The 57,671-nt window shown below is 60.2% G+C and carries 51 protein-coding genes, 2 tRNA genes and 1 riboswitch (1 of these 54 running past the window's edge); of the genes, 14 read left to right on the forward strand and 39 right to left on the reverse strand.

The annotated features are described in order from the left end of the window. From OKC43_RS16400 to pncC, 8 genes are all read right to left on the reverse strand, one after another. Window positions 1–77: transfer RNA gene (locus tag OKC43_RS16400), tRNA-Arg, on the reverse strand. A 3-nt stretch (window positions 78–80) separates the two neighbouring features. After that, window positions 81–173: transfer RNA gene (locus OKC43_RS16405), tRNA-Ser, on the reverse strand. A gap of 213 nt (window positions 174–386) precedes the next feature. Beyond that, window positions 387–575, reverse strand: coding sequence for a carbon storage regulator CsrA (gene csrA, locus OKC43_RS16410; protein ID WP_005336053.1), 189 nt, complete (start codon window positions 573–575; stop codon window positions 387–389). 103 nt (window positions 576–678) lie between these two features. Continuing rightward, window positions 679–1,917, reverse strand: coding sequence for an aspartate kinase (locus tag OKC43_RS16415; RefSeq protein WP_005336054.1), 1,239 nt, complete (start codon window positions 1,915–1,917; stop codon window positions 679–681). A gap of 16 nt (window positions 1,918–1,933) precedes the next feature. Continuing rightward, window positions 1,934–4,558 (reverse strand): alanine--tRNA ligase, encoded by a 2,625-nt coding sequence (gene alaS / locus OKC43_RS16420; protein WP_005336056.1) that lies wholly within the window; start codon window positions 4,556–4,558, stop codon window positions 1,934–1,936. A gap of 295 nt (window positions 4,559–4,853) precedes the next feature. Beyond that, window positions 4,854–5,363, reverse strand: a complete 510-nt coding sequence (locus OKC43_RS16425) for a regulatory protein RecX (protein ID WP_236272320.1) — start codon at window positions 5,361–5,363, stop codon at window positions 4,854–4,856. 44 nt (window positions 5,364–5,407) lie between these two features. Beyond that, on the reverse strand, window positions 5,408–6,472 hold the full coding sequence (recA, locus tag OKC43_RS16430) for a recombinase RecA (protein ID WP_040068994.1): 1,065 nt from the start codon (window positions 6,470–6,472) through the stop codon (window positions 5,408–5,410). Between the two features lie 80 nt (window positions 6,473–6,552). After that, window positions 6,553–7,044, reverse strand: coding sequence for a nicotinamide-nucleotide amidase (gene pncC / locus OKC43_RS16435; RefSeq protein WP_236272314.1), 492 nt, complete (start codon window positions 7,042–7,044; stop codon window positions 6,553–6,555). Window positions 7,045–7,294: 250 nt separating this feature from the next. Here pncC and mutS point away from each other — a divergent pair, with 250 nt between their 5' ends. Beyond that, window positions 7,295–9,886 carry a DNA mismatch repair protein MutS gene (mutS, locus tag OKC43_RS16440; RefSeq protein ID WP_409010830.1) on the forward strand — a complete coding sequence of 864 codons (2,592 nt, stop codon included), beginning with the start codon at window positions 7,295–7,297 and terminating at the stop codon, window positions 9,884–9,886. A gap of 90 nt (window positions 9,887–9,976) precedes the next feature. On the opposite strand, the gene OKC43_RS16445 is transcribed toward mutS, so the two are convergent. The 4 genes from OKC43_RS16445 to OKC43_RS16460 form a co-directional block, all read right to left on the reverse strand. Further along, window positions 9,977–10,840 carry a patatin-like phospholipase family protein gene (locus tag OKC43_RS16445; RefSeq protein WP_236272313.1) on the reverse strand — a complete coding sequence of 288 codons (864 nt, stop codon included), beginning with the start codon at window positions 10,838–10,840 and terminating at the stop codon, window positions 9,977–9,979. A 277-nt stretch (window positions 10,841–11,117) separates the two neighbouring features. After that, window positions 11,118–12,017, reverse strand: coding sequence for a hypothetical protein (locus OKC43_RS16450; protein ID WP_236272312.1), 900 nt, complete (start codon window positions 12,015–12,017; stop codon window positions 11,118–11,120). 74 nt (window positions 12,018–12,091) lie between these two features. Beyond that, entirely contained in the window at window positions 12,092–12,781 is a 690-nt protein-coding gene (locus tag OKC43_RS16455; protein WP_041210813.1) for an LrgB family protein, read from the reverse strand. Then, complete coding sequence (locus OKC43_RS16460) at window positions 12,774–13,175, reverse strand: CidA/LrgA family protein (RefSeq protein WP_040069042.1); 402 nt, start codon at window positions 13,173–13,175, stop codon at window positions 12,774–12,776. Before OKC43_RS16460 ends, OKC43_RS16455 begins: the two co-directional genes overlap by 8 nt. A gap of 134 nt (window positions 13,176–13,309) precedes the next feature. On the opposite strand from OKC43_RS16460, the gene OKC43_RS16465 reads away from it, so the two are divergent. Beyond that, window positions 13,310–14,194 (forward strand): LysR family transcriptional regulator, encoded by an 885-nt coding sequence (locus OKC43_RS16465; RefSeq protein WP_005336083.1) that lies wholly within the window; start codon window positions 13,310–13,312, stop codon window positions 14,192–14,194. Here OKC43_RS16465 and OKC43_RS16470 read toward each other — a convergent pair. Both OKC43_RS16470 and ybaK read right to left on the reverse strand, forming a co-directional pair. Further along, complete coding sequence (locus OKC43_RS16470) at window positions 14,188–15,072, reverse strand: transporter substrate-binding domain-containing protein (RefSeq protein ID WP_236272311.1); 885 nt, start codon at window positions 15,070–15,072, stop codon at window positions 14,188–14,190. The two genes, OKC43_RS16465 and OKC43_RS16470, sit on opposite strands and share 7 nt — an antisense overlap. A 184-nt stretch (window positions 15,073–15,256) precedes the next feature. Continuing rightward, a complete protein-coding gene (gene ybaK, locus OKC43_RS16475; protein ID WP_005336092.1) occupies window positions 15,257–15,721 on the reverse strand; it encodes a Cys-tRNA(Pro) deacylase in 465 nt (154 codons plus the stop codon). Window positions 15,722–15,939: 218 nt separating this feature from the next. On the opposite strand from ybaK, the gene OKC43_RS16480 reads away from it, so the two are divergent. The 4 genes from OKC43_RS16480 (at window position 15,940) to OKC43_RS16495 (ending at window position 19,119) form a co-directional block, all read left to right on the forward strand. Next, a complete protein-coding gene (locus tag OKC43_RS16480; protein ID WP_010672671.1) occupies window positions 15,940–16,368 on the forward strand; it encodes a GNAT family N-acetyltransferase in 429 nt (142 codons plus the stop codon). Next, window positions 16,368–16,907, forward strand: coding sequence for a GNAT family N-acetyltransferase (locus OKC43_RS16485; protein ID WP_270659909.1), 540 nt, complete (start codon window positions 16,368–16,370; stop codon window positions 16,905–16,907). Before OKC43_RS16480 ends, OKC43_RS16485 begins: the two co-directional genes overlap by 1 nt. Window positions 16,908–17,116: 209 nt before the next feature. Beyond that, window positions 17,117–18,358, forward strand: coding sequence for an ATP-dependent nuclease (locus tag OKC43_RS16490; protein WP_265344137.1), 1,242 nt, complete (start codon window positions 17,117–17,119; stop codon window positions 18,356–18,358). Between the two features lie 41 nt (window positions 18,359–18,399). Beyond that, window positions 18,400–19,119: a hypothetical protein gene (locus OKC43_RS16495; protein ID WP_236272308.1), complete on the forward strand. Its 720-nt coding sequence runs from the start codon at window positions 18,400–18,402 to the stop codon at window positions 19,117–19,119. Window positions 19,120–19,655: 536 nt separating this feature from the next. Here OKC43_RS16495 and thiH read toward each other — a convergent pair. The 9 genes from thiH to OKC43_RS16540 all read right to left on the reverse strand — a co-directional run bounded on the left by thiH (window position 19,656) and on the right by OKC43_RS16540 (window position 29,622). After that, window positions 19,656–20,873: a 2-iminoacetate synthase ThiH gene (gene thiH, locus OKC43_RS16500; protein ID WP_236272318.1), complete on the reverse strand. Its 1,218-nt coding sequence runs from the start codon at window positions 20,871–20,873 to the stop codon at window positions 19,656–19,658. A gap of 35 nt (window positions 20,874–20,908) precedes the next feature. Beyond that, window positions 20,909–21,676, reverse strand: coding sequence for a thiazole synthase (locus tag OKC43_RS16505; protein ID WP_107682213.1), 768 nt, complete (start codon window positions 21,674–21,676; stop codon window positions 20,909–20,911). 1 nt (window position 21,677) lies between these two features. Next, on the reverse strand, window positions 21,678–21,884 hold the full coding sequence (gene thiS, locus OKC43_RS16510; protein WP_064337452.1) for a sulfur carrier protein ThiS: 207 nt from the start codon (window positions 21,882–21,884) through the stop codon (window positions 21,678–21,680). Then, on the reverse strand, window positions 21,881–22,675 hold the full coding sequence (locus OKC43_RS16515; RefSeq protein ID WP_236272307.1) for a HesA/MoeB/ThiF family protein: 795 nt from the start codon (window positions 22,673–22,675) through the stop codon (window positions 21,881–21,883). The genes thiS and OKC43_RS16515 overlap by 4 nt, the downstream gene beginning before the upstream one ends. Further along, window positions 22,665–24,272 (reverse strand): thiamine phosphate synthase, encoded by a 1,608-nt coding sequence (thiE, locus tag OKC43_RS16520; protein WP_236272306.1) that lies wholly within the window; start codon window positions 24,270–24,272, stop codon window positions 22,665–22,667. The genes OKC43_RS16515 and thiE overlap by 11 nt, the downstream gene beginning before the upstream one ends. Further along, window positions 24,269–26,260, reverse strand: a complete 1,992-nt coding sequence (gene thiC, locus OKC43_RS16525; protein ID WP_270659921.1) for a phosphomethylpyrimidine synthase ThiC — start codon at window positions 26,258–26,260, stop codon at window positions 24,269–24,271. Before thiC ends, thiE begins: the two co-directional genes overlap by 4 nt. Before the next feature lie 278 nt (window positions 26,261–26,538). Further along, a riboswitch (TPP riboswitch) is annotated at window positions 26,539–26,651 on the reverse strand. A gap of 252 nt (window positions 26,652–26,903) precedes the next feature. Further along, window positions 26,904–28,367, reverse strand: a complete 1,464-nt coding sequence (aerA, locus tag OKC43_RS16530; protein WP_236272316.1) for an aerolysin AerA — start codon at window positions 28,365–28,367, stop codon at window positions 26,904–26,906. A 260-nt stretch (window positions 28,368–28,627) separates the two neighbouring features. Then, a complete protein-coding gene (locus OKC43_RS16535) occupies window positions 28,628–29,113 on the reverse strand; it encodes a hypothetical protein (RefSeq protein ID WP_236272305.1) in 486 nt (161 codons plus the stop codon). Window positions 29,114–29,199: 86 nt separating this feature from the next. After that, window positions 29,200–29,622 (reverse strand): hypothetical protein, encoded by a 423-nt coding sequence (locus OKC43_RS16540; RefSeq protein WP_005340092.1) that lies wholly within the window; start codon window positions 29,620–29,622, stop codon window positions 29,200–29,202. Window positions 29,623–29,710: 88 nt separating this feature from the next. On the opposite strand from OKC43_RS16540, the gene OKC43_RS16545 reads away from it, so the two are divergent. Together OKC43_RS16545 and OKC43_RS16550 are read left to right on the forward strand one after the other, a co-directional pair. Further along, a complete protein-coding gene (locus OKC43_RS16545) occupies window positions 29,711–30,379 on the forward strand; it encodes a response regulator transcription factor (RefSeq protein WP_111900303.1) in 669 nt (222 codons plus the stop codon). After that, window positions 30,376–31,620, forward strand: coding sequence for a sensor histidine kinase (locus OKC43_RS16550; RefSeq protein ID WP_236272304.1), 1,245 nt, complete (start codon window positions 30,376–30,378; stop codon window positions 31,618–31,620). The genes OKC43_RS16545 and OKC43_RS16550 overlap by 4 nt, the downstream gene beginning before the upstream one ends. Before the next feature lie 95 nt (window positions 31,621–31,715). Here OKC43_RS16550 and rimK read toward each other — a convergent pair whose 3' ends face one another. Both rimK and metH read right to left on the reverse strand, forming a co-directional pair. Further along, window positions 31,716–32,612, reverse strand: a complete 897-nt coding sequence (rimK, locus tag OKC43_RS16555; RefSeq protein ID WP_005340088.1) for a 30S ribosomal protein S6--L-glutamate ligase — start codon at window positions 32,610–32,612, stop codon at window positions 31,716–31,718. Between the two features lie 231 nt (window positions 32,613–32,843). Next, window positions 32,844–36,539, reverse strand: coding sequence for a methionine synthase (metH, locus tag OKC43_RS16560; RefSeq protein ID WP_236272315.1), 3,696 nt, complete (start codon window positions 36,537–36,539; stop codon window positions 32,844–32,846). Between the two features lie 216 nt (window positions 36,540–36,755). Here metH and OKC43_RS16565 point away from each other — a divergent pair, with 216 nt between their 5' ends. Next, window positions 36,756–38,033 carry a cation:proton antiporter gene (locus tag OKC43_RS16565; RefSeq protein ID WP_021231596.1) on the forward strand — a complete coding sequence of 426 codons (1,278 nt, stop codon included), beginning with the start codon at window positions 36,756–36,758 and terminating at the stop codon, window positions 38,031–38,033. A 505-nt stretch (window positions 38,034–38,538) separates the two neighbouring features. Next, on the forward strand, window positions 38,539–38,715 hold the full coding sequence (locus tag OKC43_RS16570) for a hypothetical protein (RefSeq protein ID WP_005340085.1): 177 nt from the start codon (window positions 38,539–38,541) through the stop codon (window positions 38,713–38,715). Between the two features lie 153 nt (window positions 38,716–38,868). Here OKC43_RS16570 and OKC43_RS16575 read toward each other — a convergent pair whose 3' ends face one another. After that, window positions 38,869–39,366, reverse strand: a complete 498-nt coding sequence (locus tag OKC43_RS16575; protein ID WP_042081371.1) for a GNAT family N-acetyltransferase — start codon at window positions 39,364–39,366, stop codon at window positions 38,869–38,871. Window positions 39,367–39,494: 128 nt separating this feature from the next. Beyond that, window positions 39,495–40,316: an HDOD domain-containing protein gene (locus tag OKC43_RS16580; RefSeq protein WP_005357745.1), complete on the reverse strand. Its 822-nt coding sequence runs from the start codon at window positions 40,314–40,316 to the stop codon at window positions 39,495–39,497. 169 nt (window positions 40,317–40,485) lie between these two features. Here OKC43_RS16580 and OKC43_RS16585 point away from each other — a divergent pair, with 169 nt between their 5' ends. Then, complete coding sequence (locus OKC43_RS16585) at window positions 40,486–40,752, forward strand: hypothetical protein (protein WP_005348674.1); 267 nt, start codon at window positions 40,486–40,488, stop codon at window positions 40,750–40,752. 72 nt (window positions 40,753–40,824) lie between these two features. Here the strand turns inward: OKC43_RS16585 and aphA are convergent, their stop codons facing one another. Next, window positions 40,825–41,544, reverse strand: a complete 720-nt coding sequence (aphA, locus tag OKC43_RS16590) for an acid phosphatase AphA (protein WP_042081373.1) — start codon at window positions 41,542–41,544, stop codon at window positions 40,825–40,827. 106 nt (window positions 41,545–41,650) lie between these two features. Then, complete coding sequence (locus OKC43_RS16595; protein WP_042081375.1) at window positions 41,651–42,325, reverse strand: ATP-binding domain-containing protein; 675 nt, start codon at window positions 42,323–42,325, stop codon at window positions 41,651–41,653. 166 nt (window positions 42,326–42,491) lie between these two features. Here OKC43_RS16595 and OKC43_RS16600 point away from each other — a divergent pair, with 166 nt between their 5' ends. From OKC43_RS16600 to OKC43_RS16610, 3 genes are all read left to right on the forward strand, one after another. Next, on the forward strand, window positions 42,492–43,811 hold the full coding sequence (locus tag OKC43_RS16600; RefSeq protein WP_236272303.1) for an MFS transporter: 1,320 nt from the start codon (window positions 42,492–42,494) through the stop codon (window positions 43,809–43,811). 138 nt (window positions 43,812–43,949) lie between these two features. Beyond that, window positions 43,950–44,672 carry a MarC family NAAT transporter gene (locus tag OKC43_RS16605; protein WP_204420549.1) on the forward strand — a complete coding sequence of 241 codons (723 nt, stop codon included), beginning with the start codon at window positions 43,950–43,952 and terminating at the stop codon, window positions 44,670–44,672. Window positions 44,673–44,831: 159 nt separating this feature from the next. Further along, window positions 44,832–45,035, forward strand: a complete 204-nt coding sequence (locus tag OKC43_RS16610) for a hypothetical protein (RefSeq protein WP_005340062.1) — start codon at window positions 44,832–44,834, stop codon at window positions 45,033–45,035. Window positions 45,036–45,167: 132 nt separating this feature from the next. Here the strand turns inward: OKC43_RS16610 and tldD are convergent, their stop codons facing one another. The 10 genes from tldD to OKC43_RS16660 form a co-directional block, all read right to left on the reverse strand. Next, window positions 45,168–46,616, reverse strand: a complete 1,449-nt coding sequence (gene tldD / locus OKC43_RS16615; protein ID WP_026035085.1) for a metalloprotease TldD — start codon at window positions 46,614–46,616, stop codon at window positions 45,168–45,170. A 133-nt stretch (window positions 46,617–46,749) separates the two neighbouring features. Continuing rightward, window positions 46,750–47,568: a carbon-nitrogen hydrolase family protein gene (locus OKC43_RS16620; RefSeq protein WP_236272302.1), complete on the reverse strand. Its 819-nt coding sequence runs from the start codon at window positions 47,566–47,568 to the stop codon at window positions 46,750–46,752. 25 nt (window positions 47,569–47,593) lie between these two features. Then, window positions 47,594–47,914, reverse strand: a complete 321-nt coding sequence (locus tag OKC43_RS16625) for a Dabb family protein (protein WP_236272301.1) — start codon at window positions 47,912–47,914, stop codon at window positions 47,594–47,596. Between the two features lie 34 nt (window positions 47,915–47,948). After that, a complete protein-coding gene (locus OKC43_RS16630) occupies window positions 47,949–51,842 on the reverse strand; it encodes a YhdP family protein (protein ID WP_270659931.1) in 3,894 nt (1,297 codons plus the stop codon). Then, window positions 51,843–53,312 (reverse strand): ribonuclease G, encoded by a 1,470-nt coding sequence (gene rng, locus OKC43_RS16635; protein ID WP_005340056.1) that lies wholly within the window; start codon window positions 53,310–53,312, stop codon window positions 51,843–51,845. It abuts the gene before it with no gap. Window positions 53,313–53,407: 95 nt separating this feature from the next. Next, window positions 53,408–53,995, reverse strand: a complete 588-nt coding sequence (locus tag OKC43_RS16640) for a Maf family protein (RefSeq protein WP_005340055.1) — start codon at window positions 53,993–53,995, stop codon at window positions 53,408–53,410. A 2-nt stretch (window positions 53,996–53,997) separates the two neighbouring features. Continuing rightward, entirely contained in the window at window positions 53,998–54,483 is a 486-nt protein-coding gene (gene mreD, locus OKC43_RS16645; protein ID WP_005340054.1) for a rod shape-determining protein MreD, read from the reverse strand. Next, window positions 54,483–55,373 carry a rod shape-determining protein MreC gene (gene mreC / locus OKC43_RS16650; RefSeq protein ID WP_005340053.1) on the reverse strand — a complete coding sequence of 297 codons (891 nt, stop codon included), beginning with the start codon at window positions 55,371–55,373 and terminating at the stop codon, window positions 54,483–54,485. The genes mreD and mreC overlap by 1 nt, the downstream gene beginning before the upstream one ends. Before the next feature lie 42 nt (window positions 55,374–55,415). Continuing rightward, window positions 55,416–56,456: a rod shape-determining protein gene (locus tag OKC43_RS16655; RefSeq protein ID WP_005340051.1), complete on the reverse strand. Its 1,041-nt coding sequence runs from the start codon at window positions 56,454–56,456 to the stop codon at window positions 55,416–55,418. Window positions 56,457–56,660: 204 nt separating this feature from the next. Next, window positions 56,661–57,671: the 3' portion of a DUF6701 domain-containing protein gene (locus tag OKC43_RS16660; RefSeq protein WP_236272299.1), read on the reverse strand. Its footprint extends 2,652 nt past the window's final position; 1,011 of the gene's 3,663 nt are visible here — the last part of the coding sequence; the start codon falls outside the window, past its right edge — the gene reads right to left on this strand; its stop codon occupies window positions 56,661–56,663.

A 57,671-nucleotide genomic window follows, 5' to 3' on the forward strand; every position in this document is an offset into this window, starting at 1 on the left:
TGGTGCGCCCGAGAGGATTCGAACCTCTGACCACCTGGTTCGTAGCCAGGTACTCTATCCAGCTGAGCTACGGGCGCAAATGGCGGAGAAGGGGGGATTCGAACCCCCGATGCGGGTATAAGCCGCATACTCCCTTAGCAGGGGAGCGCCTTCAGCCTCTCGGCCACCTCTCCGTTTGCGGGGCTGATAATACTTCACAGGGATTTTTAGTCAAACACTTTTTTGGAGAAAAAAGTGCGTTCGCTCAGCATTTGGTCAAAGCGTGGAATATTCAAACAATATCGGCACTTATCCCGCAGTTTCGCGCCCTGCAGGGCGATTTCAGGGGGCCGGAAAAACAAAAGGCGACACATGAGGTGTCGCCTTGTTACAGCCATGAAAGTGGCTTAGAAGCCCGGTTGGCCCGGAACTTTCTCGGCCTGGATGCGCTGGTAGATCTCTTCGCGGTGTACGGAGACCTCTTTCGGCGCGTTAACACCGATACGGACCTGGTTGCCTTTAACGCCCAGTACGGTGACAGTCACTTCATCACCAATCATCAGGGTTTCCCCAACACGACGAGTCAAAATAAGCATTCGCTTGCTCCTGTATCCTGTTTTGTTTTTATATCGATATGCGACATTATCTAACAAAGATACCGATATGGTAAATGGTTGAAACTAAATCAATCAGAGATTGTTAGCCCAAGGGCTGCTCTTGCGGTGCCTGATCCAACCCGAAAGCCGCGTGCAGGGCTCGCACCGCCAGCTCCAGATACTTCTCGTCAATCACCACAGAGATTTTGATTTCAGAGGTCGAGATCAACTGCATGTTGATCCCCTCCTCGCCCAATACCTTGAACATGGTGCGCGCAACACCGGGATGGTTCCACATGCCGACACCGACAATGGAAACCTTGGCAATTTCGCCATTTCCCTGCACGCAGGAGGCGCCAAGTTCGGTGGCGGTCTCCTCCAACAGAGCCCGGGCGCGGCGATAGTCGTCACGATTCACCGTGAAGGTGAAGTCGGCGGTGCCATCTCCCAGGGTGTTCTGCACAATCATGTCGACATCAATGTTGGCGTCGCTGATCGGATTCAGGATCTGCGCAGCTACGGTTGGTCTGTCCGGCACGCCCAGAATGGTCAGGCTGGCCTCGTTGCGGTTAAAAGCGATCCCGGATACCAAGGGAGCTTCCATCCTATCACCTCCATATGTGATTAAGGTTCCCTCTCCATCGATAAAGCTCGACAGCACCCGCAGCGGGACGCGGTACTTGCCCGCAAACTCCACCGAGCGGATCTGCAGCACCTTGGCGCCGAGACTTGCCATCTCCAGCATCTCCTCGAAGGTGATGGTGTCGAGACGACGCGCCTTGGGCTCGATTCGCGGATCCGTGGTGTATACCCCATCCACATCGGTAAAGATCTGGCACTCATCAGCCTTGATGGCCGCCGCCACGGCAACCGCCGTGGTATCCGAACCGCCGCGGCCCAGCGTCGTGATGGCGTTATGCTCGTCACGGCCCTGGAAACCGGCGATCACCACCACCTTACCCGCAGCCAGTTCGGCATGAACCAGCTCGGTGTCGATGTGGGTGATGCGCGCCTTGCCATAGGCGGAATCGGTGTGAATCCGTACCTGATCACCGGTCATAGAGACCGCAGGACAACCGCGTTTGTTCAACGCGATCGCCAGCAGCGCTATGGTGACCTGCTCACCGGTGGAGACCAGTACATCCATCTCCCGCCGGTTGGCATCAGGATCCAGTTGCTGGGCCATGCCCAGCAGCCGGTTGGTTTCGCCCGACATGGCGGAGACAACCACCACCACGTCGTGTCCCTGGGCGCGGGTCTGCTCGACCCGCTCAGCTACCGCCTCGATCCGCTCCAGTGTGCCGACCGAGGTGCCGCCGTACTTCTGTACATAGAGTGCCACAGATCACCTCGCCCGATTACAGGCGCTCTTCCAGCCAGGAGTGAACGGATTGCAGCGCTGCCGGCACCGCCTCAGGCTGGGTACCACCCGCCTGTGCCATGTCCGGACGGCCACCGCCCTTGCCACCCACCTGCTGGGCAACCAGATTGACCAGTTCACCGGCCTTGACCTTGCCGGTCAGGTCGTTGGTGACGCCGGCGATCAGGTTGACCTTGCCATCGGCACAGGTGGCCAGCAGTACGACACCGGACTTCATCTGGTTCTTCAGCTCGTCCAGCATGCCGCGCAGGGATTTCGGATCGGCCCCTTCCAGCGCTGCAACCAGCACCTTCTGACCGTTGATCTCGATCACCTGACCCAGCAGGTCGTTACCCGCCTGAGCGGCCAGCTTGGCCTTGAGCTGCTCCAGCTCGCGCTCCATCATCTTGGCCTTGTCCAGCATCTGGCGAACCTTGTCGGCGATGCAGAACTGATCACCTTTCACCAGTGCAGCAGCCTCTTCGATCTGCTCGCCAACCTGATGCATGAAGTCGATGGCCGCTTTGCCGGTCACCGCTTCGATACGGCGCACGCCAGCTGCGATACCGCTCTCGGCGATGATCTTGAAGAAGCCGATATCACCGGTGCGCTTGGCGTGAGTACCGCCGCACAGCTCGGTGGAGTAGTCGCCCATGCGCACGACACGCACGTCGTCTTCATATTTCTCACCAAACAGCGCCATGGCACCGGCGGACTTGGCCGCTTCCAGATCCATCAGCTGGGTGGTGATTTCGTGGTTGGCGCGGATCTGGTTGTTGACCAGCTCCTCGACCCGGCGAATGGTCGCCATGGTCAGCCCCTCGAAGTGGGAGAAGTCAAAGCGCATACGCTCGGCCCCAACCAGAGAACCTTTCTGGGTGACATGCTCGCCCAGTGCCTGACGCAGGGCAGCGTGCAGCAGGTGAGTCACGGAGTGGTTCAGGGCGATGGCCTGACGACGGTCAGCGTCTACCACGGCCTCGACCTCGGCCCCTTTCTCCAGGGTGCCCAGCTCCATGTAACCCTTGTGGATGATCGCCTTGCCCGCTTTCAGGGTGTCGGTCACGGCAAAGATGCCGTCGTCCACTTTCAGGGTACCGCTATCGCCGATCTGGCCGCCGGACTCGGCGTAGAAGGGGGTCTCTTCCAGCACGATGACCGCTTCGTCACCGGCGATAAGACCGCTCACCTCTTCCACACCCTTGTAGATACCGACCACGCGGGTACGCTCGGTCAAGGTCTTGTAACCGGTGAAGGGGGTCTCGAAGTCGAGCTTGAGCATCTCGTTGTAGTTCACGCCGAAGCTGGAGGCTTCTTTGGCGCGAGCACGCTGCTTCTCCATCTCGGCCTTGAAGCCCTCTTCGTCGATGCCGATCTCGCGCTCGCGCACCACGTCGGCAGTCAGGTCGGCCGGGAAGCCGTAAGTGTCATAGAGCTTGAACACCACTTCGCCCGGAATAACCTTGGCATCACCCAGGTTGGCCAGAGCGTCTTCCAGCAGCAGCAGACCGCGATCCAGCGTGCGGACAAACTGCTCCTCTTCGATGCGCAGCACGCGCTCTACCAGCGGCAGCTGGGCGATCAGCTCGGCAGCGACATCCTTCATCTGCACTGCCAGCTCGGCAGCCAGTTTGTAGAAGAAGACATCGGTCGCGCCCAGCTTGCGACCGTGACGCACGGCGCGGCGGATGATGCGACGCAACACATAGCCACGACCTTCGTTGGACGGCATCACGCCATCTGCCACCAGGAAGGCGCAGGAGCGGATGTGGTCAGCGATGACGCGCAGGGACTGGTTGCTCAGATCGGTGGTGCCGACAATCTCGGCCGCTTTCTTGATCAGCGCCTGGAAGATGTCGATTTCGTAGTTGGAGTGGACACCCTGCATGATGGCGGAGATACGCTCCAGACCCATGCCAGTATCCACGGACGGACGCGGCAGCGGCTCCATGGTGCCGTCAGCCTGACGGTTGAACTGCATGAACACCACGTTCCAGATCTCGATGAAACGGTCGCCATCCTCTTCCGGTGAGCCGGGACGGCCACCCCAGATGTGATCGCCGTGGTCATAGAAGATCTCGGTGCAGGGACCGCACGGGCCGGTATCGCCCATCGCCCAGAAGTTGTCGGAAGCGTAAGGGGCACCCTTGTTGTCACCGATGCGCACGATGCGATCGGCCGGGACACCAACCTCTTTTTCCCAGATATCGAAAGCTTCATCGTCAGTCGCGTAGACGGTCACCAGCAGGCGATCTTTCGGCAGCTGCAGCACCTCGGTCAGGAAGCCCCATGCAAACTTGATGGCATCCTGCTTGAAGTAGTCACCGAAACTGAAGTTGCCCAGCATTTCAAAGAAGGTGTGGTGACGAGCGGTATAGCCGACGTTTTCCAGATCGTTGTGCTTACCACCGGCACGCACGCAACGCTGGGAAGTCGTCGCGCGATTGTAGGCACGCTTGTCTGCGCCAAGGAACACGTCCTTGAACTGGTTCATACCCGCGTTGGTAAACAACAGGGTCGGGTCGTTATGCGGTACCAGCGAGCTGGAGGAGACAACCTGGTGCCCCTGGGAACGGAAATACTCGAGAAACGCAGCGCGAATCTCTGACGTGGACATATACATGGAAAATCCTGCTTGATTCGAATACGGACTTTTAACCGCATTAATGTAAGTTTTCTGCGGGGTAAAGTAAAACGGACAGGGCCGCCACGGGCGAAAAAGCGCACATAAACGGGCCAGAAAAGAGCGGCACCGCCTACAGTGGCTTTTTCCACTGTCGAGAGGCAAAAAAGCAGCGCATAAAGAGGGATGAGATGAACAAAAGGCGGCTTTTTCGGGATTGCGCTCGCAACCTACTGAGCTGGCAGGAAAAACCTGCCACAAGGATAGGTAAAACGACTGTTGCCACGCAGTGGCGTTACTCCTCCCGCTCCTGCAGGGCCGAGATGGCATAACGGGCCTGATCCTGGGTAAAGCCGCGCCCCAGCAGATATTTGAGCCACTTCATCCGCAGCTTGAAATCGGCCAGATCGGCAATTTTTGCCCGTCGCTCCAGCAGTTCGAAGGCAAGCTCGAACCAGTCCAGCTCGGGTTGCTCGAAGGCGGCATCGATCTGGCCATCGTCCAGCCCCTTGCGACGCAGCTCGAAACGGATCTTGAGCGGGCCATGCCCCTTGGCGGCACCGGCCCGTACTGCCATACCGCCGTAACGCTCGTCATTGACCCAGTTGTAACCGCGGCAGTAGTCGACCACCGCCTCGATCACCTCTTCATTGAAGCCCTGCTGGCGCAGCCGGTTGGCCAGCTCTGACTCGGCACTCTCGCGGCGGGCCAGGCTGCGCATGGCAAAGGCGCGGGCGGCGGTAAGCTGCTCTGCAAAGGTCGGTTCGGCAGGCTCGACCGGTTCGGTAACGGATTCATCAACCATCATAAATAACAAGGCCGGGTATCTACCCGGCCTTCCTTTGTTCCTTATTCGAACTCTTGTTCGCTTTCGGCATCGAACTCTTCTGCCTCAACCGGTGCAGCCTTGTCATCGACAGGTACGGCACCGGAGAGCAGCAGCTCGCGCAGACGAGCCTCCACTTCACCAGCCATCACCTTGTTCTCGGCGAACAGCTTCATGACGTTGGCCTTGCCCTGACCGATCTTCTCACCGTTGTAGCTGTACCAGGCACCGGCCTTGTCGATCAGCTTGTGCTTGACACCGAGATCCACCAGCTCGCCCTCTTTGGAGATACCGGCGCCGTAGAAGATCTGGAATTCAGCCTGCTTGAAGGGCGGGGCCACCTTGTTCTTGACCACTTTGACGCGGGTCTCGTTACCGACCACTTCGTCGCCTTCCTTGATGGCGCCGATACGACGGATATCCAGACGCACGGAGGCATAGAACTTGAGCGCGTTACCACCGGTAGTGGTCTCCGGGCTACCGAACATGACGCCGATCTTCATCCGGATCTGGTTGATGAAGATGCACAGGCAGTTGGCGTTCTTGATGTTGGCAGTCAGCTTGCGCAGCGCCTGGGACATCAGACGGGCCTGCAGACCAACGTGGGAGTCACCCATCTCCCCTTCGATTTCCGCTTTCGGCGTCAGGGCCGCCACGGAGTCGACGATGATAACGTCAACCGCATTGGAGCGAACCAGCATGTCGCAGATCTCCAGCGCCTGTTCACCGGTATCCGGCTGGGAGATCAGCAGGTCGTCGACGTTGACGCCCAGCTTGGCAGCATAAATAGGATCCAGCGCGTGCTCCGCATCGACGAAGGCACAGGTCTTACCTTTCTTCTGGGCTTCCGCGATCACCTGCAGGGTCAGCGTGGTTTTACCGGAAGATTCCGGGCCGTAGATTTCGACGATACGGCCACACGGCAGACCGCCAATGCCCAGCGCCACGTCCAGCGAGAGGGAACCGGTAGAGATGGCTTCGATATCCATGGTCTTGCTGTCGCCCAGACGCATGATGGAACCTTTGCCGAACTGCTTTTCAATCTGACCCAGCGCAGCCGCCAGTGCCTTCTGTTTGTTCTGATCCATGCCAATCTCCGCTGGAAATCGTGAGTAAGAAGTGAAGTTGGGCTAAGTATACTGTCTATTCATACAGTATCAAGCCCAATTTATCTGAGCAGAGCCAACAGACCCGACAAGGCCTGTCTCACCGCCTGCTGGCGTACCTGTCGGCGATCCCCGTCGAAGCGGGCGAGCAGGGAGTGGTGACGGCCGTTGCGGTCGGCCCAGGCGAACCAGACGGTGCCGACTGGCTTGCCCTCGGTGGCGCCGCCGGGGCCGGCGATGCCACTGATAGCAACGCTGATGGAGGCAGACGAGTGCGCCAGCGCGCCGCGGGCCATCTCCAGCACCACCGCCTCGCTCACTGCACCGTGCTGATCCAGGCTCTCGCTGCTCACCCCCAACATCTGCTGCTTGGCCTCGTTGGTGTAGGTGACAAATCCGCGATCGAACCAGTCGGAGCTGCCCGCGATGTCGGTGATGGCGCTGGCCACCCCGCCGCCGGTACAGGATTCGGCGGTCGCCGCCAGCCAGCCCCGCTGGCCAAGGGCCCGTCCCAGCTCGATGGCAAGGTGCTCTATCTCTGCATCCAGTTTCATCACGACTCCTTCTGATCCGCACAAGAGGCACATTATGCGATCCCGCTAGCGCCGCCCGCAACCACGGCAGACCCCCCTTGCCTGCCGCAATGTGAGGTGCCGCATCGGTGTCATGCCTTCAATAGTGCAGAACAACCGCGCCCGGAACACCCGCTCCCCCGTCGCAGCGCTTATGTGTAGAATGGCGCCATCAAGCTCAAGGCTCATCACCGCAGACACTGGCCCGCAGAGGCCCCTTCTGGAACAGAACATGACCGCACAACACCAAGCCAGCGGCGCCACAAGCTCCGCTCCCGGCGCCAATCTGAGCGCCCACACGCCCATGATGCAGCAGTACCTTGGCCTCAAGGCCGAGAACCCGGAGATCCTGCTGTTCTACCGGATGGGCGACTTCTACGAGCTGTTCTATGACGATGCCCGCAAGGCCTCCCAACTGCTCGATATCTCCTTGACCAAACGCGGCCAGTCGGCGGGCAGCCCCATCCCGATGGCGGGGGTACCTTATCACGCTATCGAGGGCTATCTGGCCAAACTGGTACAGCTCGGCGAGTCGGCCGCCATCTGCGAGCAGGTGGGGGATCCCGCCACCAGCAAGGGGCCGGTGGAGCGCAAGGTCATTCGCATCATCACCCCGGGCACCGTCTCCGACGAGGCGCTGCTCAGCGAGCGCCAAGACAACCTGATCGCCGCCGTCTATCACGATGGCCGCCGCTTCGGCTATGGCACAATGGACATCGGCTCCGGCCGCTTCTTCATCAACCAGTTCGAGAAAGAAGAGACCTTGCTGGCTGAGCTGCAGCGCACCAATCCGGCGGAGCTGCTCTACCCGGAATCGTTCGAATTCCTGCACCATATCGAGGGTCGCCGCGGCCTGCGTCGCCGCCCGGAGTGGGAGTTTGAGCTGGGCACCGCCCGCAAGCTGCTCTGCCAGCAGTTCGGCACCCAGGATCTGGTGGGATTTGGCGTCGACAAGAGCGAGACCGCCCTGTGCGCCGCTGGTTGTCTGATGCAGTACGTCAAAGATACCCAGCGCACCGCCCTGCCCCACATTCGCAGCGTGCGCCTCGAGCAGCCGGATCACGCGGTCATCATGGATGCCGCCACCCGCCGCAATCTGGAGCTGACCCAGAATCTGTCCGGCGGCTATGAAAATACCCTGGCCGAGGTGCTGGATCGCACCGCCACCCCCATGGGCAGCCGCCTGCTCAAGCGCTGGATCCACCAGCCGATCCGCGATCGGGTGATCCTGAAAGGTCGCCAGAGCACCATCCATACGCTTATCGAGCAGAACCTCTACGACGAGCTGGGCAACCTGCTGCGTCAGGTGGGTGATGTGGAGCGAGTGCTGGCCCGTCTCGCCCTGCGCTCGGCCCGCCCGCGCGACCTCACCCGCCTGCGTCAGGCCTTCGCCCAGTTGCCAGAGTTGCAGCGCCTGCTGGCGGACAACGAGCACGAAGCGGTGCAACAACTGGCCGAGCGGGCCAGCACCTTCCCCGAGCTGCTCGACCTGCTGGAGCGCGCGGTGATGGAAGTGCCGCCGGTGCTGATCCGCGATGGTGGCGTGATCCGTGACGGCTTCAATCAGGAGCTGGACGAGCTGCGGGATCTCGCCAACGGCGCCACCGCCAGCCTCGCCCGCATCGAAGAGCGGGAGAAGCTGCTGACCGGCATCAACACCCTCAAGGTGGGTTACAACAAGGTGCACGGCTTCTATATCGAGGTGAGCCGCGCCAACAGCCATCTGGTGCCGGCCCACTACATCCGCCGCCAGACCCTCAAGAACAACGAACGCTACATCATCGATGAGCTGAAAAAGTACGAGGACAAGGTACTCACCGCCCAGTCCCAGGCGCTGGCGCTGGAGAAACGGCTCTACGAAGAGCTGCTCGACGCCCTGCTGCCCCACCTCGGCGATCTGCAGGATTCCGCCGCCGCACTGGCGGAGCTGGACGTGCTGGCCAATCTGGCCGAGCGGGCCGAGACCCTCGACTACCGCTGCCCGACCCTCATCGACGAAGATCAGATCATCATCGAGGCGGGCCGCCATCCGGTGGTTGAGCAGGTGATGACAGACCCCTTTATCGCCAACCCGATCCGGCTGGAGCGGGAGCGGCGGATGCTGATCATCACAGGCCCCAACATGGGCGGTAAATCGACCTACATGCGCCAGACCGCGCTGATCGTGCTGCTGGCCCATATCGGCGCCTTCGTCCCCGCCGACAGCGCCCGCATCGGCCCCATCGACCGCATCTTCACCCGCATCGGAGCGTCAGACGATCTCGCTTCCGGCCGCTCCACCTTTATGGTGGAGATGACCGAGACCGCCAACATCCTCAACAACGCCACCGCCCGCAGTCTGGTGTTGATGGACGAGATTGGCCGCGGCACCAGCACCTACGACGGCCTCTCGCTGGCGTGGGCCTGTGCCGAACAGCTGGCGAGCAAGATTGGCGCCTACACCCTGTTTGCCACCCACTACTTCGAGCTGACCCGCTTGCCGGAGCTGATGAGCGGGCTGGCCAACGTCCACCTCGATGCGGTGGAGCACGGCGACACCATCGCCTTTATGCACGCGGTGCAGGAAGGGGCGGCCAGCCGCTCCTACGGTCTGCAAGTGGCAGCGTTGGCAGGGGTGCCGAAATCGGTGATCCAGCAGGCCCGCCACAAGCTGCATGAGCTGGAGAACGCCACTCTGGTCGCCGCCGGTGAAAGCCGCCCGGCTCCGGTGGCCATGGCCCCCCAGAGCCATCCGGTGGTGGAAGAGCTGGAAGCAGTGCGCCCGGACGAATTGACCCCCCGTCAGGCCCTCGACCTGCTCTATCGCCTCAAGCAGATGCTGTAACCAGCGACTGCCGCACAAGCATGCAAAAGGGGAACCGCGAGGTTCCCCTTTTTATGTTCAACGCATCACATTCAGCACCCGGCAAACCAGTCAGGCCACCGCCCGCACCTCTCCAAGGGCCCGCAACAGACTCTGACGCCCCTGCCAGTAACCCTGCAGATAACCGGACTCCAGCTTGACCGGATCCTGGGTAAAACGGGAGACCATGAAATCGGCCGGTGGCGCGATCACCTCGATGTCGCAATCGGCAGGGGGATTGGCAATGAAATCGAGCGCCCGGTTGTAGGCGCGATCCCGTTCCAGCATGGCTTGCGCCAGCGCTGGCTGGGTTTTCAGCAAGGCTTTGACCATCCAGCAGAAACGGGCCGGCTTCTTGCGATATCCCCAGGGTTCCGACAGCACCACCGTCATCCGCCGCGCCCCGCGCCGATAGGCCTCTATCACCGGGATCGAATCGCTGATCCCGCCATCGGCCATGGGGCGACCATCGACGCAGGGGGTGTCGTGCTGCACCACCGGCAGGGCGCAGGTAGCGGTCAGCACCTCATCCATGTTGTCGGGCCGCACCGGCAGATAGATGGCCTTGCCGCTCGCCACATCGGTCGCCACCGCGTAAAAGGGAATATCGCGGGCGCAGAAGGTCTCGAGATCCAGCGGGAAGCGATGGCGACTGGCCTGCCATAGCCAGCCGATGTCCACCAGATCACCTCCTTTGACGAAACGCAGGGGATCGAGAAACCGAGAGCTGCAAGCCAGCTCGGTGATGATGTGGTGACTGCGGCGCGGCTGCTCGCTCAGGTAGGAGACCAGATTGGTGGCACCGGCCGAGACGCCCATGACGAAATCGAACGGGTAGTGGTGACTTTCGACAAACGCATCGAGCACGCCGCTGGCAAAGATGCCGCGCATCGCGCCCCCTTCGACAATCAGGGCACAAGAGTGGGGATTAAACATAACAAGGCTCCGTCAGCTGTAATACCTGCCGGGATCGATCCCGGCCCAGTGATGGACGCCTTCATGCAGAACATCAAGACGCCGCAGCAGGACGATTCAGGCTCACTCGCACAAGCCAGAAGCGGGCAGGAGCAAACCTGAACCGTGAAGCGACCCCCAGTATATGCAGCGCGCCAACCTTCAAAAAATGAATTTAAATAATAAAAAACATGCCTTTTTGGCATGCTTAAGCACATCGGCAGAGACGGCCCTTTATCCGGTAACAGCACCATCAGGATCAAGGCAGCCCAGGCCCGAACGTCCCGTCGACGGGGTTGTAGTGGTAGGCCCGATAATCAAAATCCACCTTATCAAGGCGCGGATTGGCCAACTCGAACAACAGGCGCCTGGGGAGCTGCGCCTGCTCGAGGGAAGGTTTGAAGTGGCGCAGCCAGAGCTGTTGCAGCGAGCCATCCCGCCACGCCAGCTTGAGCCCGACCGAGAGGCGGCGGATGGCGGCCTGATTATCCTTGTGGGTGTAGAAGAGGTGGAGGAAGGGATAGTGCAGCGCCACTCGCCGATCCACGGTGAGGCCGGGCAGATCACTGTGCTGCTCCTGCTCGATAAAGAGCTCGTTGGCCCCGCGGCAAAACAGATCGATGCGACCGCGCGCCACCAATTTGAACAGCCGCTCGTAACCATCGATCTCCTGCACCTTGAATCCCCCATGACGCAGGATCTCCGCATCCTGCCAGCCACGCCCCTGCCCGTGCAGAAATTGCTGCAGCTCGGTCAGAGTATTGACCCTTGCCACCGCGTCGACCTGCTGCGGACTGACAAAGCAGATGCGATAACCGAGGATGCCCAGCTCCACCGGAAAACGGACGTAATCCAGCGCTCCGCTCTCTGCGGCCGGGCGCAGACTGTCGGCCACAAACAGATTGGGGTATTGCTGAGTCTGCACAATCTGTCGCATCCGGATACGGTTCATCGGTGGCGCGGTTCGCAGCTCGTAGTCACCGAAGCTATCGCGGGTCTTCTCCAGCGCCAGCTGCAACAGATCGCGAAAATAGAGGGTACGCAAGTCCCGATCGCTCTCGGGGCTGATATGAGTGATGACGTCGCTCGCCCTTAGGGGAGTGGCAAGGAGGGAAAGACTGCACAGCAGCAAGCAGGAAGCGAGGCGATGAAAGGTCATACTGCTCATCCCGGAAACACACGCTCACTAGAGTGTAGCGCCGGGGCGAGCAGCCTTCTAAAGGGAAACCCGGCCTACCAGAACATCCGGCCCAGCAGGGGCGCCAGCAGCACGGTCACCATACCGGCAATCATCATCACCATGCTGGAGACCACTCCCTCCTCATTACCCATCTGATAAGCCTTGGCAGTACCAGCGCCGTGGGCCGAGGCACCAAACCCCGCCCCCTTGCCGAGACGACTGCGAATGGCCAGCACGGTCAGCACGCTCTCCCCCACCGCCATACCAATCACCCCGGTCAGCACCACAAACAGCGCGGTGAGATCGCTCTGACCACCGATGGCGCGGGTCGCCTCCACCGCGAACGGCGTAGTGATGGATCGCATCGCCAGACTGCGTTGCAACATGTCGGAGAGATCCAGCCAGCGAGCCAGCAGCACGGTACTACCCACCGCCATGATGACCGAGGCGACCACCCCTACCGACAGCGACAACCAGTGGCGACGAATGAGCTGGCGGTTCTCGTAGACCGGCACCGCGAAGGCGACGGTGGCGGGGCCCAGCAGCCAGAGCAGCCAGTGGGATTCGGCCATGTAATCTTGATAGGGGATGTGGAACAGCAGCACTACCGCCACCAGCAGGGTCGGCGCCAGCAGCAGCGGCATCAGCGGCAGGATGCGCTTTTTGCCGTAGAGCCATTTGCTGGCGTAGTAGAAGAGCAGGGTAAGGGCAAAACAGATCAGCCCGAGCAGGGTATCAGACATGACGGCGACTCCGGCGGGCCAGTTTCAGTTCGAGGCGGTAGACCCGGTCCACCACTAGCGCCGTGGTGCCGAGTACCAGCGTGGTGCTCACCAGCAGCACCACCATGATGCGCCACCCCTCCTGCAACAGCAGATCCTGATAGTTGACCACCGCCACCACAGCGGGCACGAAGAAGAGCAGCATCTCGGCCAGCAACCAGCGCGCACCCGCGCTGAACCACTCGGCCTTAACTACCCCGAGCAGGATACAGGCCAGCAGCAACAGCATGCCGGTGAGGTTGGCGGGCAGCGGCAGATGGAGGGTACGCACCGCGGTATCGGCCAGCAGCCAGATGGCTGCCAGCAACACAATCTGGAAGGGAGTCTGTAACCAGCGCAAGCAGAGGGCTTTCATGATCATCGTCTTTCTGTGAACCGGCTCACAGTATAGAGTTGAGCAAAACCTGCCAGAAATGAATTAAAATTATCGAATTTATGCCGCACAGGCATACTTCATCCCGCACCCGCCAACACGAGTCGAGAGAGTCCATGGATATTCGCGCCCTGCGCTATTTTGTCGAACTGGTGCGGGAAAAAAGCTTCACCCGCGCCTCTGAAAAGCTGTTCGTCACCCAGCCCACCATCAGCAAGATGATCCGCAATATCGAGGAGGAGCTGGGCCAACCCCTGCTCAACAGGGAAGGGCGCCGCTTCACCCTGACCGACAGCGGCCAGGTGCTGTTCAACCGTGCCCAGACCATCTTGGCGGAGATGCAGCAGCTGGAGGCCGAACTGGCGGATCTGCAGAGCCTGCAACATGGTCGCCTCACCCTCGGCATTCCCCCCATGGTGGGTCACGTCTATGCGGATCTGATCCGCGCCTACCGCACCCGCTATCCCAAGGTGGAGCTGACCCTGGTGGAGTACGGCGGCCGTCGCATCGAACAGGCGGTGCTGGAGGGGGAGCTGGATCTCGCCATCACCATGCTGCCGACCAAAGAGGGAGGCGCCCTCAGCGCGCTGGAGCTGGATCAATACCCGATCCGGGTGGTGCTGCCAGATCAACCGCGCTGGCATGGCGAAGCGCCGCTGCGGCTCGAGTCCCTGCAGGAGGAGCCCTTCCTGCTCTATACCCAGGCATTTACCCTGAGCGAGCGGCTGGAGCAGGCGTGTCAGGAGGCGGGCTTTGTGCCACAGGTGGCGGCGCGCAGCAGCCAGTGGGATTTTCTCACCGCCATGGTACGCAGCGGCATGGGGGTCGCCTTCTTGCCGGAGCCGGTCTGCAACCGGCTGACCCCGGATGGTCTGGTGCTGCGACCGCTGGAACCAGAACTGAGCTGGCGACTCGGGGTGATCTGGCCGAGCGAACGCTATCTGTCGCGCACCGCCGAGGCCTGGCTGGCCCTCTGCCGCCAGCGGCAGGCGCCTCAGTAATCGCCGAAGCGATCGGTTTGCGGATTGTAGAAGTAGGGGCGGTAATCGAAGCTGATCCCGTCGAGGAAGGGGTTATCCAGACGCAACATTCGGCGCTGGGAGAGCTTGGCAAAGGCGATGGCCGGGCCAAAGCTCTTGCGCCACAGCGCCTGTAGCGAGCCATCCTGCCACGCCAACTGCAACCCCCGCTCGACCCGCTGCAACGCCTCGCGATTGTTGGGATTGGTGTAGAAAACCCGGGGCAGCGGGTAGTAGATCAACAGCGCATCATCCACCAGCAGATCCGTCATCTCCTTGTGGGTAAGCTGCTCGCTGCGCAGCTCGCTCACCCCGCGGCAGAAGAGATCGAAGCGGCCGCGCGCCACCATCTTGAACAACTTTTCGTACCCCTCCACTTCCACCACCTCCATCCCGGCATAACGCAGGATATCCACATCCAGCCACCCCTTGCCCTGACCGAAGGTAAACTGGCGCAGCCCCTTGAGGTCGGTCACTTTGCTCACCGCCGCCTTTTGCTGCGGGCTGACAAAACAGATGCGGTAGCTGACGATGCCCAAATGGATGGGAAAACGGACATAGGCGAGCCCCAGATCCTCGCGGGTGCTGCTGTAGCTGTCCATTACAAAGAGGTTGGGATAGCTGTCGAGTTGCATGCTGAGCCGCTCGCGCGCCTTGGTCATGGGCGGCGCAGGCTCCAGCAGATAGTCGCCAAACTGGTCGCGGGTCTTGTCGAGGGCGAGCCGCAGCAGCTCCCGATCATAAGTGGTGCGCGGATCCCGCTCGCTCTCCGGGCTGATGAAGGTAAACCGGGTGGCCGCCTGTCCGGTCAGCGACAACATGCAGAACAGAGCGACGGCCAGCAGATGCAGGGGTGACATAAACCGCGCCTTGGCTGAAGGGGTACTTTCAGTGTAGCCCTGAGCGTGGGTGCCCCACCTTGGCGCGGCCTATGACGAGGATAAGCAACACGACAAACAGGAGGATGCGGGCAGATATCCTCACGAGTCACATCGCCTCCGAGCCACCACCGGCCCGGAGAGCAGGTTCACACCGTGCCCGGTACTACTCTTCGCCGATGGGAGCGGCGATCCACTTCATCAGCGTCAGCATATCCTGCGGCGCCACGCCGACCGAGAGGCCACGCTTGCCGCCGCTCACCAGGATCTCGTCAAACTGCAGCGCCGACTCGTCGAGCACAGTGGGCAACAATTTCTTCTGGGCCAGCGGGCTGATGCCGCCCACCTTGTAACCGGTCAGCTTCTCCGCTTCCGCCGGTTTCATCATCTCCACCTTCTTGAGACCGGTCGCCTTGGCCAGCTGCTTCAGGCTGCACATACCGGATGAGGGAACGATGGCCACCACCGCCTGCTTGTCGTGATGGGCGACCAGAGTCTTGAACACCTGCGCCTCCGGCAGCCCGAGCTGGGTCGCGGCATGCTTGCCGAAATCGTCGTGGGCTTCGCACTCGTAGGGGTAGAGTTTGTGGGGGATTTTGAGCTTCTTCAGCAGGTTGATGGCAGGAGTCATGATGGTTGCCTTGAATCGAATCGCATAAAAACAAGGCCAAACAGTCTGCGCCTCACTCTGGGGTGATGCAAGGGGGGATGGAAGTTGCAAGGGCCATTGACTGGCCGCCATGCCATGCACGCTGGCGGCGAACGTCCAGAACTCTTGACCAAACAGAGTCCAAACGGGTATTGCTTTAACCCTTTGACGCCGCCACAACCCATACCGCAGGAGCCCATATGCAACTAACCCCACCCCAACCGCCTCAGGACGATGATGTTGAAGCGCTGCGCATTGGCCTGACGGGCTACAACGTAAGCCAGGCAGGCACTCAACTGTTCGAACTTCGGCGCGAGCGGATCGCCAGCTTTATCAAGGATGAAGAGGGCAAGGTACACGGCGGCATCATCGCCGACATCAAGTGGGGCTGGCTGCACGTCGACTGGCTCTGGATCGACGAAAGCATCCGCCGCGACGGCTGGGGCGGCCGCCTGCTCGGCGCCATGGAGCAGTACGCCCAAAGCAAGGGCATCACCAACTACCATCTGGAAACCACCAGTTTTCAGGCCCTCCCCTTCTACCAGAAGCAGGGTTACGAGGTCTTTGGCCAACTGCCCGATATGCCGCCGGGGCATATCAGTTACTTTCTGAAAAAGCAGGATAAGTGATGGCACTCCCGCGCCTTGCCAACGCCAATATCGTGATCCGCCCATTCGAACCGGCCGATGCCGACGAGTTTGTCCGCGCGGCCCACGAATCCATCGAGACGGTCGGCAAATGGATGAGCTGGTGCTCCCGTTCATTTACCCGGGACAGCGCGCTGGAGTGGTTTACCCGCTGCGAGCAGGATTGTGCGGCGGGACGCGCCTTTGACATGGGCATCTTCTGCGCCACCACCGGCCAACTGCTGGGTGGCGCAGGTATCAACCAGCTGTCGCCCCATCATCGCTACGGCAATATCGGCTATTGGGTACGCCAATCCCGCCAAGGATGTGGTATCGCTCGACAGGCGGTCACCCTGCTCCGTGACTTTGGCTTTCAGCAGTTGGGACTATTTCGGCTGGAGATCGTGATGGGAATCGGCAACAGTGCCAGCGAAGCCGTTGCTATCGCAGCAGGGGCCGCCTTTGAGTGTCGGGCAAGGAACCGCATCTTGCTACATGGCCTGCCTATTGATGCGCATATCTATGCCCTTGTTCCCGAGTAGCTTAATTCTGTAGTAGAGACACTCTGCACAATTCTGGAGGATTAATAGTGATAGCCACCACACATGATGTTTACCCTTTACACATAGTTATTACTTCACTGTTGAAAACGTGGAGTTCATAGCATTTCGTCCAGTCCAAAAAGCTTCATATAAAACCCAATAAGAGTTAAACTAGTCAACAACATAAAAACATATTGCAAGAGATAAAATTGAAAATAAAAAGCATATATATAAACAACTTCAAAGCATATAGAAACACCATGTTTCATGCTGATGAAAGCCTTAACGTAATAACTGGCACAAATAATAGTGGCAAGACGACCATTCTTGAAGCAATTGCATTATGGCATGAATGCTTTTCTCTTCTGTTAATGATGGCAAAGAAGGCGACGCGTGGAACAACTATAAAATCAGGTTATTACCGTCTAGGGAAGAAAGCTCAGAATTACTTTGATTATCGGGCTATACATTCTGTACGGAGCTATCGATTTAGTGATATTTTCTATGAGTTGACCATTTCTAATCAAATTGAAATTGGATTGTCATTTTCTGATAATAATGGGACAACCAAAGAAATTTGTTTCAAAATTAGAGGGGCATCTGGCAGTAGTAATTATGAGATAATCCTTAAAGATCATGATGAATTTGATTTTGAGTGGTTCAACAGCTCATTTAAACATCTTCCCGAACCAATTGGCTGCTACTTTGCGCTTCCTATAGCAGTAATTCCAGCATATGAGGAATTTGCAACCAAGCCGATAATAAAAAACCGTATAACATCCCGTGAATCATCATCTTACATAAGAAATAGACTTTATCTTCTATCCAAACAAAAAGAAGTTTTTGATGCTTTCTCAAATGATGTGTCATTCATCTTAAGTAATAATAAGAGTAAGATATATTTCAACATTGAAAGTGATATTCACAGAGACACAAACATTAATGTCAGTATAAGGATGGGCATTGAGCTAAGTTATAAAGATGTATCTTTGCTAGGAAGTGGAACATTACAAATTATAGGCTTACTTCTGACATGTTATGAGGAAGAAAAAGATCTTAACTTAATACTCTTAGATGAACCGGATTCACACATACATAGAGACATCCAGAAAAGACTTATCCAAACACTACAGAAAAAAACGGCTGCAACACAAATTTTTCTGACAACGCATAATGAAGGGTTAATTCGTTCAACTAATCCTAAGAACATCTTTCATATAGAAGAGAATATTTGTACCTCAGATAAAACTAACATTTACCCAATCATATCAGAAAGTAATACCCAAAGACAAAAAGGAGCTGGCATAGATCATCACTCATCTATAATAAGTAAAATTCACTCAACGTCTTCCTTAGATATCATTGGCTTTATTGAAGCGGACTTAATTTTACTTGTTGAAGGCATTGATGACATCAAATACATTAAAAAATACTGGAAAAGCATGGCTTAGATATAAATTGTGCATTCTGGTCTTTCAAGGGAATTGACTCCTTGCTGCAGGAAATAAAGCATTTTAAATCTTTTCTGGATGGCATTGGTGCTAGCGAGCCACTATGGAAAAAATCCAAGATAATTATTGATAGTGACTATTTAACTCAAAAGCAAACCAGTAACCTTATCCATAAACTCAAGGAGGAGCTTTCTATCGATTGTTTTATATGGGAGAGTTACACAATTGAATCTTCCATGTTAACCAGCAAAGAAATATTTACTAATTTCATCATTTCACTTGCTAGAAACAACGGAACCATCTCTGAAACCATAACAGAATATATTAGTGGGGTAATTGATAATTATTGGCTGAAATATATAGAGCAACATAGAGAAAAACTAGCGAGCACAAAGCATTCAGAAAAAGTGACCGGGCAATTAATATCAAGATCCAATAATATAAAAAGATATCTTTTGAAAACTCCTTCAAACATAACCAAAATATTCGGCTGCCAAGATGCCATGTATTACCCTACATATATGGAATACTCCATTGAAAGGATGAATAAAAAAGACATTTCACATTTATGTGATAAAAGTGACTTTAGAGATATTATCTCTGGAGTTATGTCTCATATTATTCAAGAGCCTTCATATATAGAGGATTATTTTTATTTTGCCTTAGACAACATGTTCCTACATGGAAACATTGGTTTTCCTGAAATGCATAGACTTGTTTGTTTTTTGAAATCACACTGTAGAGTGCACCACACATCGTGATTGTGTCTCTAACAAGGCCGTAGCAAGACCATTAATTAGCGGTGTAATTCGCTCCGCTTATTGCATCCTACGATCCCCCTTAAGTTATGGCGGGCACGATCTTTATCCCCCCTCTTATTCGCTGAGGCGAGCCCGCTTGTCCAGGCCGCGAGACAGGATGTCGAGCGAGCGGCGCCGGGCCATGGATGGCCCGTCGGCGCGTGCCGCCGGACAAGCGGGTGAGCCGAAGGAACCCGACGAAGTCGGGCGAATAAGCGGGGGAGAAGACCTTTGGTGACTTTGGGTCTTTCCAAAGTCACTCGCCCCGGCCCGAAGGGCGGGCGAAACCCCTTCGAGGCCAGCGGCCTCGCGTCCTGCACGGCGAAGCCGTGCCACCACACAACGGCCCCTGCCGCCAGCGCCATACCTCGGAACGGACGATTACGCCTACCGGCTAATCGACCCTACGATTGCAGGCGCCGCCGTGCCTGCTTGCCACAGGCACGGAGTCTGGCTGGACGCCGGGATGCCACCGGCAAAGGGGGGCATGGCCGCCCCTATCGGCCCAAGAACGGCTCCCAATCTTTAAACACCGGCTGCAACCCCACCTGCCGGACGGCTGCGGCCACCTCTCCTACCGGCCTGTCGTCGTGGATGGCGAACTGCTCCAGCTCCTCTTTATCCCCCTCGGCATAGCCACCCGGCTGGGTGCGCGACTCGGCCGACATCTGGGTGATGCCAAGGCGCACCGCACCGTTGCGAAAGGTGGCGGACTCACGGGTGGATAGCGACAAATCCAGCGTGGGCGAGAAGAGACGCCAGGCGCAGATAAGCTGGGCCAGCTGGCGATCCGACATGACCACGGCAGGCTCCAGCCCACCGGTGCAGGGGCGCAGGCGCGGGAAGGAGAGCGAGTAGCGGCTCTGCCAGTGGTGGCGCTCAAGCCAGCTCAGATGCTCGGCGACAAAGTAGCTGTCGGCGCGCCAGTCCGAGGAGAGACCGATCAGCGCCCCCAAGCCGATTTTGTCGATACCGGCGCGGCCCAGCCGATCCGGGGTGGCAAGGCGCCACGCGATATCCCGCTTGTTGCCGCGCAGATGGTGGCGGGCGTAGGTGGGGGCGTGGTAGGTCTCCTGATAAACCATGACGGCGTCGAGGCCGAGGCTTTTCAGCTCGGCATAGTCGGCCTGCGAGAGGGGCTGCACCTCCATCCCTACCGTGCTGAAGTGGCGGCGGATGATGGGCATCACCTCGCGAAAATAGGCGAGCCCCACCTTGTGCTCGTGCTCGCCGGTCACCAGCAGCACGCTGTCAAAGCCGCGCGCCTTGATGGCCAGACACTCGCGCTCAATCTCCTCTGCATTCAAGGTTTTGCGCTTGAGGCGGTTGCTCATGGAGAAGCCGCAGTAGGTGCAGTCGTTGGCGCAGAGGTTCGACAGATAGAGCGGCACATAGAAGCCGACGGTATTGCCAAAACGCTGGCGGGTGAGGCGCTCGGCCTCGGCTGCCATCTGCGGCAGATACGCCTCGGCAGCTGGCGAGATCAGCACCATAAAATCGGCCAAAGTGCGGCGGGGTGAACCCAGCGCCCGTGCCACATCGGCGGCAGTTTTGGCGCGGATCTGCATGCCGATATCGTCCCAATCCAGCTCCTGCCATCGGTCGAGAAAAGTAGGCTCCTTAGCCCTCACCCCCAGCCCCTCTCCCATATTTTGTGAAGAGTCGAGAGGGGGGCTAAACACATCCGCCTCGGGAGAAACCGAGAAAGAGGACATGGCGATTGGCTCTTGCCCCGAGCCAGCATCATGACTCATAACGCCCCCAGAAAATCGGTGAGCGGGCTGGAGGCTTGCGCCTGCAGGGCGCGGGCGCCAAGGCCAGCTTCATAGGCGCTGCGACCGGCGGTGCAGGCCAGTGCAAAGGCGCGGCCCATGGCGACCGGGTCGCCGCTCACCGCGATGGCGGTGTTGACCAGCACGGCATCGGCCCCCAGCTCAAAGGCGGCGGCGGCGTGGCTCGGCGCACCTATGCCCGCATCCACCACCACAGGCACATTGGCCTGCTCGACGATGATGGCGAGAAACTCCCGGGTCACCAGCCCCTGATTGGAGCCGATGGGCGCGCCGAGCGGCATCACGGCGGCGCAGCCCACCTCTTCCAGCCGCTTGCAGAGCACAGGGTCGGCACCGCAGTAGGGCAGCACCACAAAGCCCTCTTTCACCAGCTGCTCGGCGGCTTTCAGCGTCTCGATGGGATCGGGCAGCAGATAGCGCGGATCGGGGTGGATCTCCAGCTTCAGCCAGTTCGTCCCCAGCGCCTCGCGGGCGAGGTGGGCGGCAAACACCGCCTCGGCGGCGGTCTTGGCGCCTGAGGTGTTGGGCAGCAGCTTGACCCCGAGTTGCAGCAAGGGGCTCAGGATATCGTCGTGGGCCTTGCCCGGTTCGAGCCGCTTGATGGCCATGGTGACCAGCTGGGAGCCGCTCGCCTCGATGGCGGCGGCCATCAGATCCGGGCGGGCAAACTTGCCGGTGCCGGTAAAGAGGCGCGATGAGAAGGTGTGATCGGCAATCTTGAGCATGTCAGCCTCCGGCAATGGCGGTGAAGAGGTGAAGTTCATCCCCGTCATTGAGACGGGTCTCGGCCCAGCGGCCACGGGGCAGCACGGCGCCATTAAGGGCCACCGCCACCCCTTGGGGATTGACCCCTTGCGCCGCCAGCAGGTCGGCCACGCTCTGCCCTGCCGCCAGCGGCTGGGCTTTATCGTTAAGTCGAATGGTGAGGGTCATGGGGTGATCTCCTTATCGTGTGTCGGGCATCGGCGCTGCCCGCAAACCGGGCAATCGGGGTCGGGAGCCAGAGTGAGGGTCTGCCACTGATGGGTCAACGCATCGAAACGGCGCAATGTGCCAGCGACCGGGCTTGGCATTCCGAGCAGCAGTTTCAGTGCCTCCAGCGCCTGCAAAGAGCCCATCACCCCGACCAGCGGACCGGTGACGCCGCTGGTCTCGCAGCTCTGGGCGAGCTTGGTATCCAGCGGATAGAGGCAGGCGTAGCAGGCGTGATCCGTGCTGGTGCGCGCCATCAGCTGCCCCAGCCAACCCACTGCGGCGGCGGAGATCCAGGGCTTGCCCTGAGCCACGCAGGCGACGTTGATGGCCTGGCGGGTGGCGAGGTTGTCACAACAGTCGACAACCAGATCCACCTCGGCCACAAACTCCGGCAGGCTGGCGGCATCGAGCCGCTGGTTGATGGCAATCAGCTCCACCAGCGGGTTGTGGGCGGCCAAGCGCTCGCGGGCCAGCTCCGCCTTGGAGTGGTTGACCGCCTCGCTATCGAACAGGATCTGGCGCTGCAGATTGCTTGAATCGACCGTATCGCCATCGGCCAGCCACAAGGTGCCCACCCCGGCCCCGGCCAGATAGAGGGCGAGCGGCGAGCCAAGCCCGCCCAAGCCCACGATCAGCACGGACTTATCCTTGAGCCGCGCCTGCCCCGCCTCCCCCACTTCCGCCAGCATCAGCTGGCGTCCGTATCGCAAATACTCTTTGTCACTAAGAGACGCACCATCAGAGCGCATGTTCCACCTCCCGTATAACAGTGGCCGAACGCGGCTCATCCCCCGCCCCCACGGCAGCGAGCAGCCGCTCGGTCGCCCCCTGCCAGTCATCGCTGGCCGTGATGGCCGAGACCAGCGCGATACTGCCGACCCCGCTTGCCTTGACCGCCGCCACCCGCTCCTCGCTGATGCCGCCGATGGCCACCGTCGGCCACTCAGCCATCAAGGCGCGGTAGCGATGCAGCCGCACCAGCCCCTGCGGGCGCGAAGGCATCGCCTTGGTATTGGTCGGGAAGATATGACCGAGCGCGATATAGGAGGGGGCCAGCTCGCGGGCCCGCATCAGCTCGAAGTAGCCGTGGGTGGAGATGCCAAGGCGCAGCCCGGCGGCCTGAATGGCGGCAAGATCGGCGGTCTCCATATCCTCCTGCCCCAGATGCACGCCCCAGGCGCCCGCCTCGATGGCCTGCTGCCAGTAGTCGTTGATAAAGAGCCGCGCCCCATGACGGCGACCGAGCGCGACAGCCTCGGCAATTGCCGGTGCTACCTGGGCGGCGGGCAGATTCTTGATCCGCAGCTGGATGGTCTTGACCCCCTGCCCCAGCAGGCGGCGCAGCCACTTGACCGAATCCACCACCGGATAGAGGCCGAGGTTGTGTTCGGTCGGCGCGAAGGGGCCCTGTGGCAGGCGGGCGCGGCTTGTCTTATAAAGGCCGAAGCGGCGATCGAGGGTGGAACCCGCCAATACGGCGCGGGGGAAGTGGGCCAGATCGGCTGGCCAACCGAGATGGGCGATGGGGCCCGGGCCTGCGCCCACCCCCTGCGCCGCCGCCAACCCCTGTTGCAGGTAGGCTCGCGCCAGGGTGATGGCGTCCTCCAGCGGATAATCCTGCGCCACCACGGCGGCGATGGCGCTGGCGTAGCAGCAACCGGTGCCGTGGCCATGGCGGGTATCGAGGCGCGGCGCCGCCAGCCAGAATTCGCGGGTCTCATCCTGGTAGTAATCGAGGCAGAGCTCACCGCTCCAGCCCAGATGGCCGCCCTTGACCAGCACGGCACGGGCGCCCAGTTCGCGCAGCCGCTGGGCGGCGAAGCGCACCAACACAGGGCTGGTCGCGGGAATGCCGGTCAGGGCCTCCAGCTCGGGGCCGTTGGGGGTGATGAGCGACAGACGTGGCAACAGCTGCTCGCGCACCGCTTCCAGCATATTGGGCTCCGCCATCGGGGTGCCGGTGCTGGCGATGGCCACCGGATCGTAGACAACAAAGGGCGCCTCGATAGTTGCCAGTCGGCGGGCCAGCACCTCGACGTGAAGCCGGGTCGGCAGCAGGCCTATCTTGATGGCGGCGGGCGGCAGATCGACGCCAAGGGCGTCGATCTGGGCGGTGAAGGTCTGCATCAGCACGGGGTCGACCATCTTCACCGCCACCGAGTTCTGGGCGGTGATGGCGGAGATGACAGAGCAGCCGTGCACGCCGAGGTCGTGCAATGTGTGCAAGTCGGCCTGAATGCCGGCACCACCGCCGGAGTCGGAACCGGCGATGGTCCAGACCACAGGCAGCGAGTCCGTCACGGGCGACAGGTCGGCGGGGCTGACAGCCCCGCTTGCGCTGCTCACGCCTCCTCCCCTGCGGCCTGTTTCAGCACCGCCGCCTGATGATAGATCTCGCCACCGGTCTCCTTGAAGGTTTCAGCCATACGAGCCATGCCGCTCTCCACCTGAGCCACTACCTGCTCCTGCTGGCCGTCCATGCCGACCAGCTTGATCTCAACGGCCTCCAGCTTTGCTGCGTAGTCGCGCACATCCTGAGTGATCTTCATGGAGCAGAACTTGGGCCCGCACATGGAGCAGAAGTGAGCCACCTTGCCGGACTCCTGCGGCAGGGTTTCGTCGTGGTAGGCACGGGCGGTGTCGGGGTCGAGGGCCAGATTGAACTGATCCTCCCAGCGGAACTCGAAGCGCGCCTTGGACATGGCGTTGTCGCGGATCTGGGCACCCGGGTGCCCCTTGGCCAGATCGGCGGCGTGGGCGGCGATCTTGTAGGTAATCAGCCCCTGCTTCACGTCTTCCTTGTTGGGCAGCCCCAGATGCTCCTTGGGGGTGACGTAGCAGAGCATGGCGCAGCCGTACCAGCCGATGAGCGCGGCGCCGATGCCGGAGGTGAAGTGGTCGTACCCCGGCGCGATGTCGGTGGTGAGCGGGCCCAGGGTATAGAAAGGAGCCTCGTGGCAGTGCTCCAGCTGCTCGGTCATGTTGCGCTCGATCATGTGCATCGGCACGTGGCCCGGCCCCTCGATCATCACCTGCACGTCGTACTCCCACGCAATCTTGGTGAGCTCGCCCAGGGTGCGCAGCTCGGCGAACTGAGCCTCGTCGTTGGCGTCATAGACGGAGCCCGGACGCAGACCATCGCCCAGCGACAGAGCCACGTCATAGGCGGCGCAGATCTCGCAGATTTCGCGGAAGTGCTGGTAAAGGAAGTTCTCTTTATGGTGGGAGAGGCACCACTTGGCCATGATGCTGCCGCCGCGCGAAACGATGCCGGTGAGGCGCTTGGCGGTCATCGGCACGAAGCGCAGCAGGACGCCGGCATGGATGGTGAAGTAGTCCACCCCCTGCTCGGCCTGCTCCAACAGGGTGTCGCGGAACAGCTCCCAGGTGAGGTCTTCGGCGATGCCGTTGGTCTTTTCCAGCGCCTGATAGATGGGCACGGTACCGATGGGGACAGGGCTGTTGCGCAGGATCCACTCGCGGGTCTCGTGGATGTAGCGACCGGTGGAGAGATCCATCACGGTGTCGGCGCCCCAGCGGGTCGACCAGACCAGCTTTTCGACTTCCTCTTCGATGCTGGAGGTGACCGCCGAGTTGCCGATGTTGGCGTTGATCTTCACCAGAAAATTGCGGCCGATGATCATCGGCTCCGCTTCCGGGTGGTTGATGTTGCTGGGGATGATGGCGCGACCGGCGGCCACCTCATCGCGCACAAATTCGGGGGTGATGTTCTGGGGCAAACGGGCACCGAAATCGCGGCCCGGATGCTGGGTGCGCAAGAGCTCGGAGCGCACCCGCTCGCGCCCCATGTTCTCGCGAATGGCGATAAATTCCATCTCGGGAGTGACGATGCCGGCACGGGCATAGTGGAGCTGGGTAACCCGACGACCCGGCTTGGCACGACGCGGTTTCGGCAGATGCTCGAAGCGCAGGTGATCCAGCCCCTCGTCGGCCAGCCGCTCCTGAGTGAAGGTGGAGCTGAGCCCCGGCAGTTCGTCGGTATCATCGCGCTCCAGCACCCAGTTTTCCCGCAGGCGCGGCAGACCGCGGCGCACGTCGATGGCGACCCCCTCCTCCCCGTAACGGCCAGAGGTGTCGTAGACCGGCACCGGCTCGTTGGGCTCGAACCGGGGATTTTCTTTGGTGCCGCCGACGAAAGTATCGGCCAGCTGGATCTCCCGCAGCGGGACACGAATATCGGCGCGGGAGCCTTCGATAAAGATGCGGCGGGAGTTGGGGTGAGCCATCCCCTTGAGGCTGTCGATAAAGGCCTGAGCGCTGGAGCGCTGCTCGCGGCGGCTGGATTTGGCGGTATCAGATACAGAAGTAGACATAGCAAAACTCACATTAACTGGTTGAAGTTATGGGTGTTTGCTTGTCTGGAGTTCGAGGAGAAGATGAACTTGCGGCGGGCTGTTTATCTCGGGAGGGAGTGCGCGCGGGATAGATCTCCGCGCTGCTGTTCTGTCGCTTCCCGCTCTCTGCACTCTGTGAGCAAGGCCCCCACGTGCTGGACAACCGGACGGGACAGACTCCCTCCTGTGCGCCCTGACCCATCAGGGTTACCCCTTCGATGAGCGGAAGAGGCTTGTTCCTCCTCCGGCGCGGTAACCCGCAAGTTACCCTTGTTCCCTTCGCAGGTTTTAACCTGATCAGGTTCCACGGATCCCGAATTAACGGTCTCAGCTTCGCGTCGTTCGACGGTCAGCACTCCGACAAGATGGCGCCAGTATAAGGGGGAAAATCTAAAGCACAAGCCGTTAACAATCTGGCCAACACGCCTCTTTCAACAAATGAGTGAACGATGCCTCGCTCACGGGGCCCCCCCAACTACAGGTCAAACCTGCGTAGGCATCACCTTGGCAAGCCATAGCTTCCTGTTGTGATCATTCAGGGACAAGAGGAGAAAAAGAGGGAAAATCGAGGGGCGCAGGGCAAACAGAAACAGGCCCCTATGAAAGGGGCCTGCGAGTGAGGTTATTGAACCGGAACTATGGTCAGGGATACGTTGCCAAAGCCTTCGTTGGCAAGGGCCTCACTGTCCAGATCCACACCGGTAAGCGCCACCTCATCGGCAGAGGCACTGCGCAACTGGGCAGACTTCGCGGAACGGGTCTGGGGCTGACCGATTTCGATATCACCGGCAAACTGGCTCTCGGCATAGAAGTCACCGGTCACCGCCGAACGGATCGGGCGCAGCACACGACCCAGGTTATTCTGCATGGTCGACAAACCATACTCGCTGATGGTCCAGTTCCAGTCCCACCACTTCACTTCACCCGGGATATAACGCTTGTCCCACTGGTAGCGGATGCTGCTCGCCTTGTCGCGGAACGGGCCGACGGCAAAGGTGTGCTCCCAGGTCGGACGATTCTCAGGATGGGTATACCAGGCATTGCCGCCCCAACGCAGGAAGCCCTTCATGGTCAGGTCATAATTGACCTCGGCCTTAAACTCGTAGGGGTAGGAGATGTTGGACTTGTAGAGCGCAACCCGTACCGGCAGGCTGGAGTGAGGCGGCACCGTGGGGCGCGCTTCAACCGAGACGGTCTCGGTCGTCGAGCCCCCTTTCTGGGAGGCCCAGCTCTGGCTCGCAGCGATCTCGATGGCCAGTTCGGTTTCACCCACCAGCGGCCACTGAAACTTGTTCTTGGTAGTCACCTTCTCGCTCAGGCTGTAGGTATCGGTCTTCGACCAGTTGGTGGCCTTATCGTACTTCAGGGTCACCACCACCTGCTGGGGCAGGTCGGTGTAGTTGGTCGCATTGGCCGTGATAGTCTTGACCAGCTGCTTGCCGCTCTCGGTGACCTGACCATGGCTGAAGGAGTCGGGTTCCAGGGTATATGAGAAGTTGCTTACCTTGATGGAGCTCTTCTCCCCGCAGCGATATCCGGAGCAGCCGCCGTCATTATTTCCCTTTATCAGCCAGCCATCGCCAACCCGGGTAACATCCATATCCTCCCCGACATAGGGGCTATGATTTCCACCCACCCAGGCGTATCCCAAATAATGGGCGAGATAACTGACCGGCTTGATAAAATAATTATTGTCGTGGACAAGACGCCATTGCACATCGACCTCATCACCCGCTGGAATATTCCAGTCAGAGAGTGTTGGTATTTCTCCGGAAACTGGTGAGTTGGGATAACACCAGGTTTCTCCGGCAGTGCCCTGTTTGATTTCGCCATTATATCCCGGCCCCATAATCACCCAGCGATCCGCCAGTCCGGTGATCTGCCACTGCCCCATGCGGCTGACCAGATTTCCCTTGATACTCATGGCTTCATCGCGGGTCAGAGGACGATAACCACTGGCACAGACGCCCGTCCCAAGACCCGCCCACTTGACCTGATCAGGGTAGACAGGTTCAGCCGCCTGCACCTGAGCGAGCATCAATGAAGACGCCAAAAACGCCAGATTGGCGGTAATTATTCTATTCATCATTTATCCCTCTTTCAGACATACGATAATTGTTATTGTGTAGAAATATCCTTTTTCATTTGACAGGTATGGACTCCGACAAAACCTGACACAAATAAAATAAACCACCAAAAAACATCCATGACAAACAAAATAATGGTGGTATAAGAAAATAATTAGAGTGATGACTTTATTGAGGAATAAATCATAAATATTGTGGCAGCCATTATTTAATGGCTGCCACAACATGGTGAAACTATATTAAATAAGAAGATGCTGAATTACTCTTCCGGATTGATCACTTCAATTCCCTGCAATATTCCATCCGCCGAACGGATCAATACCAGCTCGCTCCCGGCATGCAGATCGGCGGCCGAACCGTTGACCCAGCGCACCTGCGGATTGAGTGGCACAGTGCCCAGGGTGGCCAGCGTGAGCTGCCGGTCATCGAAGGATTGCAGGCGATCTTGCGCCCGCTGCCAGGGCTGATTGGCCCGCGGGGCTCTGGCGGCCAGCAGCTCAATCCGGGTGGCAACGCCATCGGCCACCAGCAGGGCGAGCTGGTCGCCGGGCTTGAGTGGCTGCGGCCAAATCTCCCCCTGCCGCCAGATGGCGGCACTGCCCTGTTCCACCTCGGCCCCCTGAAATTGCAGGCGGATGCCGTCGCTGTGCTCCAGCTCCACCAGCCACAATTCGTCGGCTCCCGCCTGCGCCGCCCAGAGCGGCATTCCCAGCATCCATGCACACCACTTTCTCGATTGTTCCATCTTCGTTCGTCCCTGAACAAAAAGCCCATGCTGGACAAGCATGGGCTTCATTCGGGAGCATTTCTAATCGGAACGCAGAGATCGGATCAGTCATCCTCGCGGCAGCGGCTCAGACGCATGCCGTCAAACTTGCACTCCAGCTCGAGCCAGCGCCCTTCGAACGGCGCCAGACTGTTGTCCGAAGTGGTGTAGCCCCAGATCCGCCCCCCTTCGACCGGCCCTTCCAGATCCATCTCGTCCTTGTCATCTTCGTCGAGGGCTTCGACCTTGCGCACATAGCGCACGCCGTTCTCCACCACCCCTTTCATCTCGACCCAGGTACCGCCGAGATCATCCTCGTTGAGCCAATCCTTGAAGCGGGTCTGGTCATCGATCACGAACGGCATGCCGTTGACCATCAACTGGCCAAGCTGCCAGGTGGTGCGGCCGGTCAGTTTGAATTCGGTCGCCTGTGCGGTGCCAAGTGGCAACAAGATCAACAGCAGGAGGGCGCAGAGAGACTTCTTCATCAGGGATCCTCGGGGTTACACTGGCAAACAGGATGCCGAATCCGGTGTGAAAAGAGCGTGAAACGCTCGCCAACCAGGAGAGCAAAGCATGAAGATTTTGGTAGTGGAAGACAATCCTCAGGTGGCGGAAACCATCATGGATTATCTGGAGCTGGCCGGTCACCGCCTCGATTGTGCCTATCACGGTCAGGCGGCGCTGCAACTGCTGGAGGATCAGCGTTTCGACGTCATCATCATGGATGTGATGATGCCGCGCCTCGATGGCCTCAGCACGGTGGCGCGCCTGCGCGAGCAGGGGATTGCCACTCCCGTGCTGTTTCTCACCGCCCGCGACAGCCTGGAGGACAAGCTGGCAGGCTTCAAGGCGGGAGGGGATGACTATCTGGTCAAGCCGTTCGCCATGGAGGAGCTGGAGGTACGGCTGCAAGCTCTGAGCCTGCGTGGCCCGCGCGGCGATGTGGGGGCCATCAGCTTTGGCGATCTGACGGTCGATGTCGCCAGCGGCCGCGCCACCCGTGCCGGTGAGCCCCTCAAGCTCGGCAAGATCCCGTTCCAAATCCTCGCCCTGCTGGCCCGCCGCGCCCCCGCCATCGTCAGCCGTCAGGAGGTGCTCGACACCGTCTGGGGGGATGAGGAGCCCGACTCCGATGCCCTGCGCAGCCACATCTACGCCCTGCGCAACGCGCTCGACAAACCCTTCCCCACTCCCATGCTGGAGACCCTCCACGGCCAGGGCTACCGACTGGTGAGCGCATGAGCCTGCCGAGCCTGCGTCGCCGCCTGATCATGGCGCTCGGCGGCGCCGGGGTGGTGCTGCTGATCCTGCTCTCCGGCCTGATGATGGTGGCCGAGGACAAGATGGAAGAGCTGAGCCTGCGCCACTGGCTGGAAGCCGAAGTGACCCGCTACAGCGATGACTGGCTGCGACTCGGCCCGGCTGCGGCAGCCCCGAGCCCCAGACAGTTCTCCAGCTACTGGACCGAGGCGGGCCGCTTGCCCAAGTGGTTGAAGCCCTACCAGACTCCCGGCTTTTTCGAGCACCAACTGGGCAAGGAGGACAAACACTTTCTGGTGGCCCGTCACCCCTCCGGCGAGGGACTGCTCTATCTGGTGTTCAATGACGACGCCGACGACTACCTCGACCCCTACGAAGACAAGCTGCATCTGGCGACCCGGCTGATCGGGGTGACCCTGCTGCTCGGCTGCCTCGGCTTCGGCATCTGGCTGGTACGCCATATCACGGGGCCGCTGCAACGGCTGCAACAGAGGGTCGCCCACCTCACCCCGGATCAAGCGGATTTCGAGCCCGACGCCCCCTGGCAGGAGCTGCGGGATATCGAGCTGGCGCTGCTGGCCGGCAAGCAGGAGGTGAGCGCCGTATTCGCTCGCGAGCAGGAGTTCAGCCGCTTCGCCAGCCACGAGCTGCGCACCCCCAACATGGTGATCCAGGGCTCGGCGGCCCTGCTCGGCAAGGTGACGGATCTGCCCGCGCCAGCCGCCCGCGCCACCACCCGCATCCGCGCCGCCGCCGACGAGATGGCACTGCTCACCGAGACCTTCCTGCTGCTGGGCCGCAAGGAGGCTGTGGAGCGACCGCTGCAACAGGTCACCCCGCTGATCCGCCAGGAGCTGGCCCGCCTCGCCCCGCTATTGCAGCGGGAGGCCCTCGATATCCGGCTTAATGTGGATGAGAGCAGCGAAGTAAATGCCCCCCTCTCCCTGCTCGCCATCGCCCTCGGCAACCTGCTGAAAAATGCCCTGAGCTATGCCGAAGGACATATCGACATCGAGCTGTGTGGCCCGGTGCTCACCATCAGCAACCCGACGGCGGCGGCTCCGGATCAGATCCTCGGCTACGGCTGTGGCCTCACCATCATCCAGCGCATCTGCGAGAAGCTGGGCTGGCAGATCGATACCCGGCTGAAGGACGGAATTTTCAGCGCCCGGCTGGCGATGATCACTGCCGAACAGTTCCCTCTCCCTTTGGGAGAGGGTTAGGGTGAGGGAGCAGTGGCACCGCCAGCCCACCAGCCAGATAGCAACAAGGCGCCCGAGGGCGCCCTGTTTCTATCTGACGGATGCAAGCCTGAGGCTCACTCCGCCGGTTTGTTCTTGCGGCTCGCCTTGAGTTCGAGGAACTCGATGATCTTGCCGGCCACATCCTTGCCGGAGGCGGCTTCCACCCCTTGCAATCCGGGGGAGGAGTTGACCTCCAGCACCAGCGGGCCACGGGCGCTACGCAGGATATCCACCCCCGCCACATCCAGCCCCATGATCTTGGCGGCCTGCACCGCGGTCGCGCGCTCTTCCGGGGTGATCTTGATCGCCTCGGCGGTGCCGCCCCGATGCAGGTTGGAGCGAAACTCTCCCGGCTGGGCCTGACGGCGCATGGCGGCAACCACCTTGCCGTTGACCACCAGACAGCGGATATCGGCGCCATTGGCCTCGCGGATATACTCTTGCACCAGAATGTTGTTGTTGGTCTGGATAAAGGCCTCGATCACGCTCTCGGCGGCCTTCTGAGTCTCGCAGAGCACCACGCCAATCCCCTGGGTTCCCTCCAGCAGCTTCACCACCAGCGGCGCCCCGCCCACCATGGTGATGAGGTCGGGCACGTCGTGGGTGCTGTGGGCATAGCCGGTGATGGGCAGGCCGATGCCATGGCGGGAGAGCAGTTGCATCGCCCGCAGCTTGTCGCGGGAACGGCTGATGGCCACCGAGCTGTTGAGGGCCATGGTGTTCATCATCTCGAACTGGCGCAGCACGGCGGTGCCGTAGGCGGTAATGCTGGCCCCGATCCGCGGGATCACGGCGTCATAGCTTCCCAGCTCCCCACCCTCGTAGTGAATGGAGGGGTTGTGGGAAGCGATATTCATATAGCAGCGCAGGGTGTCGAGCACCTCTACCTGATGACCGCGCGCCTGTGCCACCTCGACCAGACGGCGGGTGGAGTAGTTTTTCGGCTCACGGGATAAAATGGCGATCTTCATGACAATTCCGCTAGAAGGCTGTGCCTGGGCAGGATGGGGCGGGAGAGTATAAGGTGCCACAGCGCCAAGACAACGCCAATTGTTTATCCTGACAACAAGACAAACCACACCAAACAGCACTCTAACCTGTCACTATGACCAACAGGTTAAACGGCGGCTCTGCGCAGGTTGTTCAACCCGTGCAAGGATGCCGCCGTTTCTCGTTAAAGATCAACCGGTGTCACGCGGGAGTCAGTTCAGGTTTGGCCCCAACCAGCGTTCGGCCTCTGCCAGCGTCATCCCCTTGCGAACGGCGTAATCTTCCACCTGATCTTGCTGGATCTGCGCCACCGCGAAGTATTTGCTCTCGGGGTGGGAGAAGTACCAGCCCGACACCGCAGCACCCGGCCACATGGCGTAGGATTCGGTGAGCTGCATGCCGATAGCCTGCTCCACCTTCAGCAGCTCCCAGATGCTCCCCTTCTCGGTGTGCTCCGGGCAGGCCGGATAACCGGGGGCCGGACGGATGCCCTGATAGTTTTCGCGGATCAGCTCCTCGTTGCTGAGGGCCTCGTCGGGAGCATAACCCCAGTGCCGCTTTCGCACCTGCTCGTGTAGATACTCGGCAAAGGCTTCGGCCAGACGGTCGCACACCGCCTGAATAAGGATGGCGTTGTAGTCATCGTGCTGCGCCTTGTAGGCCTTGGCGATGGCCTCCTCACCGATACCGCCGGTCACCGCGAAGGCGCCGATCCAGTCGGGTTTGCCGCTCTCTTTCGGTGCCACATAGTCCGCCAGACAGTAGTTGGGGAAGCCCTGCTTCTCGCTCTGCTGGCGCAGGTGGTGCAACACCTTGATGACCTCGGTGCGGGACTCGTCGCTGTAGACCTCGATGCTATCCCCTACCGCGTTGGCCGGGAACAGGCCGACCACCCCGGCGCAGCGCACGCTCTGATCCTTTTCCAGCTGATCCAGCATGGCGTTGGCGTCGGCAAACAGCTTGGTCGCTTCCTCGCCGATGATCTCGTCCTCGAGGATGCGCGGATACTTGCCCGCCAGCTCCCAGCTGAGGAAGAACGGCGTCCAGTCGATGTAGGGACGCAGTACCGAAATGGCCACATCTTCGAACTTCTGCACCCCGAGCTCGCGGGGCTTGGGTGGCTGGTAGCCAACCCAATCCAGCTGATGCCGGTTGGCGCGGGCGTGGGCCAGACTGACCGGGCGGGAGCGCGGCTGCTTGCGGGCATGCTGATCCCGGGCGATCTCGTACTCCTTGTCGATGCGGGCGACAAACGCCTCCTTCAGATCCGGACTAAGCAGGCTCTGGGCCACCCCCACCGCGCGGGAGGCGTTGGAGACATAGACCACGGGCTCCGAGTAGTTCTGCTCGATCTTCACCGCAGTGTGGGCCTTGGAGGTGGTGGCACCGCCGATCAGCAGCGGCAGCTTGAAGCCCTGACGCTCCATCTCTTTGGCCACGTGCACCATCTCGTCCAGCGACGGGGTGATGAGACCCGACAGCCCGATGATATCGGCGCCGACCTCCCGCGCAGTCTTGAGAATGGTCTCGCAGGAGACCATGACCCCGAGGTCGACAATCTCGAAGTTGTTGCACTGCAGCACCACCCCGACGATGTTCTTGCCGATGTCGTGCACGTCCCCCTTCACGGTCGCCAGCACGATTTTGCCATTGCTGGAGCCGCCCGATTTTTCCGCCTCGATATAGGGCTGCAGATAGGCCACCGCCCGCTTCATCACCCGCGCTGATTTCACCACCTGCGGCAGGAACATCTTGCCCGCGCCGAACAGGTCGCCGACCACGTTCATGCCATCCATCAACGGCCCTTCGATGACGTGCAGCGGCTTCTCGGCACCAGCGCGTGCCTCTTCGGTATCCTCTTCGATAAAGTCGGTGATCCCCTTGACCAGTGCGTGCTCCAGCCGCTTGCCCACCGGCCAGCTGCGCCACTCCTGATCCCGCGGATCCTCAGCCTGGGCACCGGCACCGCGATACTTCTCAGCGATGGCCAGCAGCTCTTCGGTGGCGTTGTCATTGAGGTTGAGCACCACCGCCTCGACCTTCTCTTTCAGCTCCGCCGGAATGTCTTCATAGATGGCGAGCTGGCCGGCGTTGACGATCCCCATGTCCATACCGTTCCTGATGGCGTGGTAGAGGAAGACGGCGTGAATGGCTTCGCGCACCGGCTCGTTGCCGCGAAACGAAAACGAGACGTTGGAGACGCCGCCGGAGATCATGGCGTGAGGCAGATGCGTCTTGATGTCCTTCACCGCCTCGATGAAGTCCACCGCGTAGTTGTTGTGCTCGTCGATGCCGGTCGCTACCGCGAAGATATTGGGGTCGAAGATGATGTCTTCCGGCGGGAAACCGACCTGATCCACCAGGATCCGGTAGGCACGCTGGCAGATCTCGAACTTGCGGGCGCGGGTATCGGCCTGACCCGCTTCATCGAACGCCATCACGATGACGGCGGCGCCGTAGCGACGCAGCAATCTGGCCTGCTGGATAAACTTCTCCTCCCCCTCTTTCATGGAGATGGAGTTGACCACCGGCTTGCCCTGCACGCACTTGAGGCCCGCCTCCAGCACCTCCCACTTGGAGGAGTCGATCATCACAGGCACCCGGGCGATATCGGGCTCACCGGCGATAAGATTCAGGAAGCGCACCATGGCCGCTTCGGCGTCCAGCATCCCCTCATCCATGTTGATGTCGATGATCTGGGCGCCGTTCTCCACCTGCTGCTTGGCAACATCGAGCGCCTCGTCGTACAGCCCCTCCTTGATCAGCCGCTTGAACTTGGCCGAACCGGTAACGTTGGTGCGCTCCCCCACGTTCACGAACATGGATTCAGGGGTAATGATCAGCGGCTCAAGACCCGACAGGCGGCAGGCCACCGGCAGCTCGGGCAGCACGCGCGGCTTGATGCCCGCCACGGCGTCCGCCATGGCGCGGATATGGGTCGGGGTGGTACCGCAGCAACCGCCGACCAGGTTGAGGAAGCCGCTCTGGGCCCACTCGCGGATATGCTCTGCCATCTCACCCGCATCGAGGTCGTACTCACCGAACGCATTGGGCAGACCGGCGTTGGGGTGGGCGCTGACGCAGGATTCGCTGATGCGCGACAGCTCCTCCACATACTGGCGAAGCTCGTCCGGCCCCAACGCACAGTTGAGGCCGAACGATACCGGTTTGACGTGGCGCAGCGAGTGGTAGAAGGCTTCGGTGGTCTGGCCGGAGAGGGTACGACCGGAGGCGTCGGTAATGGTGCCGGAGATCATCACCGGCAGGCTGTAGCCCAGCTCCTCGAACACCCCTTCCACCGCGAAGGCGGCGGCCTTGGCGTTGAGGGTGTCGAAGATGGTCTCGATCAGGATGATATCGGCGCCGCCCTCGATCAGGGCGTGGGTCGATTCGGTGTAGGCCGCCACCAGCTGGTCATAGGTGACGTTGCGCTTGCCGGGATCGTTCACATCCGGCGAGATGGAGGCGGTACGGTTGGTGGGGCCCAACACCCCTGCCACGAAACGCGGCTTGGCGGGATCTTTTGCCGTCCACTCATCGGCCACGGCGCGGGCCAGACGGGCGGCTTCACGGTTGATCTCGGCCGAGAACTCTTCCATCTCGTAATCGGCCATGGCGATGCGAGTGGCGTTGAAGGTGTTGGTCTCGAGAATGTCGGCCCCGGCAGCGCAATACTGCTCGTGGATCTCGCGGATCACCGCCGGACGCGTCAGCACCAGCAGATCGTTGTTGCCCTTGATGTCGGTATGCCAGTCAGCAAACCGCTCACCCCGATAATCCGCCTCCCCCAGCTTGTAGCCCTGGATCATGGTGCCCATAGCCCCGTCGATGATCAGGATCCGCTCCCTGAGGCAGGCTTCCAGCTTCTTTGTTACGTCCGACTGCTTGCTCGGCTCTCTGCTCGACATTACGTTCGACACCGCGTGTTCCTCTTACATCCATGCAACTGCGTAAACAGCATCCTAACAGCAAACAAATAAAATGGAAATCTAGCCGTCTATCAGTCCAAATGCGCCACCATATACTCATTTATGGGTAATGAGTAACATAGGGCCCGAGAGTAACCTATGCCCGTCCTGCATAGGGATACGTGCTTGCTGTCTACCAACGAGAAAAAAATAACTATGAGCGTCTACTACACACTCTGTTTTCTGGCAGCGTTGGCGATTTTTATCGCCTTTGCCAACCAGTATGTTGTGAAGATCCAGACCACCATCGCCATTACTGCGGGCTCCATGCTGATCTCCGCACTACTGGTGCTGTTTGGCAAACTGGGTTGGTTCAATCTGGAACCTCTTGCCGTCAAGACCATGGAGAGCATCGACTTCCAGAACTTCCTGCTGAAGGGGATTCTGGGCTTCCTGCTGTTCGCCGGTGGCCTCGGCATCAACCTCAAGGCGCTGCGTAGCCAGAAGTGGGAGATCACCATTCTGGCCATCATTGCCACCCTGCTCTCCACCTTCCTCATCGGCTACGGCTTCTGGTTTATCGCCAAGCTGCTGGGCTGGGAGTTGCCGCTGGTCTACTGCATGCTGTTCGGCGCGCTGATCTCCCCCACTGACCCGATTGCCGTACTGGCCATCGTCAAGAAGATGAAAGCGCCACCCCAGATCGCCATCCAGATCGAAGGGGAATCCCTGTTCAACGACGGTGTTGGCCTCGTCATCTTCGCTACCGTGTTTGCCGTCGCCTTTGGCGGGGTCGAGCCCACCTTCGGTAGCGTGGCCGGTCTGTTCCTGCACGAAGCCCTCGGCGGCATCCTGTTCGGCGCCGTGCTGGGCCTCATCGCCCACGTGATGATCAGCGCCACCGATGACGGTTCATTGGAGCTGCTGCTGACCCTCTGCATCCCGACCGCCGGTTTTGCCTTTGCCAACATGATCGGCGTCTCCGGCGCACTGGCCATGGTGGTCACCGGCATCATGATCGGCAACTGGACCCGTCACTCCGGCTTCTCCGAGCAGAGCAGCCATCACCTGGATCACTTCTGGGAGTTGATGGACCAGTTCCTCAACGCCCTGCTGTTCCTGCTGATCGGTCTGGCGCTGGTACTGCTGGATCTCGCCTGGCGTGACTGGATCCTGCTAGTCATTGCGGTACCGCTCTGCCTGGGCGCCCGCTTTATCAGCGTGTCGCTGCCCTATGTGGCTTTCCGCCGATTCCGCAATTACAACACCTTCTCGGTACGGATCCTCACCTGGGGTGGCCTGCGCGGTGGTCTGGCCATGGCGATGGCACTGGCACTCCCCTCCGGCGTCATGATGATCCCGGAACATGGCGTCGATCTGCGTCAGGTCATCCTGGTGATGACCTACTCGGTGGTGATGTTCTCCATCGTGGTGCAAGGCATGACCATCACCCCGATGATCACGGCTGCCAAGAAGGCCTGTGGCGACTACTGAGTCGGCCCACTGTGCTGATTGCAGAATGAGAGAGGGCTCCCGTCGGGAGCCCTCTTGTTATGGCGGATAGCTGCGAATATTTGCTGCTGATAGCGTCTTGATTACACAGAGGAAAAGCGTACGGACTTCAACATCGGCAAATTATTGTTTGCTTTTTATTCATTTCGAGGAGAGAATGCGCGTCGGCTAGTTAATCAGCCTGTTTATGTTTATCCTGCAATGCTTCACCTCACGATGAATCCTGTCAGTACCCGCATAACCTTCTTCTGATTTACTCGCCTTGAGAACCGTCAGGCTGTCTGCCTGCGTTGCCCGGCTCTCACGGTGCAGACCCGATCTGCCCACCCAATTTGATTTATGCATCAGCATATTCCTTGAAAGTGCAGACGCCCTTTAACCGGGCTGGGTATTCCTGCGCGCTTGTCGTTCACCCAATCGACCGCGCCCATTGACCTGACATTTGCCAATACAAGGAGCAAACACCTAATTTATATAGAGAAATACCATGATGAAAGCAGTACAAACACACAAGCCCCTGCGTCGTAGCAAACCCATCAACCTGCCTGTGCAAGAGCACGACAATGATGCGTTTCTGATCCAGTTCAGCACCCGCTTCAGCGGCGGTTTCGCCATCTCCTGTGATGGTATCGCTGGCGAGTTCTCCATCGAAGACCTCAACTGATCCTGCCTGCCCTCCGGCAGCGCCCGATGCAGACAGGCCGCAACTCACGGCGGCCTCTTTGCTTCTCTCACGCCTTTAGCCAGATCCAGCCTCTTGCTTGTCACTCAGCCTGACAGCCACCTCGCCATTCGCTTTCCAGCTCTCTGACCTTGATCACTGCTCCAGCAGCAGGCACTCATCGGCATCTTCGCTCAATTTGACCAGTCGACTGCGCACCAACCCCAGTTTGGCCAGCAGGCCGATGGATCGCTCGTTGCCCGGAGTGACGATGGCAACTACCTGCCCGATCCCCAAGCGGCTTTTGCCATCGGCAAGGGCAGCCTGCGCCGCTTCAATGGCGTAGCCCTGACCGCGATATTGCGGCAGGAAGGCATAACCGATATCGACCTGCTCCAGGGTATCTCGCTTGATCAAACCGCAGATACCGAGGCTGACACCGTCCTCCTTGCGCTCCACCAGATAGAGTCCGTGACCATAGCGGGCATAGCTGACCGCCGGCCCCTGCTGGATATACTCCTGCGCCTGCTCCAGGGTGCGAATGCCCCGATCACCGATGTAACGATAAAAGTCGCCGTCATTGAGCAGCTCAAGGATGAAGGGGGCGTCGGTGGCGATCATTTCGCGCAGGATCAGGCGGGAGGAGGCAATCATGGCAAGGGCTCTCAAACGGAAAGTGAAGGGCAAAGAGTGCCCCGTCACCCCCGGGCTGGCAAGCCTGTGGCGCCATCGGCCATGAAAAAGGGGCCATGTTGGCCCCTGATGAGATGGGATAAACGGGCTCAGGCAGCCAGCAACCCGGCATAGCCATTACCCTGCTCGCGCAGTGCAGTGAACTGGGCGGCGCAATCGGCCCAGCTCAGCCCCAACGCGTCTGCCACCTTGTGGGGCCACTCGGGTGGCGCCTCTTCACCCACATCGGATTGTGCTGCCAGTACGATCGCCAGATGGATCAACCCTGCCTCGGCGGAGAACTCCTTGGCCAGCATGGGGTTGTAGTGATACTCCACCGCATTGCTGATGGTCTCGGGGAACTTCCAGTAGCGTGCCATAGCCGCCCCGACCTGGGCATAGTTGAAGCCGACCACCAGCTCTTCCGCCTTGGCCCGCCCCTTGTGCAGCTCCAGATCGTGAATGTGGTGGACGGTGTTTTCCGGCAGGCCTACGTGCATCACCAAGCGGCCGAGATCGTAGAGCAGGGCGCAGGTAAAGACCTCATCCCCCTTCATCCCCTTCTTCACCGCCAGACGACGGGCCAGCTCGGCCACGTTGAAAACGCAGCCCCAGAAATGTTTGAGGTCAATGCCGGGCACCGCAGTGACCGATTCGGTGAGCCCACAGGCCAGCACCATGTTGCGCACCATCGCCAACCCCAGCCGCACTGCGGCTTCATTGACGGTGCCGATCTGACGACTGCTGCCGAACTTGGCCGAGTTGGCCAGACGCAGCAACTTGGCGGAGATGACAGGGTCCTTGTTGATCAACTTGCTGATCTTGAGCAGATCCGGATCCTTTTCATTGAAGGTCTGGATCAAATCGCGCATTACTTCCGGGATCTGGGGCAGTAGCTTGGGCTCGGCCAGCAGGGAATCTATCGTGGGCATAGGCGTGTCCATCCATGTTATCTGTGTTCCAACCTGTTTGCCTTGGCAAACTCCTCCTAATTATGGGTAACAAATGGCCTCCCCATCGGATTGTTTATTCGCTGGTCATTCAAGGTGTTAGTCACATTCAGGCTATACTGGCCGCCACATTCACTGTTGCGGATATCCCATGAACGACACTCAGGAATTTTTTGATGAAGACGCGCTGCTGGAGATGGTGGAGAACCAGCTCAACGACGGTCACCCGCCCCATGTGAAGGCGACCCTGATGCGGCTGGTAATGAAGGGCACCCCGCGAGAAGAGGCGCTGCAATATATCGCCTGCGCCCTCGGTGCCGAGCTGATGGCGATGGAGGCCGATCAGGGCCCCTTCAATCTGACCCGTTACGGCGAGTTCCTCGACAGCCTGCCCGAGATGCCGTGGGCAGACGACTGACCCGAGCTGGATGACGGATGCAAAAAGGGCGGGTGCCAATGGCCCCGCCCTTTTGCATGGATCCACTCCGGATCAGAACTGGGAGTTGATGATCACCTCTTCCCCCAGCGCCCCTGCCAACGGCAGTGGCCGATAGCTGGAGTTGGCGGCCCGCAGCAGACGAATGCCGCGAATGCCGACCTCCTGCGCTGCCTTGATATCCCCATCGGCATCGCCGTAGAAGAGCTTCATCTGCTTATCCTTGAGCCACTGCACCTTGGTGTTCTGGCCCGGCTGATCACCGGCGAAGATCACCGGATTGAGCTGGTCGGCCGGAATATTCATGGTCTGCTGCAAGGTCTGGCTCACAGTTTCGGTCTTGGTGGCCGAGCGGCCGGTGACGAAATAGATGTGGTCTCCGCGCTTGAGATGCATGGCGATGAGCGCCTTGCCCACCTCTTTCGGCATGCTGAACGCATCCCAGCCATTGTTCATCTTCTCCCAGAAGGCAGGGTTCTTCAGGTAGCTCTCGTCGTTGGGGGAGAACTCCTGCTTGCCGCGATAAAAACCCGGGCTGGAGAAGAGCAGGGTATCGTCGATGTCGAAGCCGACTGCCATCGGGGGCAGGCCATCCAGACTCTTGGCAATCTGCTCCACTGACACCCAGTGGATCGGCGCCTGCTGGGCCAAGGTGACGGTGGTGACACCGGCAGGGATAGGCTGAACGGTAGCGGCTTGACCCGCGACTGCAGGCAGAGAGAGGGCGGCAGCCAGCAAGGAGGCAAGCAGCGCCGGACGAGAGACGTGTTTCATAAGGCAGGTTGTCATCTTGAATCAAAAGAGGGGGCCAATAGTGCCCCCATCCCGCCTCTCAAATCTGTGAATGCTCCAGCAAAAGGGAGCATTTGACGCCCGATAATTAATCTTCGATTGGCAGCAGATCGGTAAAGACAAAGCCATCGCGCAGCACTGTCTCGCCGACCCGAATGCCAAGCGGGCGGGAGAACATGGGGCCATCATAGGCCAGGGTGTGAAACTCGCCGTTCTCGCCGCACGGATCGACCCCCGCCGGCAACGCCGCCAGCAGTGCCTCGTCAAAGTTGTGGCCCCCCAGGCTGGCATCCAGCTTGTTCGGGTCGAGAGCACTGATCCGCGCCTTCAATCCAGCGGCCACCATCTGCGGCGCCAGTTCACGGGTATTGCTGCCCCACAGCGGGAACAGTGGTTCGATGCCTGTGCCTGCCAGCTGCTTTTCACGGTAGGCGCGCACATCCTCGAGGAATAAGTCGCCAAAGGCCATATGGCGGATCCCCTGTGCCACCACATCGGCGATAAAGCCGGTCATGATGCGGGCGTAATCCTCGTTGCTGCAGGGCCAGGGCAGATCGATGGTGGTGAGGGGCAGCCCGACGCAGGCGGCCTGCTCGGTCAACAGCTGCTTGCGCACCCCGTGCATCGCCACCCGCTCGAATGCCTGATTGAGGGTGGTAAACAGCCCCACCACCTCGATGGCGGGATCTTGCCGCAACTGATGCAGTGCCCATGCGCAATCCTTGCCGCTGCTCCAGGAGAGCAGTACCCGTTTCTTTTCCATCATTCCTCCGCCAGCGGGGCACTCGGATTGCCCCAAAAAGATGCAAGACAGTGTTGCGAATTGCGCGATTTACACACAAGAGGCAGGCAGCATACTCTCGATCACCTGTATATGCCCCTTGCACGGGGTGACAATAACTAAAAAAACCGATGGGAAACATACGGATATGACCACGACCACACAACAACACGATCACGCCCGCCCCCTCAATCGACAGGATTACAAAACCCTGAGTCTGGCTGCCCTCGGCGGTGCGCTGGAGTTTTACGACTTCATCATCTTCGTCTTTTTCGCCGTGGTCATCGGCGAGCTGTTCTTCCCGGCCGATATTCCCGAGTGGCTGCGCCAGTTCCAGACCTTCGGCATCTTCGCCGCCGGTTATCTGGCCCGCCCGCTCGGCGGCATCATCATGGCCCACTTTGGCGATCTCATCGGTCGCAAGCGGATGTTCACCCTCAGCATCATCATGATGGCGCTGCCGACCCTGTTGATCGGTCTGCTGCCCACCTATGCAGTGCTCGGCATCGGCGCCCCCATCGCTCTGCTGGGACTGCGGATCCTGCAAGGTGCCGCCATCGGCGGTGAAGTGCCGGGCGCCTGGGTGTTTGTCGCCGAGCACGTCCCTGCCCGTCGGGTCGGGGTCGCCTGCGGCACGCTCACGGCGGGATTGACGGCTGGCATCCTGCTCGGCTCCCTCATCGCCACTGCGGTCAACAAGAGCCTGACACCAGCCGAAGTGAGCGAGTGGGGCTGGCGAGTGCCCTTCCTGCTGGGCGGTATCTTCGGCATCGTCGCCATGTACCTGCGTCGCTGGTTGCACGAGACCCCGGTCTTCGCCGAGATGAAAGCCAACAAGACCCTGGCTGATGAGCTCCCCCTCAAGTCGGTACTGCGCAACCACAAGAGCAGCGTGATGGTCTCCATGCTGCTCACCTGGCTGCTCTCCGCAGGGATCGTGGTGGTGATCCTGATGACCCCCACCTATCTGCAGAAGGTCTATGGCATCAGCCCGGCCGACGCCCTGACCGCAAATTCGCTGGCCATCGTGGCCCTGACCCTCGGCTGCATCGTCTATGGTCGACTGATCGACCTGCTGGGCAGCGGTCTCACCTTCATGTTCGGCTCCCTGCTGCTGGCGGGCTCCAGCTACGCCTTCTATCACGGTCTGGCGGCCGGTACGAGCCAGCTGGTGCCGCTCTACATGCTGGCAGGCTTTGCGGTCGGGATTGTCGGCGCCGTGCCTTACGTGATGGTCAATGCCTTCCCGCCGGTGGTGCGCTTCTCGGGCCTGTCATTCTCCTACAACGTGGCCTACGCCATCTTCGGCGGCCTCACCCCGATGGCGGTGACCCTCTGGATGAAGAGCGACATGCTGGCCCCCTCCCACTATGTGGTAAGCCTGTCGGTGCTGGGTTTCGCCATCGGTCTCTGGCTCTGGTTCCAGCAACGGGCCATCCGGCAGCAGCAAGCACCGCAGGCGGCCTGACCCGAACAACAAGCCCCGGCATCTGCCGGGGCTTTTTTGTACTGCTTATGTTCAGTTTCGCCAGCATAAGATAGCCTCCCTCTGGGGCCTGCCACCCGCGTTGCCCCATGACGTCCAACTCTTTATCCGAGGCTCAAGATGTTCTTTCAGGTCGTATTACTCACCTTGCTGGCGCTGCTGCCCATGGTCAACCCGCCCACCACGGCCACCCTGCTGCTGGGACTGAGCAAGGGGATGTCGCGCGAACACGTGCGCCGTCAGGTCAATCTGGCCGCCATCTATCTGTTCTGCACCCTCTGCATCACCTTTTTTATCGGATCCTCGATCCTGGATCTGTTCGGGATCTCCATTCCGGGCTTGCGCCTGGCCGGTGGCCTCATCATCGGCTTTATCGGCTTTCGCATGCTGTTCCCCGCCCCCAGCCAGCAGAGCGGGGTCGATATAAACCAGAGCATTGCCTTCGTACCACTCACCATGCCCAGCATGTGCGGGCCGGGCACCATGGCGCTGGTAATAAGCGGAGCCGCCCAGATTGCCGAGCTGCCTGACGAGTACAACCGCCTCACCATCTACGTCGGTGTGGTAACAGCGTTTGCCCTGATGAGCCTGATCAGCTGGGGAGTATTGAAGCTGGCGGATCCGGTCTGCAAGATCCTGGGCGCCACCGGCATCGACGCCATGACCCGCATCATGGGCTTCCTGCTGGTCTGCATGGGTATGCAGTTTTGCATCAATGGCATCAAGGAAGTGGCACAGGATCCGGTCTTCCACGGCGGCCAGACCGTGCAAACCGCACCGGCGCTACCAAAGGCTTCCGGCACGTTTGATCAGTTGCCGCAGAAGCCCACCGGCTCTGATTGAAAACGGTATCAAAAAGTCCCTGACGATCTGCACTGATCTTGTCCCTGATCATGTTATTGACACACAAATGAGTTAGTTTGTTTTTCATACAGACTGTATTCAGATGGACGCTGATAGGTTTGTTGATGAACACCCACTCAACTTCAGGAGAGTATGCAGATGGACAAGATGCTGACCGAAATAGGGAGCCATAGCCTGTTTCACGAGTACCTGAACGTGGTTGGGATTGCGAGCCCATCCCTCGCCAAGATTGAGCAACGCTGGGAATATAAAGATCAAGAGCAGCTGGTAGCCAAAATCCAGATCGACAAACAGGGTAACGCTCGCTATTTCATCGACGCCCGCGCCATATCCGTCAACTGATACCGAATAACCCGCCAGCCCCGGTCCAACGACCGGGGCTTTTTGTTGCCTGTGGTTCCCTGAATAGCAAAACCCCGGCAAGAGCCAGGGTTTGAATTCATCGGGTTACGCCGCTGCGCGGCTAACCCAAACCTACGAAGTGCCACCCACGGTGAGCTGATCCAGTTTGAGGGTGGGTTGGCCGACACCGACCGGCACGCTCTGCCCCTCCTTGCCGCAGATGCCAACCCCGCGATCCAGCGCAAGATCGCTACCCACCATGGAGACCTGGCTCATCGCTTCGGGGCCGTTGCCGATCAGGGTCGCCCCCTTGATGGGAGCGGTGATCTTGCCATCCTCGATGAGGTAGGCCTCGGAGGCGGAGAAGACAAACTTGCCGGAGGTGATGTCCACCTGACCGCCACCGAAGTTGGGGGCATAAATGCCCTTCTTCACCGAAGCGATGATCTCCGCCGGATCATACTGGCCCGCCAGCATGTAGGTGTTAGTCATGCGCGGCATCGGCATGGCGGCGTAGGATTCGCGGCGCCCGTTGCCGGTGAGTGGCACGCCCATCAGACGGGCGTTCTGCTTGTCCTGCAGGTAACCCTTGAGGATGCCGTTCTCGATCAGCACGTTGTAGCCACCCGGTGTCCCCTCGTCATCGATGGAGACGGAGCCGCGCCGACCCGGCAGGGTGCCATCATCGACGATGGTACAGTGCTTGGAGGCCACCTGCTCGCCGATGCGGCCAGCAAATGCGGAAGATCCCTTGCGGTTGAAATCCCCCTCCAGACCGTGGCCCACCGCCTCGTGCAGCAGCACGCCGGGCCAGCCGGAGCCCAGTACCACCGGCATGGTGCCGGCTGGCGCGTCGATGGCTTCCAGATTGACCAGTGCCTGACGCACCGCCTCGCGCACATAGCCAAAGGCGCGGCTCTCCAGCCCGTCCAGTTCGAGGAACCAGTCGTAACCAAAGCGACCACCGCCACCGGCACTGCCACGCTCGCGGCGATCGCCCTTCTCGGCAATCACGGTCACCGACAGACGCACCAGCGGACGCACATCCGCGGCCAGGGTGCCGTCGGTGGCGGCCACCAGCACCTCTTCGTAGACGCCGCTGATGGAGGCCATCACCTGATTGATGGCGGGATCCAGACTTCTGGCGAACTTGTCCATCTGCTCCAGCAGGGCGATCTTCTGATGCTTGTCGAGGGTCTGCAGCGGATCCATGGCCGGATAGAGCAGGTTCGCTTCGGTGCGGGCCCACGCCTTCACCTTGCCGTGAGCACCTGCTGCGGCGATGCCGCGAGCGGCAGTCACCGACTGTTGCAGCGCCAGCAGGCTCAGCTCGTCCGAGTAGGCGAAGCCGGTCTTCTCGCCGCTGACGGCGCGCACCCCGACCCCCTGATCGATGTTGTAGCTGCCATCCTTGACGATGCCATCTTCCAGCATCCAGGACTCGTGCCAGCTGCGCTGGAAATAGAGATCGCCGAACTCGACCTGATGGCTCATCAGGCTGCCGAGCAACTGCTGCAGGCGCCCTTCGTCGAGATCGTTCGGGGCCAACAGGGAGGCACTAACCTGGCTCAATAGACTCAATCTTCTTCTCCACTCTCGTAACGAGCTGTTTTAAATCGTCTTGCCGACGGGTTGGCAACAAGCCACACCATCACAACAAACGGGCATGCTCCAGCACGGGCAAACGGCTGCGTTTCAATTTTTCACCACACCATCAGAGCAAACGGGCGTGTTGCAGCACTGGCATGGTGCGTTTCAATTCATCGATAAGCCCGGGCTCCATCTTCGCCAGCACTGTGCCGCGCCCGGACTCTTTGCTCGCCAGCACCCGACCCCAGGGGTCGATCACCATGCTGTGGCCCCAGGTCTGGCGCCCTATCTCGTGAGTGCCGCCCTGATTGGCAGCGACTACGTAACACTGGTTTTCGATGGCGCGGGCCCGCAGCAGCGGCTCCCAGTGCGCCTCGCCGGTCACGGCGGTAAAGGCGGCAGGCACCAGCAGTACGCGGGCACCGGCACGGGCCAACTGGCGGTAGAGCTCGGGAAAGCGCAGATCATAACAGATCGAGAGGCCGAGGGGACCAAAGGGGGAGTCCACCAACACAGGCGCCTCCCCCGGGCTGAAGGTCTCCGATTCACGGTAGCGACCGTGATTGTCCGCCACATCCACGTCGAACAGGTGGATCTTGTGGTAGTAGCCCCTGAGCTCACCGCTTGGGTCAAACACCAGCGAGCTGGTGTGAATATGGTCGGAATCGGCGATGGTGGTCGGCATTCTTGTCGGCATAGCCCCGGCCACCAGCCAGATGCCGTAATCGCGGGCCCATTCAGCCAGTTGCTGCTGGATCGGGCCCTCACCTATGGCCTCGGCACCATCCAGATAGCCCTGTCGTTCGCCAAACAGGGCGAAGTTCTCCGGCAGCAGCACCAGCAGCGGCCGCTCTTTGGGCAAGGCCGCCAGCTCGGCGGCGATCTGCTCCCGGTTATCCTGCCAGTGACGGCCAGATACCAGCTGTATTGCGGCTAACCACATGACGTTCTCCTTGTCGCTTGGGCCATCAGACGGTGACAGCATCCCCCGCCTGCAGGGTGTAATCCAGTACAATGATTCGCGCCAGCACTGGGCGAAAGATGGCCTTGAGGGCATCGTGATCAGGATGGGGCAGATAGCGCTGGCGGGCCGCTTCGTCGGCGAAGGTCATCAGTACGCTGTGGGTAAACCCATCGGCCCGCCCCTCCGGGCTGTCATCCCGACCCCACTCCACGGCGGTCACGCCGCTGACCTGATGGGGAATGGCGAGAAAGGCGGTACGCACCGCATCTATCCGGGCAGGCTGGGTGTCCGGCTTGAAGGCGATCAGCAGGATATGTCGGATCATGGCTCACTCCTTGTGATGGTGCCGGGCCGCTCGTTCAGCGCTGAGCAGGCCCCGCGTGTTTGGGGCTCAGCAGGAAAGGGGTCACCTCTTGGGTCGGCAGGCCGGGGGCAACGGCGTCAACCGCCTCTTTCTGCTGCTGGTTGAGCTTGATGCGCGCGCGATCTCGCCCCGCCTCGATCAGCTTGGGTGCGTCTAGCGGGCCCGAGATGCGAAAATCGATGCGGGTCACCACATCCACCACCGGCTCCAGCAGTTTGGAGAGGGCCAGCACATAGAGACCCGTGACCGGCGTGATGGAGAAGGCCGCCACCACCGGCAGGGTGCCCCCCAGATTGGGGGAGAAGCTCAGCTCGTAGTCGAGCTGCCAGCCCACCAGATCGGCGATCCCCTCGCCGCGCAGGTTGCCTGCCGCCCCCTTCATATAGAAATCATCGTTGCTTACCTGCCCCTGCTTGATGGTGGCAGAGGCGGACATGGATTCGAAGTAGAAGCCCTTGTCGAACACATCGCGAAAATCGAGCCGCAGCTTGCGCAGCAGGGAATCGAGGCTGAGCAGGGAGAGCAGCCGTGCCCCCTTGTCGTTGACCTCCCGCAGGGTGCCGCCCTCCAGCTGATAGTTGGCACTTCCCCCCAGAGTCGGCAGGTTCGGACGATAGGGCACATCCTGCCAGTTCAGATCAAAGGCGAGGGAGCCGGGGGCATCGCCGATGGGCGAGGTGTAGCCGAGCCGCTTGAGCAGCAGCTCGCTGTTATTGCTGGTTAGCTTGCCACGGGCGCGGGTCTCCATCCGGTTGCCATCAGCCAGCCAGTCGACGCTGCCGGTGAGCTGACTACCCGCCAGCCGCACATCCAGCCCCTTGAGGGTCACCTTGTTGGCGCCGGGCACCAGCTCCCCTTTCACTTCACCGAGCGGCAGCTCGCCAAAGCGGCAATCGACACAGCTCACCTTCAACCAGGGGATGGAGGCCATGATGGCGTTGTCCTGCTGCGCATCGGGATCCGGGCTGAGATCCGAACTCTTGCCAGACCAGTAGATGCGGGCAAACTTGGCATCCACCGGGCGATTGGCCACTGCGGGCAGGCGGATCACCCCCATCACGTCGGGGCTGTCGATCATCACTTCGGTCGCCTGATTGGTCGGCCCCACGGTGAAACGCGCCGCCTTGAGGGTGGCACTGCCGATATAGGCGCGAGCCAGCTGTCCATCCACCCACCACTCCTGCGGCAGGAAGGCGGGGCCAACCACCGCATTGCCAGTCTGGTTCTGCGCTGGCAGCCACTGCTTGAGTCGCGCCAGCCAGCCACCGACATCGGCCTCCTGCTGGTTGATGGCAAGCAGCATGGGAGCATCGCGCATTACCCGGGCGCCCGGCTGGCCCACATCGACCCGAACTCGGCTGAGATAAGGCACCCCTTCGCCGTAGACCAGTCGGGTCTGCATATCCACATCAGCCCCCAGTACGGCGCGAATGTCGGCGCTGCCATCCCGGCCACGGGCGATCACCTTGAGCGGCAGCCGGCTGGCACTGCTCTTGGCCAGCGGCAGCGGCAGATCCAGTCCCATCCCCTGCAGATTGGAGTCGAGCGCCAGCTGGAAGCTGAACGGCTTGCTCTCGGGCAAGGTCAACCCGAGCTTGCCGCCCCAGTTGCTGCGGCCGTTGAGAATGCCGTATGAAGAGATGGCGGCGGGCTGGCGGCGGCTATCCCACTGCCCCTTGAAATCGAGGTCGACCTGATAGTGATCCGGATGCTGGCGCCCCTGATAATCGAGGGTCAGCGGCTGGTTCCACAAACTCGCTTTGAGGTTGCTGAAGCGGGTCTGTTCGTTGTCATATTCAAGGCGCCCCTGCACCTTCTCCAGCGGCAGATCCAGACTGGCGACCCGCACCTTGTTGTTGCTGAAGGTGGCATCGCCACTCGCCTTGACCTCGCTCTCGCCATCGAGAGGAATATCGAGCTTGACCGAACCGGCCATCGGGCCGCGGATCTCGATCTCCCGCAGCGCCTGACCTACCGAACTGCCCAGCGGGGAGTCCTGCAGGTAGTCGCTGATGGCCTTGCCTTCCCCCTGCACCTTGGCATCCACATAGAGATGGGCACCGGGGGAGAGATCCGGGATCCAGGCATGCACCGAGTCGGAGCTCGCCTTGCCGAGTTTGGTGGAACGGCTGCGCATATCGAGGCCGGCATTCTGGAACAACAGATCGATCTGCAAGTCGGTGAGCGGTTGCCAACCGGGGAAGAACTCGTAGGTGGCCTGCTCCAGCGGCACCGCCACCTGGAAGATGCCCTTGCCGTTGTCGTAGGGGAAATCCCGAAACTCCCCATACCAGAGCAGGTCGGCCCCCTTGGCCTTGCCCCCCTTGATGGCGCCACTCAGGTAATCCACCAGCCCCTTGTCCATCGCCTGCAGCGGGAAGTAGCGATCCGCATGGCCCGCATTCTTCACATCGATGCGACCGGTCAGGGCGAGGAAGGGGTGCTCGAACAGATCGAGGCGGAAACGGCTGGCCAGGGTCAGATCCGGGTTATCCAGCGCGATATCCTGCCCGTAGAGCACCCAGCCCTGTTCCTCGCGCCACCAGTCGAGGCGGGCCGAGAAGCTGTCGACCGGGATCGGCACCTTGAAGTGACGGGCGGGATCCACCTTGTCGTTCGCCAGCGCCAATCTGGCGCTGCCGCCGGTCGGGGTAAGCCAGAACTCGCCGTTGAGATCCTGCATCCCGGGTATATCCTGCCACGCCTTGAGGCGCACCTTGCTGAAGCGGCCGCTGAGGGAGAGATCCTGCCAGTCGGCGTTGGCCAGCAGCGTCAGATCCTGCACCGAACCCTGCGGATTGGTCTGGCGCAGGGTCTCGCAGAGTGTGGGGTAGAGCGCCGAGACCAGCTGACTGATCTGGGTGATCTTGTCGAACTCTATGCTGGGCAGATAGCCCTGCACCCGATCCCCGATCCGCTCCAGCTGCAAGCGGCTCTGCAACCAGGGTTTGCCGTCCAGCTTGAAGTTGACGTTGTGGCTGGCCAGTTGCCAGTCGGTGCCCTCACGGCGCAGCTGGATCTTGCCACCATCGAGGCCGAAACGGTGCATCTCCCCTTTCTTGGGATCCTTCCAGATCAGGTAGTTGTTGCCAAACGCCAGCAGGGTATTGCCCAGCTTGCCGCTGTCAAACTCGCTCCAGAGCTGGAAGTCGAGCTGACCGGCAACCTTGGGTTCGCCCGCATGGATTTTGGCCAGGGTCGGTGTGATATCGAGCTGGCGGGCCCCCAGATAGAGCTGACCCTTGAGGCGATCGAGCCGGGCAGTCGGGGCGTCCACATCCAGAATCAGATCGAGGGTGCTCTCGCCCACCCCGTTGATGAGGTAGGCCTTGCCGACCCCCTGATGGCGCTTGCCACGGTTTTGCCAGCGCAGTTGGGCGATGTCGAGGGCACGCAGATCACCGAGGGAGGTGGTGACGCTGAGGCGGGTGTTGTGCACATCGAAGGTAGAGAGCTGGGTCAGCAGAAAGCGCAGCAGGGCGCCCTGCTGGGGATCGCCGGAGGGGCTGTCGTCAGCCGGTTGGCGCAAGTCGATGGTGATATCGCCATCGCTCAGGATCAGCTCGCCAAACACCGGCTTTAGCTCGTTAATGGTGCGCCAGAAGTCGAGATGCACCCAGGCTTTGCCGAGCTGTACGGCAAAACGCCCCGAATCCGGGGCGATGGCGAGTTGCTGCAGTTCGAGGGCGGGCCCGGACTGTGTCCAGTCCAGCCCCACTTGCTCCACGCTGACCTTGAGTTGTGAATCACCCAGCAGAGTGTGGATCAGACTCTCCCGGTATTGATTCAGCAAAGGGCCCCCGACCCGTACCAGGGTGACCAGCATGGCCATCAGTACGAACAGGACCCCCAGGGCCAACCAGCCCCGACTCAGCCAGCGATAGACCAATTACATCATCACCACGTCGAACTGCTCCTGACCACAGAGGGGTTCGCTCACTACCCGCACCTGCTTGCCGATGAACACTTCCAGCTCAGCCAGACTGTGGGACTCCTCGCCATGGAGGTAGTCGGCCACGGCCGGGGCCGCATAGACGGTGAACTGATCCGCATCGTAGGCACGATTGACCCGGATGATCTCCCGCAGGATCTCGAAGCAGACCGACTCCACCGTCTTGACCCGGCCGCGTCCCTTGCACTCCGGGCACTCGGAGCAGAGCACATGCTCCAGACTCTCGCGGGTGCGTTTGCGGGTCATCTCCACCAGACCAAGCTGGGAGAAGCCGTTGACGTTGGTCTTGGCGCGATCCTTGGACAACGCCTGCTCCAGGCTGTGAAGCACCCGACGGCGATGATCTTCCGACTGCATGTCGATGAAGTCGATGATGATGATGCCGCCAAGGTTGCGCAGGCGCAGATGACGGGCGATGGCCGCCGTTGCCTCGACGTTGGTGTTGAAGATGGTCTCTTCCAGATTGCGATGGCCGACGAAGGCGCCGGTGTTGATATCCACCGTGGTCATGGCTTCGGTCTGGTCGATGATGAGGTAGCCGCCGGATTTCAGCTCTACCTTGCGCTCCAGCGCCCGCTGGATCTCGTTCTCCACGTCGTAGAGATCGAAGATCGGCGACTCGCCGGGGTAGTACTCCAGCTTGCTGGCCAGCTCAGGCACGTACTCCTCGGTGAAGCGCTTGAGCTGATCGAAGCTCTGGCGCGAGTCAACGCGGATCTTGTCGAGCTCGGCACCGACAAAGTCGCGCACCACCCGAAAGGCCAGGCTGGGATCCTCGTAGAGGATCTTGCAGGGGGGATACTTCTGTTTGCGCTCGAGGATCTTGCGCCACAGCCGCTTCAGGAAGGCAGCATCCTGCTCCAGCTCCTGCTCCCCCACCCCTTCGGCGGCGGTGCGAATGATGTAGCCACCCAGCTCGTCCACATAGCCAGCTACGGTACGCTTGAGGCGCTCCCGCTCTGCTTCGGACTCGATACGCTGGGAGACGCCGACGTGGGCACTGCCCGGCATAAAGACCAGATAGCGGGATGGCAGGGTGATATCGGTAGTGAGACGGGCACCCTTGGTACCCAGCGGATCTTTCACCACCTGCACCATGATGTCCTGCCCCTGACGCACCAGCTCGGCGATGTTACCGACCTGGAACTGCTCCTTCTCCTTCACCGCCACACACTCGGTGTGAGGGACGATATCAGAGGCGTGCAAAAAGGCTGCCTTGTCCATGCCGATATCGACGAAGGCTGCCTGCATGCCGGGCAGCACCCGACTGATCTTGCCTTTGTAGATATTGCCGACAATGCCGCGCTTGGCCTGACGCTCTACATGCACTTCCTGCAGCAGACCGTTTTCGACCAGAGCGACCCGGGTTTCGGAGGGGGTAACGTTAACCAGCAGTTCTACCGACATAAGTAACCTTGCCTGTTCCAGTTTTGAATTCTATAGAGCCAATCCGGTACAACGCGCGCAAGGGAGAAACGCAGCAGAGCACAGCTGACGGGAAATTATTTGAGCTGTTCCAGATGATGCTTGATCAGCAGGTCTGTCTCCAGCAGGGGCAGGCCGACCACGGCGCTATAGCTCCCTTCGATGCGGCTGACAAACTTGCCGGCAATACCCTGAATGCCATAAGCCCCGGCCTTGTCACAGGGCTCACCGGTCTGCCAGTAGGCCTCGATCTCGGCCTCGTCCAGCTTGCGAAACGCCACGTTGGTGGTGACCAGACGCACGTCACAACGATCCTTGCTGGCCAGCGCCACCGCCGTCATCACTTGATGCACCTTGCCGGAGAGGGACTCCAGCATATCTTTGGCATCCAGCAGATCGGACGGTTTCTCCAGCACCCGGTCGCCCAGCACCACTATGGTGTCGGCACCCAGCACCGGCAACGCCGTCGGCGCACACGCCACGCCCGCCATCGCCTTATCACGGGCGAGGCGGCAGACGTAATCCTGCGCCTTTTCACCCTCTTCCCGCTGCTCGGGCACATCCAGTTTCAGCACCTCGAAGCGGTAGCCAATCTGGGTCAGCAGTTCACGGCGACGGGGAGAAGCCGAGGCGAGATAGAGTTGTGGTTCGTTGTTTTTGTTCATATTTACCTGATATTGAAGCGGCGCCGCACCTTGCGCAGTACCAGAAACACCCAGGGCCATATTAGCATCGTCGTCAACGTCGACCAAAAGTAGGAGAAGTTGAGACTGGCCTGGCTGAACAGATGCTCGGCCCAGAATACCGTCATTTTACCCACCAGCGAGAGGCCACCGATGATCAGCGCCTGCTGCCAGAGGGAGAAGTTGCGGATCTTCTGGAACTGGAAGGCCGCCAGATAGGTGGTGATGGCCATCGCCATCGCCCGCACGCCGAGGGTGCTGCCAAGCAGCACATCCAGCAGCAGACCGGCCACCCAGGCGGTACCGACGTTGGTCCGGTGCGGCAAGGCCAGTGCCCAGTAGATGAGCACCATGGCCAGCCAGTCCGGGCGGAAGGGGTCAAATTCGAAAGGAAGCGGCAGGATCGACAGGCTCAAGGCCAGCAGGATCGAGATCCAGATCCAGATCCTGCCGCTGGCGGGTTCTAGCATTAGCGGGTGGCTCCTGCGGCGGACGCAGCGGGAGCCGCCCGTTCGCCATCCTCATCATGTACTTCAGGCTTCTTGTCGGTCCACAGCAGCAGCAGATAGCGCAGTCTGTCCAGCTCCACCAGCGGCTTGGCCTCGACCTGGGCGAAGGGCTTGCCCTCCACATACTCGGAGCGGGTCACAGTCGCCACCGGATAACCTTCCGGGAAGCGGCCACCCAGACCCGAGGTGACCAGCAGGTCACCCACCTGAATATCGGTGTTGCGCGGCAGGTTGCGCAGCTCAAGCTTGTCGAGCTCGCCACTGCCGGAAGCAATGGCGCGCAAGTCGTTGCGCAGCACCCGCACCGGAATACCGTGGCTGGAGTCGGTGATCAGCAGCACGCGACTGGTGGTGGAGCCCACGTGGAGCACCTGACCAATCACCCCCTGATCGTTGATCACCGCCTGACCGTTGTAGACGCCATCCAGCGCCCCCTTGTTGATCAGCACCTGATGGCTGAAGGGGTCGGAATCCACCGACAGCAGCTCGGCCACCATCTTGCGGGACTCCTTGTGCACCGGCGAACCCAGCAGCTCACGCAGCCGCTGGTTCTCGTGCTCCAGCTGATCCATTTTGAGCAGACGGGCACGCAGGGTGAACAGCTGTTGCTCCTGCTGCTTGGTCTGCTCGATGAGATCGGCGCGGGTCTGCACCTGGGTCGACATGGTGTCGAGCAGGGTACCGGGCGCATTGGCCATGTACTGCAGGGGACTGACTAACGAACTGAGGTAGACGCGGACATGGGTAAACACACCGAAGCGGGAATCCGCGACGATGGCAGCGATGGAGATGATGACGGCGAGAAACAACCGTAACTGAAGCGAAGGGCCTCTACCAAAAATGGGTTTCATGGGTCGTCAAAAAAGAGCCGGCACGCTGGCCGGCTTTGGGTCTTATTCGTAGTGGAACAGATCGCCACCGTGCATATCGATCAGCTCCAGCGCCTTGCCGCCGCCACGGGCCACACAGGTGAGGGGATCTTCGGCCACGACGACAGGAATGCCGGTCTCTTCCATCAGCAGACGGTCGATATCTTTCAGCAGTGCGCCACCACCGGTCAGCACCATGCCGCGCTCGGAGATGTCGGAAGCCAGTTCCGGCGGAGACTGCTCCAGCGCCACCATGACGGCAGCCACGATACCGGACAGCGGCTCTTGCAGCGCTTCCAGAATTTCGTTGGAGTTGAGAGTGAAGCTGCGCGGTACACCTTCAGCCAGGTTGCGACCACGGACTTCAATCTCGCGCACCTCTTCGCCCGGATAGGCGGAGCCGATCTCGTGCTTGATGCGCTCGGCAGTCGCTTCACCGATCAGGCTGCCGTAGTTGCGACGGACGTAGCTGATGATCGCTTCGTCAAACTTGTCGCCACCGATACGGACGGACTGGGAGTAGACCACACCGTTCAGGGAGATGATGGCCACTTCAGTGGTACCACCACCGATATCAACCACCATGGAGCCGGTCGCTTCGGATACCGGCAGGCCGGCACCGATGGCAGCAGCCATAGGCTCGTCGATCAGGTAGACCTCACGGGCACCGGCGCCCAGTGCGGACTCCTTGATGGCGCGACGCTCAACCTGGGTTGAACCGCACGGTACACACACCAGCACGCGCGGGCTGGGGCGGAAATAGTTGTTGTCGTGAACCTGCTTGATGAAGTGCTGCAGCATCTTCTCGGTCACGTAGAAATCGGCGATCACGCCGTCTTTCATCGGGCGGATTGCGGAAATGTTGCCCGGGGTACGGCCCAGCATCTGCTTGGCGGCATGACCGACAGCAGCGACCGATTTGGCGTTCCCGCGCTCTTGGCGAATGGCGACAACTGAGGGTTCGTTAAGGACGATCCCTTGATCTTTTACATAGATCAGGGTGTTGGCAGTTCCCAAATCGATCGACAGATCGTTGGAAAAGACGCCTCTGAGCTTTTTGAACATGGCTACGGGAAATCCTAAGAATTTGGAGGTGCAGAAAACCGGCTAACTTTACCAATGCCCACCCCAATGGGCAAGCGCTCAAACTGTCGCCAATCAATCAGGCGCGACAAAAATGCGAGTCATCACTCACTCGCACACGCTTGCAAACACTAATAAACAAGGATTTAGGGGGATGCTGTTGAGCCAACCCCCCTTACACATCAATTACTGCAATACTTCGCGCCGATAAATAATTCTGTCATTACCCCGGCTGGAGCCGAAAATGGCCTCACCTTGCAGGTTGCCGTCATTGGCACTTGTTGGGTCAGACAACCAGAGTGGCGATGATGGCTGTTTTGCCAATTCGACCTTGTAGGGAATGCGCACCGAGATGTCCGGCTTGGCAAAGTGGAACAGGATCTCCCCGTCTTTCGCCAGTGCAGCATCCCCACCTGGTGCAGAACTGCCCAACCCCAGCTTGATCTTGCGACCCGCCCCCAGATTCAGCTCGCGAGTCGCCGCATCAAAGGTGTGACTCGGATTGAGGAAAGTGAACCCCTGATTGGCCAAAGAGAGCTGGGTACATTTATCTTCCTTGTTTTGCAGCCAGTTGCCCGCTTCGTAATATTGCATCTGCAGTGGAATGGCCAGCGGCGCCGAGGCCAGGCCCGCCGCCGTACCCGCCTGCAGGCGGCCGTACAGCAGCTTTTGAGTACCCAGCAGCACCGCATTACACCCCGATCCGGAACATGTCCCAGCGACAGCAGTATTCATATTTGGATTAGCCAACAGTGTATTGCCGCCATCCTGATCATCGACTTTGATACCAAAGCTCAACGTGGCGAAAGGTGCTTCTGGACTCGCTGCACGATCAAAGCGGGTATTCAGCCCCAAAGGTGACTGCTGATTAACGCTCGCAATACCACTTGCCCAGCTGAGCGAGGGCGACAGCGTGATACGCTTGTCACGCGCGATGCCATCGAAAGCATTAGCCGCCACCATCTCAGCAACCCCTTTAGCGAACGCCCCCTTATAGTTCTGTGTCGTCTCTTTCTGCAGATTGCGTGCAGTGAGGACAAAACCACTGGCAAAGGGCTGGCTCATGTATGTAAAGGCATTGCAGGCAGGTGTGATAAAACCATTACTCAAACTGTAATCCCAAGGTACGAAACGACCGATGGGTACGCTCCATCGCAACACAGTCTCAAGTTGGGGTAATTCATCCTGATAAGCGGG

The organism is Aeromonas sp. Y289-2, assembly GCF_027705925.1.
GTDB classification, from domain to species: domain Bacteria; phylum Pseudomonadota; class Gammaproteobacteria; order Enterobacterales; family Aeromonadaceae; genus Aeromonas; species Aeromonas veronii.

Coding starts and splice junctions, on each gene's coding strand:
- OKC43_RS16450 (WP_236272312.1), bottom strand. CDS start 12,017: ATGACCTTTCATCGCCTCGCTTCCTGCTTGCTGCTGTGCAGTCTTTCC.
- recA (WP_040068994.1), bottom strand. CDS start 6,472: ATGGATCAGAACAAACAGAAGGCACTGGCGGCTGCGCTGGGTCAGATT.
- OKC43_RS16580 (WP_005357745.1), bottom strand. CDS start 40,316: ATGCCCACGATAGATTCCCTGCTGGCCGAGCCCAAGCTACTGCCCCAG.
- csrA (WP_005336053.1), bottom strand. CDS start 575: ATGCTTATTTTGACTCGTCGTGTTGGGGAAACCCTGATGATTGGTGAT.
- OKC43_RS16570 (WP_005340085.1), top strand. CDS start 38,539: ATGATGAAAGCAGTACAAACACACAAGCCCCTGCGTCGTAGCAAACCC.
- OKC43_RS16640 (WP_005340055.1), bottom strand. CDS start 53,995: ATGAACAAAAACAACGAACCACAACTCTATCTCGCCTCGGCTTCTCCC.
- OKC43_RS16585 (WP_005348674.1), top strand. CDS start 40,486: ATGAACGACACTCAGGAATTTTTTGATGAAGACGCGCTGCTGGAGATG.
- OKC43_RS16460 (WP_040069042.1), bottom strand. CDS start 13,175: ATGAAAGCCCTCTGCTTGCGCTGGTTACAGACTCCCTTCCAGATTGTG.
- OKC43_RS16600 (WP_236272303.1), top strand. CDS start 42,492: ATGACCACGACCACACAACAACACGATCACGCCCGCCCCCTCAATCGA.
- OKC43_RS16505 (WP_107682213.1), bottom strand. CDS start 21,676: ATGCTCAAGATTGCCGATCACACCTTCTCATCGCGCCTCTTTACCGGC.
- aerA (WP_236272316.1), bottom strand. CDS start 28,367: ATGAATAGAATAATTACCGCCAATCTGGCGTTTTTGGCGTCTTCATTG.
- thiC (WP_270659921.1), bottom strand. CDS start 26,260: ATGTCTACTTCTGTATCTGATACCGCCAAATCCAGCCGCCGCGAGCAG.
- thiS (WP_064337452.1), bottom strand. CDS start 21,884: ATGACCCTCACCATTCGACTTAACGATAAAGCCCAGCCGCTGGCGGCA.
- mutS (WP_409010830.1), top strand. CDS start 7,295: ATGACCGCACAACACCAAGCCAGCGGCGCCACAAGCTCCGCTCCCGGC.
- OKC43_RS16575 (WP_042081371.1), bottom strand. CDS start 39,366: ATGATTGCCTCCTCCCGCCTGATCCTGCGCGAAATGATCGCCACCGAC.
- OKC43_RS16610 (WP_005340062.1), top strand. CDS start 44,832: ATGGACAAGATGCTGACCGAAATAGGGAGCCATAGCCTGTTTCACGAG.
- OKC43_RS16425 (WP_236272320.1), bottom strand. CDS start 5,363: ATGGTTGATGAATCCGTTACCGAACCGGTCGAGCCTGCCGAACCGACC.
- OKC43_RS16445 (WP_236272313.1), bottom strand. CDS start 10,840: ATGTTTAATCCCCACTCTTGTGCCCTGATTGTCGAAGGGGGCGCGATG.
- OKC43_RS16595 (WP_042081375.1), bottom strand. CDS start 42,325: ATGGAAAAGAAACGGGTACTGCTCTCCTGGAGCAGCGGCAAGGATTGC.
- rng (WP_005340056.1), bottom strand. CDS start 53,312: ATGTCGGTAGAACTGCTGGTTAACGTTACCCCCTCCGAAACCCGGGTC.
- thiH (WP_236272318.1), bottom strand. CDS start 20,873: ATGTCCTCTTTCTCGGTTTCTCCCGAGGCGGATGTGTTTAGCCCCCCT.
- mreC (WP_005340053.1), bottom strand. CDS start 55,373: ATGAAACCCATTTTTGGTAGAGGCCCTTCGCTTCAGTTACGGTTGTTT.
- OKC43_RS16465 (WP_005336083.1), top strand. CDS start 13,310: ATGGATATTCGCGCCCTGCGCTATTTTGTCGAACTGGTGCGGGAAAAA.
- rimK (WP_005340088.1), bottom strand. CDS start 32,612: ATGAAGATCGCCATTTTATCCCGTGAGCCGAAAAACTACTCCACCCGC.
- mreD (WP_005340054.1), bottom strand. CDS start 54,483: ATGCTAGAACCCGCCAGCGGCAGGATCTGGATCTGGATCTCGATCCTG.
- OKC43_RS16565 (WP_021231596.1), top strand. CDS start 36,756: ATGAGCGTCTACTACACACTCTGTTTTCTGGCAGCGTTGGCGATTTTT.
- OKC43_RS16470 (WP_236272311.1), bottom strand. CDS start 15,072: ATGTCACCCCTGCATCTGCTGGCCGTCGCTCTGTTCTGCATGTTGTCG.
- alaS (WP_005336056.1), bottom strand. CDS start 4,558: ATGTATATGTCCACGTCAGAGATTCGCGCTGCGTTTCTCGAGTATTTC.
- OKC43_RS16540 (WP_005340092.1), bottom strand. CDS start 29,622: ATGAAGAAGTCTCTCTGCGCCCTCCTGCTGTTGATCTTGTTGCCACTT.
- aphA (WP_042081373.1), bottom strand. CDS start 41,544: ATGAAACACGTCTCTCGTCCGGCGCTGCTTGCCTCCTTGCTGGCTGCC.
- OKC43_RS16485 (WP_270659909.1), top strand. CDS start 16,368: ATGGCACTCCCGCGCCTTGCCAACGCCAATATCGTGATCCGCCCATTC.
- OKC43_RS16535 (WP_236272305.1), bottom strand. CDS start 29,113: ATGGAACAATCGAGAAAGTGGTGTGCATGGATGCTGGGAATGCCGCTC.
- OKC43_RS16620 (WP_236272302.1), bottom strand. CDS start 47,568: ATGTGGTTAGCCGCAATACAGCTGGTATCTGGCCGTCACTGGCAGGAT.
- ybaK (WP_005336092.1), bottom strand. CDS start 15,721: ATGACTCCTGCCATCAACCTGCTGAAGAAGCTCAAAATCCCCCACAAA.
- OKC43_RS16455 (WP_041210813.1), bottom strand. CDS start 12,781: ATGTCTGATACCCTGCTCGGGCTGATCTGTTTTGCCCTTACCCTGCTC.
- OKC43_RS16515 (WP_236272307.1), bottom strand. CDS start 22,675: ATGCGCTCTGATGGTGCGTCTCTTAGTGACAAAGAGTATTTGCGATAC.
- metH (WP_236272315.1), bottom strand. CDS start 36,539: ATGTCGAGCAGAGAGCCGAGCAAGCAGTCGGACGTAACAAAGAAGCTG.
- OKC43_RS16550 (WP_236272304.1), top strand. CDS start 30,376: ATGAGCCTGCCGAGCCTGCGTCGCCGCCTGATCATGGCGCTCGGCGGC.
- OKC43_RS16625 (WP_236272301.1), bottom strand. CDS start 47,914: ATGATCCGACATATCCTGCTGATCGCCTTCAAGCCGGACACCCAGCCT.
- OKC43_RS16545 (WP_111900303.1), top strand. CDS start 29,711: ATGAAGATTTTGGTAGTGGAAGACAATCCTCAGGTGGCGGAAACCATC.
- OKC43_RS16480 (WP_010672671.1), top strand. CDS start 15,940: ATGCAACTAACCCCACCCCAACCGCCTCAGGACGATGATGTTGAAGCG.
- pncC (WP_236272314.1), bottom strand. CDS start 7,044: ATGAAACTGGATGCAGAGATAGAGCACCTTGCCATCGAGCTGGGACGG.
- OKC43_RS16655 (WP_005340051.1), bottom strand. CDS start 56,456: ATGTTCAAAAAGCTCAGAGGCGTCTTTTCCAACGATCTGTCGATCGAT.
- OKC43_RS16605 (WP_204420549.1), top strand. CDS start 43,950: ATGTTCTTTCAGGTCGTATTACTCACCTTGCTGGCGCTGCTGCCCATG.